General features: G+C 61.2%; 47 protein-coding genes, 5 tRNA genes and 1 pseudogene (2 of these 53 cut by a window edge). 27 read left to right on the top strand and 26 right to left on the bottom strand.

The window, feature by feature from the left end:
- The 10 genes from AC3ISR_RS04235 to AC3ISR_RS04190 form a co-directional block, all read left to right on the top strand.
- Positions 1 to 2457 carry the 3' portion of a dermonecrotic toxin domain-containing protein gene (locus AC3ISR_RS04235; protein WP_463983228.1) on the top strand. The gene continues 900 nt to the left of window position 1, outside the view, so the window shows 2457 of its 3357 coding nt (coding positions 901–3357); its start codon lies beyond the left edge, outside the window; its stop codon occupies positions 2455 to 2457.
- A 100-nt stretch (positions 2458 to 2557) separates the two neighbouring features.
- Complete coding sequence (locus AC3ISR_RS04230) at positions 2558 to 4159, top strand: ABC transporter substrate-binding protein (protein WP_463983227.1); 1602 nt, start codon at positions 2558 to 2560, stop codon at positions 4157 to 4159.
- Between the two features lie 258 nt (positions 4160 to 4417).
- Entirely contained in the window at positions 4418 to 6046 is a 1629-nt protein-coding gene (locus AC3ISR_RS04225) for an ABC transporter substrate-binding protein (RefSeq protein WP_463983226.1), read from the top strand.
- A 363-nt stretch (positions 6047 to 6409) separates the two neighbouring features.
- Positions 6410 to 7954 (top strand): ABC transporter substrate-binding protein, encoded by a 1545-nt coding sequence (locus AC3ISR_RS04220; RefSeq protein ID WP_370694907.1) that lies wholly within the window; start codon positions 6410 to 6412, stop codon positions 7952 to 7954.
- Positions 7955 to 8122: 168 nt separating this feature from the next.
- Positions 8123 to 9520 (top strand): OprD family outer membrane porin, encoded by a 1398-nt coding sequence (locus AC3ISR_RS04215; RefSeq protein WP_092240692.1) that lies wholly within the window; start codon positions 8123 to 8125, stop codon positions 9518 to 9520.
- 80 nt (positions 9521 to 9600) lie between these two features.
- Positions 9601 to 11199, top strand: a complete 1599-nt coding sequence (locus tag AC3ISR_RS04210; protein ID WP_463983225.1) for an ABC transporter substrate-binding protein — start codon at positions 9601 to 9603, stop codon at positions 11197 to 11199.
- 76 nt (positions 11200 to 11275) lie between these two features.
- Positions 11276 to 12286, top strand: coding sequence for an ABC transporter permease subunit (locus tag AC3ISR_RS04205; protein ID WP_003171721.1), 1011 nt, complete (start codon positions 11276 to 11278; stop codon positions 12284 to 12286).
- A gap of 10 nt (positions 12287 to 12296) precedes the next feature.
- Positions 12297 to 13208: an ABC transporter permease subunit gene (locus AC3ISR_RS04200; protein WP_105520930.1), complete on the top strand. Its 912-nt coding sequence runs from the start codon at positions 12297 to 12299 to the stop codon at positions 13206 to 13208.
- A gap of 10 nt (positions 13209 to 13218) precedes the next feature.
- Positions 13219 to 14187: an ABC transporter ATP-binding protein gene (locus AC3ISR_RS04195; protein ID WP_192297714.1), complete on the top strand. Its 969-nt coding sequence runs from the start codon at positions 13219 to 13221 to the stop codon at positions 14185 to 14187.
- Complete coding sequence (locus tag AC3ISR_RS04190; protein WP_463983223.1) at positions 14187 to 15158, top strand: peptide ABC transporter ATP-binding protein; 972 nt, start codon at positions 14187 to 14189, stop codon at positions 15156 to 15158. The genes AC3ISR_RS04195 and AC3ISR_RS04190 overlap by 1 nt, the downstream gene beginning before the upstream one ends.
- 114 nt (positions 15159 to 15272) lie before the next feature.
- On the opposite strand, the gene AC3ISR_RS04185 is transcribed toward AC3ISR_RS04190, so the two are convergent.
- From AC3ISR_RS04185 to AC3ISR_RS04175, 3 genes are all read right to left on the bottom strand, one after another.
- Entirely contained in the window at positions 15273 to 15518 is a 246-nt protein-coding gene (locus AC3ISR_RS04185) for a hypothetical protein (protein ID WP_192297715.1), read from the bottom strand.
- Between the two features lie 97 nt (positions 15519 to 15615).
- Positions 15616 to 15861, bottom strand: a complete 246-nt coding sequence (locus tag AC3ISR_RS04180; RefSeq protein WP_192297716.1) for a hypothetical protein — start codon at positions 15859 to 15861, stop codon at positions 15616 to 15618.
- 257 nt (positions 15862 to 16118) lie between these two features.
- Positions 16119 to 17702 (bottom strand): peptide chain release factor 3, encoded by a 1584-nt coding sequence (locus AC3ISR_RS04175; RefSeq protein ID WP_192297717.1) that lies wholly within the window; start codon positions 17700 to 17702, stop codon positions 16119 to 16121.
- 331 nt (positions 17703 to 18033) lie between these two features.
- On the opposite strand from AC3ISR_RS04175, the gene AC3ISR_RS04170 reads away from it, so the two are divergent.
- The 5 genes from AC3ISR_RS04170 to AC3ISR_RS04150 all read left to right on the top strand — a co-directional run bounded on the left by AC3ISR_RS04170 (position 18034) and on the right by AC3ISR_RS04150 (position 23122).
- Entirely contained in the window at positions 18034 to 18750 is a 717-nt protein-coding gene (locus AC3ISR_RS04170; protein WP_025856261.1) for an ABC transporter permease, read from the top strand.
- A 20-nt stretch (positions 18751 to 18770) separates the two neighbouring features.
- Positions 18771 to 19664, top strand: a complete 894-nt coding sequence (locus tag AC3ISR_RS04165; RefSeq protein WP_463983222.1) for a glycine betaine ABC transporter substrate-binding protein — start codon at positions 18771 to 18773, stop codon at positions 19662 to 19664.
- Positions 19665 to 19676: 12 nt separating this feature from the next.
- A complete protein-coding gene (locus AC3ISR_RS04160; protein WP_192297720.1) occupies positions 19677 to 20330 on the top strand; it encodes an ABC transporter permease in 654 nt (217 codons plus the stop codon).
- On the top strand, positions 20327 to 21484 hold the full coding sequence (locus AC3ISR_RS04155) for an osmoprotectant ABC transporter ATP-binding protein OsmV (protein ID WP_463983221.1): 1158 nt from the start codon (positions 20327 to 20329) through the stop codon (positions 21482 to 21484). The genes AC3ISR_RS04160 and AC3ISR_RS04155 overlap by 4 nt, the downstream gene beginning before the upstream one ends.
- A gap of 474 nt (positions 21485 to 21958) precedes the next feature.
- The gene (locus AC3ISR_RS04150; RefSeq protein ID WP_016986476.1) at positions 21959 to 23122 is read left to right on the top strand and encodes a type III PLP-dependent enzyme; all 1164 of its coding nucleotides are present in this window, start codon (positions 21959 to 21961) and stop codon (positions 23120 to 23122) included.
- Between the two features lie 73 nt (positions 23123 to 23195).
- Here AC3ISR_RS04150 and AC3ISR_RS04145 read toward each other — a convergent pair.
- The 3 genes and pseudogenes from AC3ISR_RS04145 to AC3ISR_RS04135 form a co-directional block, all read right to left on the bottom strand.
- Positions 23196 to 23303, bottom strand: a pseudogene (locus tag AC3ISR_RS04145) (type II toxin-antitoxin system HicB family antitoxin); the annotation flags it as partial.
- A gap of 27 nt (positions 23304 to 23330) precedes the next feature.
- Positions 23331 to 24083 carry a tetratricopeptide repeat protein gene (locus AC3ISR_RS04140; RefSeq protein WP_463983220.1) on the bottom strand — a complete coding sequence of 251 codons (753 nt, stop codon included), beginning with the start codon at positions 24081 to 24083 and terminating at the stop codon, positions 23331 to 23333.
- A 1-nt stretch (position 24084) separates the two neighbouring features.
- On the bottom strand, positions 24085 to 24765 hold the full coding sequence (locus AC3ISR_RS04135) for a Fe2+-dependent dioxygenase (RefSeq protein WP_192297724.1): 681 nt from the start codon (positions 24763 to 24765) through the stop codon (positions 24085 to 24087).
- A gap of 205 nt (positions 24766 to 24970) precedes the next feature.
- On the opposite strand from AC3ISR_RS04135, the gene AC3ISR_RS04130 reads away from it, so the two are divergent.
- Both AC3ISR_RS04130 and AC3ISR_RS04125 read left to right on the top strand, forming a co-directional pair.
- On the top strand, positions 24971 to 27271 hold the full coding sequence (locus tag AC3ISR_RS04130; protein ID WP_463983219.1) for a TonB-dependent receptor: 2301 nt from the start codon (positions 24971 to 24973) through the stop codon (positions 27269 to 27271).
- Positions 27272 to 27407: 136 nt separating this feature from the next.
- Positions 27408 to 29933: a PepSY domain-containing protein gene (locus tag AC3ISR_RS04125; protein ID WP_463983218.1), complete on the top strand. Its 2526-nt coding sequence runs from the start codon at positions 27408 to 27410 to the stop codon at positions 29931 to 29933.
- Between the two features lie 135 nt (positions 29934 to 30068).
- Here AC3ISR_RS04125 and AC3ISR_RS04120 read toward each other — a convergent pair whose 3' ends face one another.
- The 4 genes from AC3ISR_RS04120 to ptsP all read right to left on the bottom strand — a co-directional run bounded on the left by AC3ISR_RS04120 (position 30069) and on the right by ptsP (position 37307).
- The gene (locus AC3ISR_RS04120; RefSeq protein WP_463983217.1) at positions 30069 to 31610 is read right to left on the bottom strand and encodes an alkaline phosphatase D family protein; all 1542 of its coding nucleotides are present in this window, start codon (positions 31608 to 31610) and stop codon (positions 30069 to 30071) included.
- Between the two features lie 193 nt (positions 31611 to 31803).
- Complete coding sequence (locus AC3ISR_RS04115; RefSeq protein WP_192297728.1) at positions 31804 to 33516, bottom strand: PTS fructose-like transporter subunit IIB; 1713 nt, start codon at positions 33514 to 33516, stop codon at positions 31804 to 31806.
- Positions 33517 to 33527: 11 nt separating this feature from the next.
- Complete coding sequence (gene pfkB, locus AC3ISR_RS04110; protein ID WP_192297729.1) at positions 33528 to 34448, bottom strand: 1-phosphofructokinase; 921 nt, start codon at positions 34446 to 34448, stop codon at positions 33528 to 33530.
- Positions 34449 to 37307 carry a phosphoenolpyruvate--protein phosphotransferase gene (gene ptsP, locus AC3ISR_RS04105; protein ID WP_463983216.1) on the bottom strand — a complete coding sequence of 953 codons (2859 nt, stop codon included), beginning with the start codon at positions 37305 to 37307 and terminating at the stop codon, positions 34449 to 34451.
- Between the two features lie 293 nt (positions 37308 to 37600).
- Between ptsP and cra the strand changes: the two genes are divergently transcribed.
- Positions 37601 to 38596, top strand: coding sequence for a catabolite repressor/activator (gene cra / locus AC3ISR_RS04100; protein WP_463983215.1), 996 nt, complete (start codon positions 37601 to 37603; stop codon positions 38594 to 38596).
- 2 nt (positions 38597 to 38598) lie between these two features.
- The gene (locus tag AC3ISR_RS04095) at positions 38599 to 39375 is read left to right on the top strand and encodes a TatD family hydrolase (RefSeq protein ID WP_192297732.1); all 777 of its coding nucleotides are present in this window, start codon (positions 38599 to 38601) and stop codon (positions 39373 to 39375) included.
- Here AC3ISR_RS04095 and AC3ISR_RS04090 read toward each other — a convergent pair.
- The 5 genes from AC3ISR_RS04090 to AC3ISR_RS04070 form a co-directional block, all read right to left on the bottom strand.
- Positions 39322 to 39753 carry a hypothetical protein gene (locus tag AC3ISR_RS04090; RefSeq protein WP_192297733.1) on the bottom strand — a complete coding sequence of 144 codons (432 nt, stop codon included), beginning with the start codon at positions 39751 to 39753 and terminating at the stop codon, positions 39322 to 39324. The genes AC3ISR_RS04095 and AC3ISR_RS04090 overlap by 54 nt on opposite strands.
- A 127-nt stretch (positions 39754 to 39880) precedes the next feature.
- Positions 39881 to 40585 (bottom strand): methyl-accepting chemotaxis protein, encoded by a 705-nt coding sequence (locus AC3ISR_RS04085; protein ID WP_370694906.1) that lies wholly within the window; start codon positions 40583 to 40585, stop codon positions 39881 to 39883.
- Positions 40586 to 42069: 1484 nt separating this feature from the next.
- Positions 42070 to 42906: a regulatory signaling modulator protein AmpE gene (gene ampE, locus AC3ISR_RS04080; protein ID WP_192297735.1), complete on the bottom strand. Its 837-nt coding sequence runs from the start codon at positions 42904 to 42906 to the stop codon at positions 42070 to 42072.
- Entirely contained in the window at positions 42903 to 43466 is a 564-nt protein-coding gene (gene ampD / locus AC3ISR_RS04075; protein WP_463983214.1) for a 1,6-anhydro-N-acetylmuramyl-L-alanine amidase AmpD, read from the bottom strand. The genes ampE and ampD overlap by 4 nt, the downstream gene beginning before the upstream one ends.
- Before the next feature lie 49 nt (positions 43467 to 43515).
- Positions 43516 to 45678 (bottom strand): DUF1631 domain-containing protein, encoded by a 2163-nt coding sequence (locus AC3ISR_RS04070; protein ID WP_463983213.1) that lies wholly within the window; start codon positions 45676 to 45678, stop codon positions 43516 to 43518.
- Between the two features lie 234 nt (positions 45679 to 45912).
- Here AC3ISR_RS04070 and nadC point away from each other — a divergent pair, with 234 nt between their 5' ends.
- Positions 45913 to 46761 (top strand): carboxylating nicotinate-nucleotide diphosphorylase, encoded by an 849-nt coding sequence (gene nadC, locus AC3ISR_RS04065; RefSeq protein WP_192297738.1) that lies wholly within the window; start codon positions 45913 to 45915, stop codon positions 46759 to 46761.
- 62 nt (positions 46762 to 46823) lie between these two features.
- Here the strand turns inward: nadC and AC3ISR_RS04060 are convergent, their stop codons facing one another.
- The 4 genes from AC3ISR_RS04060 to AC3ISR_RS04045 all read right to left on the bottom strand — a co-directional run bounded on the left by AC3ISR_RS04060 (position 46824) and on the right by AC3ISR_RS04045 (position 49231).
- Positions 46824 to 47129, bottom strand: a complete 306-nt coding sequence (locus tag AC3ISR_RS04060; protein WP_192297739.1) for a DUF6388 family protein — start codon at positions 47127 to 47129, stop codon at positions 46824 to 46826.
- A 137-nt stretch (positions 47130 to 47266) separates the two neighbouring features.
- A tRNA-Thr gene (locus tag AC3ISR_RS04055) sits at positions 47267 to 47339 on the bottom strand.
- Between the two features lie 39 nt (positions 47340 to 47378).
- Complete coding sequence (locus tag AC3ISR_RS04050; RefSeq protein ID WP_192297740.1) at positions 47379 to 48782, bottom strand: O-antigen ligase family protein; 1404 nt, start codon at positions 48780 to 48782, stop codon at positions 47379 to 47381.
- 35 nt (positions 48783 to 48817) lie between these two features.
- Positions 48818 to 49231: a pilin gene (locus tag AC3ISR_RS04045; protein WP_192297839.1), complete on the bottom strand. Its 414-nt coding sequence runs from the start codon at positions 49229 to 49231 to the stop codon at positions 48818 to 48820.
- Between the two features lie 202 nt (positions 49232 to 49433).
- Here AC3ISR_RS04045 and AC3ISR_RS04040 point away from each other — a divergent pair, with 202 nt between their 5' ends.
- Genes AC3ISR_RS04040 through yacG form a run of 4 tightly spaced genes read left to right on the top strand, consistent with a single transcriptional unit; the run spans position 49434 to position 52322 of the window.
- Entirely contained in the window at positions 49434 to 50642 is a 1209-nt protein-coding gene (locus tag AC3ISR_RS04040) for a type II secretion system F family protein (protein WP_463983211.1), read from the top strand.
- Positions 50639 to 51505, top strand: a complete 867-nt coding sequence (locus AC3ISR_RS04035) for a prepilin peptidase (protein ID WP_463983210.1) — start codon at positions 50639 to 50641, stop codon at positions 51503 to 51505. The genes AC3ISR_RS04040 and AC3ISR_RS04035 overlap by 4 nt, the downstream gene beginning before the upstream one ends.
- Positions 51502 to 52125: a dephospho-CoA kinase gene (gene coaE / locus AC3ISR_RS04030; RefSeq protein WP_192297743.1), complete on the top strand. Its 624-nt coding sequence runs from the start codon at positions 51502 to 51504 to the stop codon at positions 52123 to 52125. The genes AC3ISR_RS04035 and coaE overlap by 4 nt, the downstream gene beginning before the upstream one ends.
- A complete protein-coding gene (gene yacG / locus AC3ISR_RS04025) occupies positions 52122 to 52322 on the top strand; it encodes a DNA gyrase inhibitor YacG (protein WP_017737928.1) in 201 nt (66 codons plus the stop codon). The genes coaE and yacG overlap by 4 nt, the downstream gene beginning before the upstream one ends.
- Here yacG and AC3ISR_RS04020 read toward each other — a convergent pair.
- On the bottom strand, positions 52319 to 52534 hold the full coding sequence (locus AC3ISR_RS04020) for a hypothetical protein (protein WP_003171680.1): 216 nt from the start codon (positions 52532 to 52534) through the stop codon (positions 52319 to 52321). The genes yacG and AC3ISR_RS04020 overlap by 4 nt on opposite strands.
- A gap of 65 nt (positions 52535 to 52599) precedes the next feature.
- A complete protein-coding gene (locus tag AC3ISR_RS04015; protein WP_192297840.1) occupies positions 52600 to 53289 on the bottom strand; it encodes an energy-coupling factor ABC transporter permease in 690 nt (229 codons plus the stop codon).
- Between the two features lie 99 nt (positions 53290 to 53388).
- On the opposite strand from AC3ISR_RS04015, the gene AC3ISR_RS04010 reads away from it, so the two are divergent.
- From AC3ISR_RS04010 to AC3ISR_RS04000, 3 genes are read left to right on the top strand one after another with little or no spacing between them, the layout of a single operon-like run.
- A complete protein-coding gene (locus tag AC3ISR_RS04010; RefSeq protein WP_003188431.1) occupies positions 53389 to 54018 on the top strand; it encodes a DUF1780 domain-containing protein in 630 nt (209 codons plus the stop codon).
- Positions 54019 to 54072: 54 nt separating this feature from the next.
- Entirely contained in the window at positions 54073 to 54246 is a 174-nt protein-coding gene (locus tag AC3ISR_RS04005; protein WP_064450648.1) for a DUF3094 family protein, read from the top strand.
- A gap of 60 nt (positions 54247 to 54306) precedes the next feature.
- On the top strand, positions 54307 to 55605 hold the full coding sequence (locus AC3ISR_RS04000; protein WP_192297744.1) for an NAD(P)/FAD-dependent oxidoreductase: 1299 nt from the start codon (positions 54307 to 54309) through the stop codon (positions 55603 to 55605).
- Positions 55606 to 55797: 192 nt separating this feature from the next.
- On the opposite strand, the gene AC3ISR_RS03995 is transcribed toward AC3ISR_RS04000, so the two are convergent.
- The 5 genes from AC3ISR_RS03995 to clpB all read right to left on the bottom strand — a co-directional run.
- Positions 55798 to 55874: transfer RNA gene (locus tag AC3ISR_RS03995), tRNA-Pro, on the bottom strand.
- 94 nt (positions 55875 to 55968) lie between these two features.
- A tRNA-Lys gene (locus tag AC3ISR_RS03990) sits at positions 55969 to 56044 on the bottom strand.
- A gap of 5 nt (positions 56045 to 56049) precedes the next feature.
- Positions 56050 to 56126, bottom strand: a tRNA-Pro gene (locus AC3ISR_RS03985).
- Positions 56127 to 56135: 9 nt separating this feature from the next.
- Positions 56136 to 56211, bottom strand: a tRNA-Asn gene (locus AC3ISR_RS03980).
- 303 nt (positions 56212 to 56514) lie between these two features.
- Positions 56515 to 57671, bottom strand: partial view of an ATP-dependent chaperone ClpB gene (gene clpB, locus AC3ISR_RS03975; protein ID WP_192297745.1) — the end only. It continues 1408 nt past the right edge of the window; 1157 of the gene's 2565 nt are visible here — the last part of the coding sequence; its start codon lies off the right edge, out of view; it ends in the stop codon at positions 56515 to 56517.

Below are 57671 nucleotides of genomic sequence, written 5' to 3'. Positions count from 1 at the left end.
GAGCCAAAATCGTCGTTGCGCCTGCCCGATGCGCTGCTGAAAAACTTCTCCGAACATGACGCAATTCCAGGTGAACTGGATACCCACGCCGGCATTTACACGGTTGGATACGGTGCAGGTGCGACAGGTGGATACGGCGCCCATAACGAATTCCCCTTGGCCCCGTCCAAACTCATGCACGAAAGCTGGAAAACCGATTTCCAAGTCCAGATGGACGAGAAAATCGACAAGTTCTGGAGCACGCATACCGACAACTACGCGGCAGCCATCAAAGGAGAGTTCACCTACCAGGCCCGCAAGCAATTGAAGGCGGCCGAGGCCAAGCCCGCGGCGGAACAAGCGGTGCAGGCTCCCGAGCATCGATTTACGCGTGACGACTACCGCTTGGTCATGGGCGCCGTGTCCAACCTGCCACTCGATGAAAACGCGCCGCTGAGCGTTGAGCAGCTCAAGACCAAGGCGCCGGTCAACGGCGTCGTGAAGGCGTACGCCCTCGACATCCACGGGATTACCTCCAGCGATATTGTGCGATTCAGTGCGGACGACGGGGGCCGGCAAGTCCTCTACATACCGGGAGCCGTGCCGGCGTTCCTGAGGTTTGATTCGCTCGACAAGTTGAACGAGTGGGTCACAAACCAAGCCGCTGACCCGCAAAAACGCGAGGCCTTGGCCGCTCATTTCCCGCTGGCATCTCGGCAAGACCATACCCATGAACCCAGCGTGAGCGAGAGCATTCTTGATGGCTTGATCCCAGGATTCGCGCTTGTGCGTTCAGGTTGGAAAACCAAAGGTCTGGACACCCTGCTCAGCGAAATGGCAAACGCAAGCCTGAAGGGGCCAGCCGTCAATGCCAGCCATGCACAGATCGAAGGCGATGTGTTTTCCACACTGACGGCGGCCAGCAAGAAGCGTATGAGCAGCGATGCAGACATCGTGATCAAATCCAACAGCGAAGTGAGCCGCGATACCTGGCTGAACGACATTACCGCGGCCGCAGGCTTGCTGGCCAAGCTTGCCCCCATCGCGGCACCTGTAGCGGCGGCCGCGGTCATCACAAGCTTGGCTGAGGTGGCGCTGGGAACAGAAAAGGCATCGTCCGGTGACACCGAGGCGGAACGCAAGGACGGTGCGTCCAAGGCCTTCGATGGGGTGCTCAATGTGTTGTTTTCGGCCGGCGCCAGCACCGTCCCCAAAGACCCTTTTGCTCTACCGCCCGAGAATGAAATAGTTCCGGGGGAGCCGATGTCTCCACCTGACATCAATGCCAGTGAAGAGCCACAACCGGGGCCATCCAACGGTAAGCCCGTTGTGCCCGCCCCTGAGGCGGGGCCTGCGGCCAGATCCAAATCGCTCATTCCCTTGGCTCAATACGCTGTTCCGGAAGGCGAAACGCTGATAAAGAACACCACCGCCGACGCGAAGGGGGTCTATCGAGTGAGCGACAGCGACGGGGGGCTGCATCAATACGTGCGCCTTACCGATGAAACAGGCACAAGTAAGGTATTTGAAATATCAGGTCGCTACAGGACGGGGAACTCATTCGCCAAAATCATTGATCCCAATAATGGCGCGGGTCTGATAGTGATAACACCCGGCCGCAATGGCGAGTGGGCGCGAGCTCCAGCCGATGGCGGTGCATGGTGGAAACGTACAACTTCGCCAACACCCAGCCCGGAACCCAAGGCACCGCCAAAACTATCGGATCAGTTCCTTGAAGTCGATGGCACAAAAATCAAGGGCTCCGAAAAACTGGACAGCTACTTCAATCTTGATGACAACGAGTACGTTTACGGCATTGCCGTGAGCGATGACGGTGAAGTCATCCCGCAAATTTCCTGGACATCTGAAGAAAATCCAGCATTAGCCACTCCACCGCCTACCGAATACACTTCGGTGTTTGGCACCAATGAATACACAGAACAGTTCATTAAAGATCTCAACCGCAGTAAGTTCACCATACAAGCCCCCGGTGGCAGCAAACTGGAAATTGATCTCGGTAAACAAATACGAGAGCTTGAATTGGAAAAGGGCAGACTCCTATCCACGGCCGAAATGGATGAGCTCAAACAAAAAGCTATCGAATCGATTGAGAAGCTCATTCCTGACCCCGCGCTGAGAAAACGCATATTTGAACTTGCCAATCAATGGGCACTCGGTGCGGCCCCGGATGAATTCAGAACGTCTCGATTCAAAGGTGAGGTTTTTGGAAGCGGACGTGACCCGCATTTTTACATCAACTATGATCCGGCAAACGATGCAACCACGGTCACGGCCAAGTCCGATTTTATAGTCACCAAACTAAATGAAGAGAATGGTGACCCAGAGCGCCTTACTGACCTGGATGTAAAAGCATCCAGAACACTCACCCTCCGTCGCAGCAATGAACTGGACAGTGACGGCTATGTCTTGGACCCCTCTTCGCCGACACGTATAGAGGTTAGACCTACGCAAGGCTGATAGCGCTCCTCCCTATCACGTCCTACTGAACGGCGGTAACCTCGGGGACCGCCGTTTTCGTTTGGGCAGCGAATCTATGCCTGCCATCTCAGGGGTCTCCATGGAAAGAATCACCTTCAAACCGCTCCTCCTCGCCGCCAGCCTATGGGCCTTCATGCCCATGGCCCACGCCGCCAGTACCCTGGTCTACTGCTCCGAAGCCAGCCCCGCCGGTTTCGACCCCAGCCAGTACACCAGCGGCACCGATTTCGACGCATCGGCCGAAACCGTGTTCAACCGCCTGACCCAGTTCAAGCGCGGCGGCACCGAGGTCGAACCCGGCCTGGCGACCCGCTGGGAGGTGTCCAAGGACGGCCTGACGTACACCTTCCACCTGCGCGAAGGCGTCAAGTTCCATACCACGGATTTCTTCACCCCGACCCGCGACTTCAACGCCGATGATGTGCTGTTCACCTTCAACCGCCTGCTCGATGGCGACAGCCCGTTCCGCAAGGCTTACCCATCCGAGTCGCCGTATTTCACCGACATGGGCTTGAACACTACGATCAAGAGCGTCGAAAAGCTCGACGAGCACAGCGTGCGCTTCAACCTCAACAACGTCGATGCCGCGTTCGTGCAGAACCTGGCCATGAGTTTCGCCTCGGTGCAGTCCGCCGAATATGCCGCGCAATTGTTGAACCAAGGCAAGGCCGAAGACATCAACAGGAACCCCGTGGGCACCGGGCCGTTCGTGTTCAAGCGCTACCAGAAAGACTCGCAGATTCGCTACGTGGCCAATAAACAGTATTGGAAACCCGAGGACGTGAAACTCGACAACCTGGTGTTCGCCATCACCCCCGATGCCGCCTCGCGCCTGCAAAAGCTCAAGGCCGGCGAATGCCAGGTCAGCGGCTACCCACGCCCGTCCGACATCGAAGTGATGAAGCAGGACCCCAACCTGCGCGTGCTGCAACAGGCGGGTTTCAACCTGGGCTTTCTGGCCTACAACGTGACCCATCCGCCGCTGGACCAACTCAAGGTGCGCCAGGCCCTGGACATGGCCATCGACAAGCCGGCGATCATCAAAGCCGTGTACCAGAGCGCCGGGCAATTGGCGCAGAACGCCCTGCCACCGGCGCAGTGGTCTTATGACCCGAATATCAAGGACGCGCCCTACGATCCCACCAAAGCCAAGGCGCTACTAAAAGAAGCAGGCATTGCGCCAGGCACCACCATCAACCTGTGGGCCATGACGGTCCAACGCGCGTCCAACCCGAATGCGCGTATGTCGGCACAAATGATCCAACAGGATTGGGACAAGGTCGGCATCAAGGCCAACATCGTCAGCTATGAGTGGGGCGAATACATCAAGCGCGCCAAAAACGGCGAACACGACGCGATGATTTATGGCTGGACCGGCGACAACGGCGACCCGGATAACTGGCTCGGCGTGCTCTACAGTTGTGCCGCAGTGAAGGGCAGCAACTACGCCAAATGGTGTAACCCGGCCTACGACAAGCTGGTGCAGCAGGCCAAGGTCAGCAGTGACCGCGAGCAGCGCATCAAGTGGTATCAACAGGCGCAAAAAATACTTAAAGAACAAGTACCTATAACACCTATTGCGAACTCGACGGTTTTCCAACCCCTGCGCAAGGAAGTGCGCGACTTCAAGATCAGCCCGTTTGGGCTCACGCCGTTCTACGGCGTCAGTCTAGATAAGTAACAGCAACGCCCCAAGCGGGTGCGCCAGACGCCTCGCCCGGTCTTTTTTGGTGCGCCTGGCGCACCGAAAAAACCCTCGAAATGTACGAAATTATGTACAAACTTTCATATTTGCGACATTCCTGTACGTTCGTACCACTCTTTTAACCTCGTATCGGTTCTGCGTCTTGCAATGGGTATGGCCCCTGCATAAGTATCCGCAGGTCGACTCACGAGGTCGCCCTCACTACCAAAAATGACAACAAATCATGAGGCCAACATGCTTAAACACGCAGTCCTTCCGCTTTTAGTTAGCGCTGGCCTTATGGCCGCAGCCCCTTTCGCCCAAGCGGCGACTAACCTGGTGTTCTGCTCCGAAGGGAGCCCGGCCGGTTTTGACCCAGGCCAGTACACCACCGGAACAGACTTCGATGCTTCGGCAGAGACCATGTTCAACCGCCTCAGCCAGTTCGAGCGCGGCGGCACCGCCGTTGTTCCTGGCCTGGCCACCAGCTGGGACGTGTCCCCGGACGGCCTGACCTACACCTTCCACCTGCGCGAAGGCGTCAAGTTCCACACCACCCCGTACTTCAAGCCAACTCGTGAATTTTCGGCTGACGACGTACTGTTCACCTTTAATCGGATGATCAACAAAGACGATCCTTTCCGTAAGGCCTACCCCACCGAGTTCCCGTACTTCACGGACATGGGGATGGACACCAACATCAAGAACATCGAGAAAGTCGATGACCACACCGTCAAGTTCTACCTTGGCACCGTGGATGCGGCTTTCATCCAGAACCTGGCCATGAGCTTCGCTTCGATCCAGTCCGCCGAATACGCCGCCCAGCTGTTGAAAAACGGCACGCCGCAGGACATCAACCAGAAGCCGGTCGGCACTGGCCCGTTCGTGTTCAAGAGCTACCAGAAAGACTCGAACATCCGTTACACCGGCAACAAGGACTACTGGAAACCTGAAGACGTGAAGATCGACAACCTGATCTTCGCCATCACCACCGACCCGTCGGTGCGTATCCAGAAGCTGAAGAAAAACGAATGCCAGGTCACCCTGTTCCCACGTCCGGCCGACCTCAAGGCGCTGGGCGAAGACAAGGACCTGAAACTGCCGCACCAGGCTGGCTTCAACCTGGGCTACATCGCCTACAACGTGATGCCGGTGCTCAAGGGCCAGACCGACGCCAACCCGCTGTCCGACCTGCGTGTACGCCAGGCACTGGACATGTCGGTGAACAAACAACAGATCATCGACTCCGTGTACCAGGGCGCCGGCCAACTGGCTGTCAACGCCATGCCGCCAACCCAGTGGTCCTACGACACGACGATCAAGGATGCGAAGTACGATCCTGACAAAGCCAAGGAATTGCTCAAGGAAGCCGGCGTCAAGGACGGCACCAAGATCACCCTGTGGGCCATGCCGGTCCAGCGCCCGTACAACCCGAACGCCAAGCTGATGGCCGAGATGCTGCAGAACGATTGGAAGAAAATCGGCCTGAACGTCAACATCGTCAGCTACGAGTGGGGCGAGTACATCAAGCGCTCCAAAGGCGGCGAGAACCAGGCCATGATCATTGGCTGGAGCGGCGACAATGGTGACCCGGACAACTGGCTGAACGTGCTGTTCGGCTGCGATTCGCTGTCCGGCAACAACTTCTCCAAATGGTGCGACAAGAAATTCGACGGCATCGTAAAAGAAGCCAAGGCTACGTCCGATGTCGCCAAACGCACCGAGCTGTACAAGCAGGCGCAACACATCCTCAAAGATGCTGTCCCGATGACACCTATCGCACACTCGACGGTGTATCAACCCATGCGCAACACCGTGCAGGACTTCAAGATCAGCCCGTTTGGCTTGAACTCCTTCTACGGCGTGAGCGTAAGCGGCAAGTAAAAATCAATAACGGCGACGTTTCATAACGTCGCCGTTATTGCATCCGCCATGACAGTAGGAAACAGACCACAGTCGCATTCGTTGCCGTCCTACAGCAATAAACTGCGATCCCTGTCTACGTTACCTACGAAGTCAGTCAGATTTTGCGCATTTACTGCGAAGTCCACGGCCCATAACGTCGTAGGACAGCAGAGGCTGCAATCTGATGGGCACTTGCTGCGTGGGGTCAGCCATGCATCCCGGCCGGTAAATGGCCGGGTGATTGCACGCTGACGACAACTACAAACAAGGATCGGGATCGTCATGCGCCATACCACCGTTCTATCCGCACTGTTTGCCACCAGCCTGCTGGCTGTGGCCACGATGGGCCAAGCCGCCGAGAAAAAGAGCCTGGTGTTCTGCTCTGAAGGCAGCCCCGCAGGCTTTGACACCGCGCAATACACCACCGCCACCGACAACGACGCGGCCGAGCCGCTGTACAACCGCCTGGTCGAATTTGAAAAAGGCGCGACCAACGTGGTACCGGGCCTGGCAACCAAGTGGGATATTTCCGAAGACGGTTTGACCTACACCTTCCATCTGCGTGAAGGGGTGAAATTCCACAGCAACAAGGAGTTCAAGCCGACGCGCGACTTCAACGCCGACGACGTGCTGTTCACCTTCAACCGCATGCTTGACCCCGACCAACCGTTCCGCAAGGCCTACCCCACCGAGTTTCCGTACTTCAACGGGATGAGCCTGAACAAGAACATCGCCAAGGTCGAGAAAACCGGCCCGCATACCGTGGTGATGACGCTGAACACGGTCGACGCCGCGTTTATCCAGAACATCGCCATGAGCTTCGCCGCGATCCTGTCGGCCGAATATGCCGAACAATTGCTCAAGTCCGGCAAGCCCAGCGACATCAACCAAAAGCCGATCGGCACCGGCCCCTTCGTGTTCCAGCGTTACCAGAAAGATTCGCAGATCCGCTATGTGGCCAACAAACAGTACTGGGACCCGAGCAAGGTCAAGCTCGACCAGCTGATTTTCGCCATCAACACTGACGCCTCGGTACGTGTACAAAAGCTCAAGGCCGGCGAATGCCAGGTAACCCTGCACCCACGTCCGGCCGACGTCGACGCCCTCAAGGCCGACCCGAACCTGCAATTGCTCACCAAGCCCGGCTTCAACCTCGGCTACATCGCCTATAACGTGCGCCACAAGCCGTTCGACCAGCTCGAAGTCCGCCAGGCGCTGGACATGGCGGTGAACAAGCAGAGCATTCTGAACGCCGTGTACCAGGGCGCGGGGCAACTGGCGGTCAACGCCATGCCGCCGACGCAATGGTCCTACGACGACAGCATCAAGGACGCCGCCTACAACCCGGAAAAAGCCAAGGAACTGCTCAAGGCTGCCGGCGTGAAGGAAGGCACCGAAATCACCCTGTGGGCGATGCCGGTGCAACGCCCCTACAACCCCAACGCCAAGCTGATGGCGGAAATGCTGCAGAACGATTGGGCCAAGATCGGCCTGAAAGTGAAGATCGTCAGCTACGAGTGGGGCGAATACATCAAGCGCACCAAGAACGGTGAGCACGATGTGAGCCTGATCGGCTGGACCGGCGACAACGGTGACCCGGACAACTGGCTGGGCACCCTGTACAGCTGCGACGCCATCGGCGGGAACAACTACTCCATGTGGTGTGACCCGGCGTACGACAAGCTGATCAAGCAAGCCAAGGTCGTGACCGACCGCGAACAACGGACTGTTCTGTACAAACAGGCGCAGCAACTGCTTAAAGCGCAGGTGCCGATCACGCCGGTCGCCCACTCGACGGTCAACCAGCCATTAAGCGCCAAAGTCGAAGGTTTCCAAGTGAGCCCCTTCGGCCGCAACGTGTTCTCGGGCGTCAGCATTACCCCATAAAAACATAACCGGATGATGGAGAGCCAAACTGGCTCTCCAGCAAACGTGCAGCCAATTTTCAGGAAATTTCCTACGGCAAACGTTTGCAACAGCTTGAACGAGTTACACCCAATAGCCGGTTCACCTGATAAGGCCGGCATAAAAAAGAGAACCAAAGGAGCTTCACACATGAAACTGAGCAGCAAAGCGCTTCTGGCCCTGGCCATCAGCAGCATCACGGCGACCGCCTACGCGGAACCCGCCAGCCAGGATTTCGTGCCGACCACACTGGCCGGCACCAGCGCCCAAAGCGAGGCCAAAGGCTTTATCGATGGTCAAAGCCTGGGCGGTACCACTCGCAACTGGTATGCGAACGAAATGAAGTTTCGCAACGACCGCTTCAGCTATCGCAAAGACGGCGTGAAGACGCCGATCTCGCGCCGTATCAACTGGGCCCAGGGCACCATCCTCAACTACACCTCGGGCTTCACCCAAGGCACTGTCGGGGTCAGCACTGAAGTCGCTGCCTACAACTTCATCGCCCTCGACCGCGACCGCAAAGATATCGCCGGCGGTTCCAACCGTACCCTGGCGGATTCCGGCGGCGACGCTGTAGGTCAGTGGAGCAAACTGGGCCTGGCCAACGTCAAGTTCCGTGTTTCCAACACCACCTTGACCGCCGGTCGCCAGAACTTCAGCACCGGTATCGTCGACACCATCGGCAACCGTGCGCTGCCTTCGAGCTTTGAAGGTGTGAGCTTCAACAGCGAAGAGTTCAGCAACCTGTCGTTCCAGGGCGGCATCTTCGACCGCGTTTCGCCGCGTACCGAGCAGAGCCTGTCGAAATTCCGCTCCGAATACGGCAATGGCCAGGAAACCGACAAGGTCAAGACCCTGGGCTTCAACTACCAGCCGTTCAAGAGCCTGAAAACCAGCGTGTTCGCCGCCAACGTCGAAGACTTCTGGAACCAGTACTACTTCGGCGCAACCCACGAACTGGGTGATGCTCAAACCCTGGCACTGACCACCGGTCTGAACTACTACAAGACCACCGACACCGGCAGCAAGAAGATGGGCAACATCGACAACGACACTTACTCGTTGTCCCTGGGCTTGACCCACCAGGCCCACAGCCTGACTTTCTCGTACCAGGAAGTGAACGGTGACGAGTACTTCGACTACCTGCACGAAACCAACGGCATCTACCTGGCAAACTCCCTGACTTCGGACTTCAACAGCCCGAACGAGAAGTCTTTCCAGATCGCCTATGCCATCAACATGGCCGAATACGGCGTGCCAGGCCTGAAGTTCAACGTGTACTCGGCTCGCGGTTGGGGCATCGACGGTACTCACTACAACGGCACCGCCTACGGCGAAGCCGGCGCATCGCGTAGCGACCTGCGCCTGATGGACGGCGAGAAACACCAGGAATACGGCGTTGGTACTTCCTACGCAATTCAGAGCGGCCCGCTCAAGGCCACTACGATCCGTGGCACCTACGTGACTCACCGAGCCAGCGCCCAACAAGCTGACGGCAACATCAAAGAGTTCCGCCTGGTCACCACCATCCCGTTCAACATTCTTTAATTAGCGCCAGGTAGACGGCAGGCTCAGGACGAGCCTGCCGTCTACGCTTGTCTGGTCCCACCGATTGCAGAGGGCTCTGAATGAAAATGCTCCCACTCCAAGCCGCCATGGCTGCCGCGTTGTTGAGCGTGGCCATCGGCATTTCGGCCAAACCGCTGGTGGTCTGCACCGAAGCCAGCCCGGAAGGTTTCGACCCGGTCCTGTACACCACGGCCGTGACCGCTGACGCCGCCGCCGAAACCATGTTCAACCGCCTGGTGGACTTCAAGCCCGGCACCACCGAAGTGATCCCCGCGCTGGCCAAGGCCCTGCCCGAGATCAGCGCCGATGGCCTGACCTACACCTTTCATCTGCGTGACGACATCAAGTTCCACACCACCGACTACTTCAAACCCACGCGCAACATGAACGCCGACGACGTGCTTTGGAGCTTCCAGCGCCAGCTGGACCCGAATCATCCGTGGCATAAAAAGTCCAACGTGGGCTACCCGTACTTCGAAAGCATGGGCTTCAAGGAACTGCTCAAGAGCGTAGAAAAGATCGACGATCATACTGTCGTCTTTACCCTGACCCGTCCTGAAGCCCCCTTTCTGGCCGACCTGGCCATGGCGTTCTCCTCGATTCACTCCGCCGAATACGCCGACCAGTTGCTCAAGTCCGGCAAGACCGATGACCTGAATGCCAAGCCGATCGGCACCGGCCCGTTTATCTTCACCCGCTATCAAAAAGACGCCCAGGTGCGCTTCAAGGCCAACCCGGACTACTTCCGTGGCAAGCCGCCGGCCGATCCGCTGATCCTGGCGATCACCACCGACAACAACGTGCGCCTGCAGAAGCTCAAGGCCAACGAGTGCCAGGTCGCGCTGTATCCGAAACCGGATGACGTGCCAAGCATGAAGGCCGACCCGAACCTGAAGGTGGCGGAGCTGGCGGCGATGACCACCGCCTACACCGCGCTGAACACCACCCACAAGTACATGAGCGACGCGCGGGTGCGTCATGCGATCAACATCGCGTTCGATAAGAAGGGCTACAACGAATCCCTGTATGGCAAAGGCAATGCCGTCGATGCCACCGGTCCGTATCCACCCACCCTGCTGGGTTTCAGCGACAAGCTGAAAAACCCACCCCGCGACCTGGACAAGGCACGTGCCCTGCTCAAGGAAGCCGGTGTGCCGGAAGGCACTGAGTTCACCCTGTTCACCCGTAACGGTGGCGGCCCGACCAACCCCAACCCGATGCTCGGCGCCCAGCGCATGCAGGCAGATCTCGCGCAGATTGGCCTGAAAGTGAATATCAAAGTTATGGAATGGGGCGAAATGCTCAAACGCGCTAAAAATGGCGAGCACGACATGGTGTCCGCCGGCTGGGCGGGGGATAACGGCGACCCGGATAACTTCCTCACGCCGAACCTGAGTTGCGATGCAGCCAAAAACGGCGAAAACTACGCCCGTTGGTGTAACAAAGAGTTTCAAGACTTGATCGACAAGGCCCGCGCCGATGCTGAACCGACCCAGCGCGCAGCACTCTATGAACAAGCACTGGACGTTTTCGGCAAGGACCAACCGTGGATTCCCATGGCTTACCCGAAAATGTTCACCGCCATGCGCAAGAACGTCGAGGGTTATATCCAAAGTCCTCTGACGACCAATAACTTCGCCACCACCCAGGTGAAGTAAATAAGAAAAACGCTCGGCGCCGTCGCTATTGACGGTGCCGGACCTGCCTAACCGGCTGATTGAGGTACACGACAAGATGTTTAGTTTTATTGCCCGCCGACTGGGGTTATTGATCCCCACGTTTTTCGGCATAACGTTGCTCACGTTTGCGTTGATTCGCATGATCCCTGGCGACCCCGTCGAAGTCATGATGGGCGAGCGGCGCGTCGACCCCGAGATGCACGCACAGGCAATGGAACGCCTCGGCCTTAACAAGCCGCTGTATGCGCAATACCTGGATTACGTTGGCAAGCTCGCCCAGGGCGACCTCGGCGAATCCCTGCGTACCCGCACCAGCGTGTGGACTGAATTCACCGCCCTCTTCCCGGCGACCCTGGAACTGTCCATGGCCGCCCTGCTGTTCGCCGGTATCCTGGGCCTGTTGGCCGGGGTGATCGCGGCCTTGAAGCGAGGATCGCTGTTCGACCACGGGGTGATGGGCATCTCCCTCGCGGGCTATTCGATGCCGATCTTCTGGTGGGGCCTGATCCTGATCATGTTCTTCTCGGTGAGCCTGGGCTGGACCCCGGTGTCCGGGCGGATCGACCTGCTCTACGACATCGAGCCGCGCACCGGCTTCATGCTGATCGACACCCTGCTGGCTGACGAGCCGGACGCTTTCTGGGACGCGCTGCACCACCTGATCCTGCCAGCCATCGTGCTTGGCACCATCCCGCTGGCGGTGATTGCGCGGATGACCCGTTCGTCGATGCTCGAAGTGCTGCGTGAAGACTACATCCGCACCGCCAAGGCCAAGGGCCTGTCGCCGGCGCGCGTGGTATTCGTCCACGGCTTGCGCAACGCGCTGATCCCGGTACTCACCGTGGTCGGCCTGCAAGTCGGCACGCTGCTGGCCGGTGCGGTCCTGACCGAAACCATCTTCTCGTGGCCCGGCATCGGCAAATGGCTGATCGAAGCCATTGGCGCACGGGACTACCCGGTGGTGCAAAACGGCATCCTGCTGATCGCCTGCCTGGTGATCCTGGTGAACTTCGTGGTGGACATCCTCTACGGCTTCGCCAACCCACGCATCCGTCACCAGCGCTGAGATCAAGACCATGACCACACCTACTCCCGTGTCAGCAGTCGATCAAAGCCTGCTGTATCCGTCCCCGTACAAAGAATTCTGGCAAGCCTTTTCCAAGAACAAAGGCGCGGTTGCCGGCCTGGCGTTCATGTTGCTGATCGTGTTCTGCGCGATCTTTGCCCCCTGGGTCGCGCCGCATAACCCGAGCGAGCAATACCGCGACTTCCTGCTGACCCCGCCGGCGTGGCTGGAAGGCGGGCAGATCCAGTTCCTGCTCGGCACCGACGAACTCGGCCGTGACCTGCTCTCGCGCCTGATCCAGGGCTCACGCCTGTCGTTGCTGATCGGTCTGTCGTCGGTGGTGATGTCGCTGATCCCGGGCATCCTGCTGGGCCTGTTCGCCGGGTTCTTCCCGCGCTTGCTCGGCCCGACCATCATGCGCTTGATGGACATCATGCTGGCCCTGCCGTCGCTGCTGCTGGCCGTGGCCATCGTCGCGATCCTCGGCCCTGGCCTGATCAACACCGTGATTGCCATCGCCATCGTCTCGCTGCCGTCCTATGTGCGTCTGACCCGCGCCGCGGTGATGGGCGAACTCAACCGTGACTACGTGACCGCTGCGCGCCTCGCTGGCGCCGGCCTGCCACGCCTGATGTTCATCACCGTGCTGCCCAACTGCATGGCGCCGCTGATCGTGCAGGCCACCTTGAGCTTCTCGTCGGCGATCCTCGACGCTGCGGCGCTGGGCTTCCTTGGCCTTGGCGTACAACCGCCAACCCCGGAGTGGGGCACCATGCTGGCTTCGGCCCGTGACTACATCGAACGCGCTTGGTGGGTGGTAAGCCTGCCGGGCCTGACCATTTTGCTCAGCGTGCTGGCAATCAACTTGATGGGCGACGGCCTGCGCGATGCGCTGGACCCGAAACTCAAGAACGCCGCCTGAGGAGATTCCCATGTCACTGTTAGAAATCAAGAATCTCAATGTGCGCTTCGGCGACAAGACCGCCGTGCCGGTGGTCGATGGCCTCGACATTTCCGTCGATAAAGGCGAGGTACTGGCCATCGTTGGCGAGTCGGGTTCGGGTAAATCCGTGACCATGATGGCGCTGATGGGCCTGATCGAGCACCCCGGCATCGTCACCGCCGACGCCCTGAACTTCGACGGCAAGGACATGCTCAAGCTGAGCAACCGCCAACGCCGCCAGATCGTCGGCAAAGACCTGGCGATGGTGTTCCAGGACCCGATGACCGCGCTGAACCCCAGCTACACCGTGGGTTTCCAGATCGAAGAAGTGCTGCGCCTGCACCTGAAAATGTCCGGCAAGCAAGCGCGCAAGCGTGCCATCGAGCTGTTGGAAAAGGTTGAAATCCCGGGTGCTGCCAGCCGTATGGATGCCTACCCGCACCAACTGTCCGGCGGTATGAGCCAGCGTGTGGCTATCGCCATGGCAATTGCCGGCGAGCCGAAACTGCTGATCGCGGACGAACCGACCACGGCGCTGGACGTAACGATCCAGGCACAGATCATGGAGCTGCTGCTGGCCCTGCAGAAAGAGCAGAACATGGGCCTGGTGCTGATCACCCACGACCTCGCGGTGGTGGCTGAAACCGCCCAGCGCGTGTGCGTGATGTACGCCGGCCAGGCTGTAGAGGTCGGCCAGGTGCCGCAGTTGTTCGACATCCCGGCGCACCCGTACAGCGAAGCGCTGCTCAAGGCGATCCCCGAGCACAGCCTCGGTGCCACGCGCCTGGCCACGCTGCCGGGTATCGTGCCCGGTCGTTATGACCGTCCGCAGGGCTGCCTGCTGTCGCCGCGCTGCCCGTATGTGCAGGACGCCTGCCGCGCCCAGCGACCTGGGCTGGACCCGAAAACCAACAGCCTTGCGCGCTGCTTCTACCCCTTGAACCAGGAGGTGGCGTAATGGCCGTCGTTCTTACCGCCCGCGACCTTACCCGTCACTACGAAGTGTCCCGTGGCCTGTTCAAGGGCCACGCGTTGGTGCGCGCACTCAATGGCGTGTCCTTCGAGCTGGAAGCCGGCAAGACCCTCGCCGTAGTGGGCGAGTCGGGTTGCGGCAAATCCACCCTGGCCCGTGCACTCACGCTGATTGAGGAACCGTCTTCAGGCTCGCTGAAAATCGCCGGCCAGGAAGTCGCCGGCGCCGACAAGGCCCAGCGCAAGCAATTGCGCAAAGACGTGCAGATGGTATTCCAGAGTCCGTACGCGTCGTTGAACCCACGGCAGAAAGTCGGCGATCAACTGGGCGAGCCGCTGCTGATCAACACCAACCTGTCCGCCGCCGAACACCGCGAAAAAGTGCAGGCGATGATGAAGCAAGTGGGCCTGCGCCCTGAGCACTATCAGCGCTACCCGCACATGTTCTCTGGCGGCCAGCGCCAGCGCATCGCCCTGGCCCGGGCGATGATGCTGCAACCGAAGGTGCTGGTGGCGGATGAACCGACTTCCGCACTGGACGTGTCGATCCAGGCCCAGGTGCTCAACCTGTTCATGGATCTGCAGCAGGAATTCAACACCGCCTACGTGTTCATTTCCCACAACCTCGCGGTGGTGCAGCACGTTGCCGATGACGTGATGGTGATGTACCTCGGCCGCCCGGTGGAAGTCGGCCCCAAGGAAGACATCTACGCGCGCCCCTTGCACCCCTACACCCAAGCGCTGCTGTCGGCCACCCCGACCATCCACCCGGACCCGAACAAGCCGAAGATCAAGATCGTCGGCGAACTGCCCAACCCGCTGAACCCGCCGCCGGGCTGCGCGTTCCACAAGCGTTGCCCGTACGCGACCGCACGCTGCAGCAGCGAGGAGCCGCAACTGCGGGCCTTGGATAACCGCCAGGTGGCCTGCCACTACGCGGAGCAATTCGTGGCGTGAGATCGCAACAAAAATGCCCTGGGCTGATTAAGCCCAGGGCATGACAGGAGTTCTACCGCCCCACCCGTCGGATTGCGCATCAGTCCGGCAGGTGGGGCTTTTTTTCGTCTCGACTCAGGTATCGCTGTCGCCTTCGCTGTCATCGTCATCCGGTGGGGCTTGTTGGTCGTCGTCATCCTCGGAGCCGCCTTGGCCTTTGTCACCGGCTTCCGATTCGCTCTGGGCCAGCTGCAAGTGCTTCGCCGCCACAAACCCGGGCGCCTGGCTTTGCACCGCGGTATTGGCCCATGCGGTGGTGGTACCCAGCGTTAACAGCACCAGCACTTTCAGCAGCAGCACTAAACGTTGAAAGGTAGTCATGGTCGATTTCCGTCCAGTCAGTGAGTCACGTGCGCCAGCGTTCAACTGGCGCTGTGATTCAAGCTAGTTGCGATCCGAGGTTTACGCCAATCGCCTGTCAGGTATCGCCGTCATCGTAGGTTTCGCTGTCTTCCCCTTCGTTATAGGGGTTTTCGGCGTCTTCCTTGGGCGCGGGCTGGGCCTGGGGCTGCCAGCTGCCGGAGTTGACCTCTTGTTGCTTGCGCTTGGTGACGGGGCCGGTGTCTTTCCACTGGGGCGTTCCGGCGTCGGCCTGGGCGTGTGCGGTGGGTAGCGCCAGGCCGGCGAGCAATATCAGAGGGATGGCGTGTTTAACACTAGGCACAGGGGTCACCTTCTCAATCTTTGGGTAGAAACTAGACCCGATGTACGGTTCTCGCCAATCCCAAGCCTTGTGAAGATCAAAACTGTGGGAGCGGGCTTGCTCGCGAAGACGGTGGATCAGCCAGCATATTCTGTGAATGGCACACCGCATTCGCGAGCAAGCCCGCTCCCACACAAGCCCATTCCCACCGTTGGTTTTGTGTGGGCATGAAAAAGGGTGAAGCCATCACAGCTTCACCCTTTTTTACCGCTCAGCCCTTAATGGTGCTCGCGGGTCGCGCGGAATTTCACATCCGGCCAGCGCTCTTCCATCAGCGCCAGGTTGACCCGGGTCGGGGCCAGGTAGGTCAGGTGCCCACCGCCGTCCACCGCGAGGTTTTCCACGGCCTTGTTGGAGAACTCTTCCAACTTCTTCTTATCGCTGCAATCGATCCAGCGCGCGGAGTACACGGTGATCGGCTCATACGAGCACTCAACCTTGTATTCCTCTTTCAAGCGGCTGGCCACCACATCGAACTGCAGCACACCGACGGCGCCAAGGATGATGTCGTTGCTGCGCTCCGGGAAGAACACCTGGGTGGCGCCCTCTTCCGCGAGCTGCTGCAGGCCCTGGCGCAGTTGCTTGGATTTGAGCGGGTCGCGCAGGCGTACGCGACGGAACAGTTCCGGGGCGAAGTGCGGGATACCGGTGAAGCCCAGCGCTTCGCCTTCGGTGAAGGTGTCGCCGATCTGGATGGTGCCGTGGTTGTGCAGGCCGATGATGTCGCCGGCGTAGGCTTCTTCGAGCTGTTCACGCTCGGAGGAGAAGAACGTCAGGGCGTCGCCGATGCGCACGTCCTTGCCGGTACGCACGTGGCGCATTTTCATGCCTTTTTCGTATTTGCCGGAGCAGATGCGCATAAAGGCGATGCGGTCGCGGTGCTTGGGGTCCATGTTCGCCTGGATCTTGAACACAAAGCCGGTGAACTTCTCTTCCACAGGCTCCACGGTGCGCTCGTTGGCAACACGGGCCAACGGCTTCGGCGCCCAGTCGACAACCGCGTCGAGTACGTGGTCGACACCGAAGTTGCCCAGGGCCGTACCGAAGAACACCGGGGTCAGCTGGCCGTCGAGGAATTCCTGCTGGTTGAACTCGTGGCAAGCGCCCTGCACCAGCTCCAACTGGTCGACAAAACGGTCGTACTCGTCACCCAGATGGGCGCGGGCTTCGTCCGAGTCGAGTTTCTCGATGATCTTGGTTTCGGTGCGCTCGTGACCGTGGCCGGCGGTGTAGACAATGATGTAGTCGTCGGCCAGGTGGTACACACCCTTGAAGTCGCGGTAGCAGCCAATCGGCCAGGTGATCGGCGCGGCCTTGATCTTCAGGACGGCTTCGATTTCATCCAACAGCTCGATCGGGTCGCGGATGTCGCGGTCGAGTTTGTTGATGAAGCTCACGATCGGCGTGTCACGCAGACGGCACACGTCCATCAGCGCGATGGTGCGCGGCTCGACGCCTTTACCGCCGTCGAGGACCATCAGCGCCGAGTCCACGGCGGTCAGGGTGCGGTAGGTGTCTTCGGAGAAGTCTTCGTGGCCCGGGGTGTCGAGCAGGTTGACCATGTGCTCGCGATACGGGAACTGCATGACCGACGTGGTAATGGAAATACCCCGTTGTTTTTCCATTTCCATCCAGTCGGAGGTGGCATGGCGGTCGGATTTGCGGGATTTCACCGTGCCGGCCACCGCGATTGCCTTGCCCATCAGCAAGAGCTTCTCGGTGATGGTGGTTTTACCGGCATCGGGGTGGGAAATAATGGCGAAAGTGCGGCGTTTCGCGACTTCGGCGGCCTGGTGGGTCATGGGAAATCGCCTGGCAGGTGAGTCAAAAAAGGGCGGCGAGTATAGCGCAAACCCCAGCCACCGGACCACCGTTCACCCGATTGGGGGTGGCTAAATGCTGCCAAGTATGGAACCTTTTAAAAGGTCGAGACGTCCACTCCCCTGCTACCGCACTCGGAACAGGGGCTGATAAATCAGCAAGTTAGCCTGACGAGGCTGCGCTCATGGCTCGGATTGATACCGCGTTGCCGGTATAGACGAGCTGCTTTTCGCGACCACATTCGCCGACAGCCAGGAATGGCATGCCACGAAGGAATGTGCTCGCCGACAGAAGAAAAAAAGGAGTCCGCCTGTGGCTATTCGCTATGGCAAAGGGCTGATAGGAGGTGCGGTTGTCGTCGCGCTCCTGGCCCTGCTGGTCCACTGGATCGGCATCAACACGATCGAACTGTACCGCGACGATTTGTTGTTTTACCTGCAAGCACACCTGATCCTCGTTCTAGTCTCCATGCTGGCCGCCCTTGTTGTGGGCATCCCCGCCGGTATCCTGCTCAGCCGACCGAACATGGTCGGGCGCGCAGAACGCTTCATGCAGATCTTCAACATCGGCAACACCGTCCCGCCCCTGGCCGTCCTGGCCATCGCCCTCGGCGTCCTCGGTATCGGCAGCGGCCCGGCGATCTTCGCGCTGTTCCTCGCCTCCCTCCTGCCCATCGTGCGCAACACGTACGAAGGCCTGAAAAACGTCCAGGGCTCCCTGAAAGAAGCTGCCACGGGCATCGGCATGACCCCGCGCCAGGTGCTGTTTCGCGTGGAATTGCCCAACGCCGTGCCCATCATCATCGGCGGCGTGCGCGTGGCCCTGGCGATCAACGTCGGTACCGCACCGCTGGCGTTCCTGATTGGCGCCAACAGCCTGGGCAGCCTGATCTTCCCTGGCATCGCCCTGAACAATCAGCCGCAATTGCTGCTTGGCGCCGCGTGCACCGCGTTGCTGGCATTGCTGCTTGACGGTCTGGTGACCATGGCCAGCCGCCTCTGGCTGGAACGCGGGTTGCGTCCGTCTTAAGGCTTGGCAAAGGAATCGACATGAAAAAACTTAGCTTGATATTAGGCTGCGTCCTGCTGCTCGCCGGCATTGCGCAAGCCGCTGAAAAACCGGTCATCCGCATCGGCGCCCGGGTGTTCACCGAACAGACCCTGCTTGCCGAAATCACCTCCCAGTACCTGCGCACCAAGGGTTACGACACCCGCGTGACCGGCGGCCTGGGCAGCAACCTGGCGCGCAGTGCCCAGGAAAGCGGACAACTGGACCTGATCTGGGAATACACCGGCGTGTCGCTGGTGGCCTACAACCACGTGGACGAGAAGCTCGACAGCGAACAGTCCTACGCCCGAGTGAAAGAACTCGACGCGAAAAAAGGCCTGGTCTGGCTCTCCCCATCGCGCTTCAGCAACACCTACGCCCTGGCACTGCCAGAAAAAGTGGCCGCCGAGCACCCCGAGATCAACAGCATCAGCGACCTCACCCAAGCCGTGGCGGCCGACGACCAGGCCCATCGCCTGGTGGCCCTGGACACTGAGTTCGCCAACCGCTCCGACGGCCTGGCCGGCATGGTCAAGCTGTACGACATGAACCTGACCCGCAGGAACACCCGGCAAATGGACGCCGGCCTGGTCTACACCGCGCTGCGTAACGGCCAGGTGTTTGCCGGTTTGGTCTACACCACCGACGGTCGCCTCAACGCGTTCAAATTGAAGCTGCTGGAGGACGACAAGCACTACTTCCCGGACTACACCGCAGCGCCCGTGGTACGTCAGGTTTATCTCGACGCCCACCCGCAACTGGCCGCCGACCTCAAACCGCTCGCTGCACTGTTCGACGATGAAACCATGCGCCAGTTGAATGCGCGGGTCGATGTCGACCACGAAAGCCCGTCCACTGTTGCCGCCGATTTCCTGCGCCAGCATCCGCTCAACTAAAGAGGAGAAGACATGGAATTCCTGAACGCCTTTTCCCATCTTGATTGGGCCCAAGTCCTGCATCTGACCTGGCAGCACATCACCCTGGTCGGCGTCGCCGTGATCCTCGCGATCCTGATCGGTGTGCCCCTGGGCATCCTGATGACGCGCTTTCCGAGCCTCGCAGGCCCCTTGCAAGCCAGCGCCACGGTGCTGCTGACCGTGCCGTCCATCGCCCTGTTCGGCCTGCTGCTGCCGTTCTACTCCAAATTCGGCCAGGGCCTGGGGCCAATGCCGGCGATCACCGCCGTGTTCCTCTATTCCCTGCTGCCGATCATGCGTAACACCTACCTGGCCCTGACGGGCGTGGAACCGGGCATTCGCGAGGCCGCCAAAGGCATCGGCATGACCTTCGGCCAGCGCCTGCGCATGGTCGAGTTGCCCATTGCCGTGCCGGTGATCCTCGCCGGTGTGCGCACCGCCGTGGTGATGAACATCGGTGTCATGACCATCGCCGCCACCATCGGCGCCGGTGGCCTGGGTGTACTTATTCTGGCTTCCATCAGCCGCAGCGACATGTCGATGCTGATCGTCGGCGCCGTGCTGGTCAGTCTCCTGGCCATCTTCGCCGACCTGCTTCTGCAATGGCTGCAACGCTCGCTGACTCCAAAAGGATTGCTCAAATGATCGAACTTCAAAACCTGTCCAAGACCTTCCAAAGCAACGGCAAGACTGTCACCGCCGTGAACGATGTAAGCCTGACCGTCAACGAAGGCGAAATTTGTGTATTCCTCGGCCCCTCGGGTTGCGGCAAGAGCACCACGCTGAAAATGATCAACCGCCTGATCAAGCCGACCTCGGGCAAGATCCTGATCAACGGCGAAGACACCACCGACCTCGACGAAGTGACCCTGCGTCGCAACATCGGCTATGTGATCCAGCAGATCGGCCTGTTCCCCAACATGACCATCGAGGAAAACATCGTGGTCGTGCCGAAACTGCTCGGCTGGGACAAACAGAAATGCCACGACCGCGCCCGCGAATTGATGAGCATGATCAAGCTGGAGCCCAAGCAGTACCTGCACCGCTACCCGCGTGAACTGTCGGGCGGCCAGCAACAGCGGATCGGCGTGATCCGTGCGCTGGCGGCCGATGCGCCGTTGCTGTTGATGGATGAGCCGTTCGGCGCAGTCGACCCGATCAACCGCGAGATGATCCAGAACGAGTTTTTCGAGATGCAGCGCGCGCTGAACAAGACCGTGATCATGGTCAGCCACGACATCGACGAAGCCATCAAGCTGGGCGACAAGATCGCCATCTTCCGCGCCGGCAAGCTGTTGCAGATCGACCACCCGGACACCCTGCTCGCCCACCCGGCCGACGAATTTGTCAGCAACTTCGTAGGCCAGGACAGCACTCTCAAGCGCCTGCTGCTGGTCAAAGCCGAGGACGCGGCGGACAACGCCCCGTCGGTGAGCCCGGAAACCCCAGTGGCCGACGCGCTGGAGCTGATGGACGAACACGACCGCCGCTACGTGGTGGTGACCTGTGCCGAGAACAAGGCACTGGGGTATGTACGACGTCGCGACCTGCACCGCCAGAGCGGTACTTGCGGCCAATACCTGCGCGAGTTCAACGCCACGGCGGCGTATGACGAACATTTGCGCATCCTGTTGTCGCGCATGTACGAGTTCAATCGCTCGTGGTTGCCGGTGATGGATGCGGAGCGGGTGTTCCTTGGGGAAGTGACCCAGGAGTCGATTGCCGAGTACTTGAGTTCCGGTAAGTCCCGGGGTGGCAAGACCAGTATCGTTTCGCCTGCCGAAACCGTACTGGCTTGACCTGACACCACTCGGTCAAAACTGTGGGAGCGGGCTTGCTCGCGAAAGCGGTCTGTCAGTTGTAGTTGCTGTGACTGACAGTCCGCTTTCGCGAGCAAGCCCGCTCCCACATTGGATCTCTATTGGGTCTGAAACACCCCAATTTGCCCCATCCGGGGAACATCATTCCGTCACACCTGTCGGTTACATAAGTAGCTGCACGGGTGCTCGCGACGAACGCGTGCAAAAACGCGACATTTTTAGTTGATCTCAAGCCCCTCACGCCCTAAAGTTCGCGCCGAACGTCCATGCTGGAAACGATCCATCCGGCTCAAGTACTGACGACGAGACAGCAAGGCCAAGGGAAGCGGTAGATCCCATGGCCTTTTTGCTTTCGGCGACATGCCTTGGGAAGTAGGCGAACCAAAGTGGGGATACGGAGGACGTTCATTTGCACCCATTGATCAATCTAGTTTGCCCTTAGGAGTTCCCAGCATGTCGATCCAGGTCGAAGATTATTTCGCGCGCGCTACATTTGACAAAATGAAGGCGTTCGCCGACAAGCAAGAAACCCCGTTCGTGGTGATCGACACCGCGATGATCAGCCAGGCCTACGACGACCTGCGCGCCGGTTTCGAATTCGCCAAAGTCTATTACGCGGTCAAGGCCAACCCGGCCGTCGAGATCATCGACCTGCTCAAAGAGAAAGGTTCGAGCTTCGACATCGCCTCGATCTACGAGCTGGATAAAGTGATGGACCGTGGCGTCAGCGCCGACCGTATCAGCTACGGCAACACCATCAAGAAATCCAAGGACATCCGCTACTTCTACGAGAAGGGCGTGCGCCTGTTCTCCACCGACTCCGAAGCCGACCTGCGCAACATCGCCAAGGCCGCGCCGGGCTCGAAAGTGTATGTGCGTATCCTCACCGAAGGCTCGACCACGGCTGACTGGCCTCTGTCGCGCAAATTCGGCTGCCAGACCGACATGGCCATGGACCTGCTGATCCTCGCCCGTGACCTGGGCCTGGTGCCTTACGGCATCTCGTTCCACGTCGGTTCGCAACAGCGCGACATCAGCGTGTGGGACGCCGCGATCGCCAAGGTCAAAGTGATCTTCGAGCGCCTGAAAGAAGAAGACGGCATTCACCTCAAGCTGATCAACATGGGCGGCGGCTTCCCGGCCAACTACATCACCCGCACCAACAGCCTGGAAACCTACGCCGAAGAAATCATCCGCTTCCTCAAGGAAGATTTCGGCGACGACCTGCCGGAAATCATCCTGGAGCCGGGCCGTTCGCTGATCGCCAACGCCGGTATCCTGGTCAGCGAAGTGGTCCTGGTTGCACGTAAATCCCGTACCGCCGTCGAGCGTTGGGTGTACACGGATGTGGGCAAGTTCTCCGGCCTGATCGAAACCATGGACGAAGCCATCAAGTTCCCGATCTGGACCGAGAAGAAAGGCGAGATGGAAGAAGTGGTCATCGCCGGTCCTACCTGCGACAGCGCCGACATCATGTACGAAAACTACAAGTACGGCCTGCCGCTGAACCTGGCGATCGGTGATCGTTTGTACTGGTTGTCGACCGGTGCGTACACCACCAGCTACAGCGCGGTTGAGTTCAATGGTTTCCCGCCACTGAAATCCTTCTACGTTTAAGAGCAGCGGTTAGTTTTTAGCCGCAAGCTGCAAGAAAAAAGCCCATGACGTGTCATGGGCTTTTTTGTTTCCGCTAAGCCGATAGCTCACGCAACGCCGCCGTCGCCAAAAAGCCTGATCGCGAGGCGTAGCGATGGTCCTTTTGCACGCGCTCATCGATGCGTTGTAACAGGTGTTCCGGTTATGCCTGCCTCGCCACAGCCGGTGTTTACAGAGTCAGCTGTGTAGCACGCGCCTCATATGCTTCGGCCATTGCGCGAATCTGCGCATCATCCGCCGCAGCCAATGCCTTGCACGCCGTGCGTAAAAACTTCAAATTGCCCCCCGCCAATGCCTTGCGCAACCACTCCAGCGCCGCATCGACCTGGCCGCTGTCCGCCAGCACCGCCGCGTAGCTGAACTGCCCGCGAAAATCTCCGCCTTCGGCTGAACGGCGATACCAATCCACGGCAGCCTCCAGATCCTGTGCGCAGAAGCGGCCGTCTTCCAGATAACGCCCCAGCAGGTTCATCGACTTGGCGTGGCCTTGCTCAGCTGCCCGGCGATAAAAGCTCAGCGCTTGCGATTGATCCTCTGCAACACCGCGCCCGGTCGCCAGCAGATTGGCGTAGTTGTATTGGGCCCAATCCAGCCCGGCCTCGGCGCCCTTGCGGTATTCCCGCGCAGCTGCCTCTTCATCCACCGCGCAGCCCCAACCATGTTCCAGACACCGCCCGGCCATATTGCGCGCCATCAGGTGCCCGCCCTGGGCCGCGATCCGGAACCAACACAGCGCCAGCGCTTCATCCCGCGCAATGCCACGGCCTTCCAGCAGGATTTGCCCGAGCAGCGCCTGGGCATCCACCACGCCTTCTTTCGCCGCCATCAGGATCGCCTGGGCGGCGCGTACCGGGGAATCGTCGAGCATCGATTGCAGTTGTTCGACGTTGAGCACTTCTTCGCGACGCAGCAAGAAGCCCATGTCAGACCTCGACCCAGCGGCGCAACAGGTTGTGATAAGTGCCGGTGAGCTGGATCAGCGCCGGATGGTCGGGCACATCGGCGGTCAATTGCTGGATCGCGCCGTCCATTTCAAACAGCAGGGTGCGCTGGCTGTCTTCGCGCACCAGGCTTTGGGTCCAGAAAAACGAGGCGTAGCGCGCGCCACGGGTCACGGCGTTGACTTTGTGCAGGCTGGAACCGGGGTACAGCACCATGTCGCCGGCCGGCAGTTTTACCCGTTGCAGGCCGAAAGTGTCCTGGATCTCCAGCTCGCCGCCGTCGTATTCCTCCGGGTCGCTGAAGAACAAGGTGGACGACAAGTCGGTACGCACCCGTTCAAAACTCCCCCGGGCCTGGCGCACGGCGTTGTCGATATGGAAATCGAAACTGCCGCCGGCGGTGTAGCAGTTGAACAGCGGCGGGAAGACCTTGTGCGGTAACGCCGCTGACATAAATAGCGGGTTTTTCCACAAGCGCTCAAGCATCGCCGCGCCGATTTCCTTGGCCAGCGGGTGGCCTTCGGGCAATTGCAGGTTGTGCTTGGCCTTGGCGGACTGGTGCCCGGCGGTGATTTTACCGTCGGCCCAATCGGTGCTTTCCAGGGCTTGGCGAATGCGCTGCACTTCCTCGCGAGAGAACAGGCCGGGGATGTGCAGCAACATGGGCAGTACCTGAATGCAGAGGGGCGCCAATGGTATTGATTCTTATCAAGCCTGTAAAACGCCGTGGACGGATGAGATCGTAAAAACCGTAAGCAAAAAGTGTAAAGAATGTAAATTCAGTGCAATTAGCAATATATCGCAATTGATAGAAAGTCGTGTTCACCCTATATTCCGCCGCCTCACATCCTTGGGGAAAGGACACGTCATGTCGCGCACTTCAATAAAAACACCTGCCAGTTCACCGCGCCTGCTGGCTTCGGCCATCGGCGTCGCGCTTACCGCCAGCTCTGCCGCCCAATTGGCGCAAGCGGCCGAAGACACTGAACAAAAAGGCGAGCGCAACACCATCTCCCTGGGCGCCACCAGCATCACCGGCGAAGAACAGGACCAGACCTCCTACCAGGTCGAAAAAGCCTCGTCGCAGAAGTACACCGCGCCGCTGGTAGACACCCCGCGTTCGGTCACCGTAGTGCCACAGCAAGTCCTCAAGGACACCGGCGCCACCTCGCTGCAAGATGCCTTGCGCACCGTACCGGGCATCACCTTCGGCGCGGGTGAGGGCGGCAACCCCCAGGGCGACCGTCCATTCATCCGTGGCTTCGACGCCCAGGGCGACACCTACCTCGACGGCGTGCGCGACACCGGCGGCCAGAGCCGTGAGATCTTCGACATTGAGTCGATTGAAGTCAGCAAAGGCCCGAACTCCTCGTTCGGCGGTCGCGGTTCGGCCGGTGGCAGCCTCAATCTGGTCAGCAAGACCCCACAAGCGCGGGACTTCACCAACGGCGGCTTCACCTACGGCTCCGACCAGACCCGCCGCTATGTGCTTGACGTCAACCGCCAGTTCCTCGACGACAGCGCCGCGTTCCGCCTGAACCTGATGAGCCACGAACAAAACGTCGCCGGCCGCGACGCGGTCAACTACGACCGTTGGGGCGTGGCCCCGTCGCTGACCTTTGGCCTGGGCACCCCGACCCGCGTCAACCTCAGCTACTACCACATGGAAAGCAACGACCTGCCGGATTCGGGCATTCCGTACGGTTATGGCTCGGCAAGCGCCACCACCCATCGCCATGACAAACCCACCGACGGCGGCGACAGCAGCAACTTCTATGGCCTCAAGGATCGCGACTTCCGCAAGACCCGCGCCGACATCAGCACGATCTCCATCGAGCACGATCTGAGCGACAGCATGACGCTGAAAAACACCCTGCGTCATGGCAGCACCGGCCAGGACTACATCCTCACCCAGCCGGACGACAGCAAGCTCAACGTCAACAAATACGGCACCGTATGGCGTCGTGCCAACACCCGCGTCTCCACCACCACGACCACCACCAACCAGACCGACCTGTTCGGTAGCTTCCAGGCCCTGGGCTTCAAGCACAGCTACTCCACCGGCCTGGAGTTCACGGGTGAAGAAACCCGCGTCAGCGGTTACACCGTGACGCCGAACGCCAACCCGACGCCCAACGGTTGCACGCCTGGCATGGTCGGCAACAGCGGCGGCAGTTGCACCTCCCTGGGCAACCCGAACCCGGACGACGCCTGGACCGGCGCCACCGCTCGCAACTACATGGGCACCAACACCAAGGCCACCAGCCGCGCCGCCTACGTGTTCGACACCATCGAGCTGGACCCGAAATGGCTGCTGAACGTTGGCCTGCGCTACGACACCTTCGACACCGAAGCCAACACCAATGCCACCACCGGGCGTACCAAGGTCAAGGACGACAGCCAATTCTTCAACTGGCAGGCCGGCCTGGTCTGGAAACCGCTGGAAAACGGCAGCATCTACACCTCCTACGCCACCTCGGCATCGCCGGCCGGCGGCCTGGTCGGTGAAGGCGTCGACAGCAACGCGATCCCGACCGGCATCAACACCAGCGACATGAAGCCGGAAGAAACCGTCAACTACGAACTGGGCACCAAGTGGGACCTGTTCCACAACCGCCTGTCCCTGTCGGCGGCGGTGTTCCGTACCGAGAAGAAAAACACCCGCATCCTGGTGGACTCCAACACCTACCAAACCGCCGGTGAGTCTCGCGTCGACGGCCTGGAACTGACAGCCAGCGGCAAGATCACCGAGCAATGGCAAGTGTTCGCCGGCTACAGCTACCTGAAAGCCGAGCTGGTTGATCCTGGCAAGAACGGCAACCGTCAGGGCGTCGTCACCGCGGGTTCGAACAAAGGCAACCAGATGCCGAACACCCCGGAAAACTCGTTCAGCCTGTGGACCACCTACGCCATCACCCCAAAACTGACCGTCGGCGGCGGTGCGTTCTATGTCGACGATGTTTACGGCGACGCGGGCAACACGGTTTACGTACCGTCCTACACCCGCTACGACGCCATGGCCAGCTACAAGCTGACCAAGAACGTCGACCTGCAACTGAACGTGCAAAACCTGACCGACAAGACCTACTACGACAAGGCCTACGGTTCGCACTTCGCCAACCAGGCGGCGGGGCGCACGGCGTTGCTGTCCACCAACTTCCACTTCTAAGCAACAGCCTCACGCAGCACAAAGCCCCACGCATCGGATGCGTGGGGCTTTTGCGTGTTGAACAGAATGTTTCTCGACAAGCCACGGCATAATGCGCGCCGTGTCCTACATACCCAGATAGACGAGGCGGTCAGACGTGTTGAAGAAAACCCTGTTCCAGTTGCACTGGTTCTTCGGCATCAGCGCCGGGCTGGTGCTGGCCTTGATGGGGATCACCGGGGCTGCAGTGTCGTTCCAGGATGAAATCCTGCGCGCGCTCAACCCCACGGTACTGAGCGTGGAAAAACGCGAAGCCGGTGTGCTGCCGCCCGCCGAACTCGTGCGCAAACTCGAAGCCACCGAAGGCAAGACCGTCTCCATGCTTTGGGTGGAAAACGATAGCGGCAATGCCGCACGCGTGTTCTTCACCCCGCCACCGGGCGAGCGCCGCGGGCAGATGCGCTATTTCGATCCGTACACCGGCGCCTACATGGGCGACGCCGTCGGCCAGGACGTGTTCGGCTTCCTGCTGCAATTTCACCGTTTCCTCGTGATGGGCGACACCGGGCGCAACATCACCGGCGCGTGCACGCTGATCCTGGTGTTCTTCTGCCTGTCCGGGCTGTACCTGCGCTGGCCGCGCCAAGTGGCGAACTGGCGGGTATGGCTGACGCTGGACTGGCGCAAAAAGGGCCGCAGCTTCAACTGGGACCTGCACTCGGTATTTGGCACGTGGTGCCTGCTGGCCTACCTGCTGGCGGCGCTGACCGGCCTGTATTGGTCCTACGACTGGTACAACCAGGGCCTGACCAAACTGCTCTCCGACGCGCCGCAGAACGAACGCATGCGCAAGCGCGGCCCACCACCCGCTGGCCCGGCGCCAATCGCCAACTACGACGCGCTGTGGAGCAGCATCTACAGTCGCGCCGGTCCTGGCTTGAGCGCCTACAACATCCGCATGCCAGCCGTTGCCGGGCAACCGGCCACTGTCTACTACCTGCTGCAGGACTCGCCCCACGACCGCGCGCTGAACCAGATCAACCTGGACCCGGCCAGCGGCGAGGTCAAATCCCACGACCGCTACGCCAGCAAGACCCTCGGTTCCCAACTGCTGACCAGCGTTTACGCCCTGCATACCGGCAGCTATTTCGGCCTGGCAGGGCGGATTATTCTCACCGTCAGCTCGCTGCTGATGCCGTTGTTCTTTATCACCGGCTGGCTGCTGTACCTCGACCGTCGCCGCAAAAAACGCCAGGTGCGTGATGCGCGCAAAGACCTCGGCGCCAACAGCAGCGAGGCCCCGGCATGGCTGATCGGCTTTGCCAGCCAGAGCGGGTTCGCCGAGCAACTGGCCTGGCAGACCGCCGGCCAATTGCAGGCCGCCGGGCTGCCAGTGAAGGTGCAGCCCCTGGGCAGCGTCAGCCAGGACGACCTGCGTCAGTCCGAAAACGCGCTGTTCGTGGTCAGCACCTTCGGCGACGGTGAAGCGCCCGACAGCGCCCGTGGTTTCGAGCGCAGCGTGCTCGGCCAGGACCTGTCTCTCAAGGGCCTGAACTACTCGGTGCTGGCCCTGGGTGATCGGCAATACGAACACTTCTGCGGGTTCGCCCGGCGCCTGCATTTCTGGCTGACCAATCAGGGCGGCAACGCGCTGTTCGCCCCGGTTGAAGTCGACAGCGGCGACACCACCGCCCTGCGCCACTGGCACCAGCAACTCGGCGAACTGACCGGCCACACCCCCACCACCGCCTGGCCAACGGCGCAGTACGAAAACTGGACCCTGAGCCAACGCACCCTACTCAACCGCGACAGCGTCGGCGCCAGCGTCTACCTGCTGGGCCTCACCCCGCCGTCGCCGCAGACCTGGCAGGCAGGCGATCTGGTGGAAGTGCTGCCGCGCAATTGCCCGTGGGCCATCGAACACTTCCTCGAAGGCCTCGGCCTGAGCGGCAGCGACGGCGTGTTGATCGACGACCTCGCGCACACCCTCGATCAGGCCCTGGCCACCCGCCAACTGCCGACCCATCGCGCCCATCTGGTCGGCCTGCACGCCCAGGCACTGGTCAACGCGCTGGTGCCACTGGGCATGCGCGAATACTCCATTGCTTCGATTGCCAGCGATGGCGTGCTGGAGCTGATCGTGCGCCAGGAACGCCACCCCGACGGCAGCCTCGGTTTGGCGAGTGGCTGGCTCACCGAACACGCCGCCCTCGGCTCGGCCATCAGCCTGCGCCTGCGCCGCAACAGCGGCTTCCACCTGCCCGACGCGCCGGTGCCGCTGATCCTGCTGGGCAACGGCACCGGCCTCGCCGGCCTGCGCAGCCTGCTCAAGGCACGCATTGCCGACGGCCAGCAGCGCAACTGGCTGCTGTTCGGCGAGCGCAACATCGCCCACGACTACTTCTGCCAGGACGAGCTGCAAGGCTGGCTGGCGAGTGGGGATCTGGCGCTGCTGGACCTGGCGTTTTCCCGCGATCAAGCGGAAAAGATCTACGTGCAGGACCGCCTGCGCGAATCGGCGGATGTGCTGCGCAAGTGGCTGGCCGAGGGTGCGGCGATTTATGTGTGCGGCAGTTTGCAGGGCATGGCGGCCGGGGTGGATCAGGCGCTGGCGGATATTCTGGGCAGTGACGCCGTGGAGCGGTTGATCGAACAGGGCCGTTACCGTCGCGACGTGTACTGACCTCTGCCAGACACTAAAGATCAAAATGTGGGAGCTGGCTTGCCTGCGATAGCGGTGAGTCAGCTTGCATATCTGCTACTGATAGACCGCTATCGCAGGCAAGCCAGCTCCCACAGGTTTTGACTGCATTCCAAGTCAGACAGGTTGGAGTTTTTGCTGGAACACTGACACGCCATCCAGATCCCGCAAGATCACCGTCAACTCCGCCGTCTGCCCATCAATCTGCACCTCGCCAAAAAACTGGAACCCGGCAAACGGCGAAGTGTTCTGCGCCGGTGGTGCTTTCTCGAACACCACTTCTGGTCCAAAGGTTTTATCCAACGGATTGGGCCCAAAGCTGCCAGCATTCAGCGGCCCCGCAACAAACTCCCAGAACGGTTCGAAATCCTGGAACGCCGCCCGGTCCGGGTGGTAGTGATGCGCCGCGCAGTAGTGCACATCGGCGGTCAGCCACACATGGTTGCGCACCTTCTGCGCCCTTAAAAAACCGAGTAACTCGGCGATCTCCAGCTCACGCCCTTGCGGTGCGCCGGGGTCATTGTTGGCGATCGCCTCCCAGCGCGGCACGCCCGGGCTGACCTCACCATCCGGCACGCCCAGGCCAATCGGCATGTCGGCAGCGATGACTTTCCACTGCGCCGTGGACGCCTTGAGTTCGCGCTTGAGCCAGTCCAATTGCTCACGGCCCATGAAGGCTTTTTCGCCGCCCAGGTTGTCATCGTTGGGCCCGCGATAGCTGCGCATGTCCAGTACAAATACATCCAGCAACGGCCCGTAGCCGAGCTTGCGATAAATCCGCCCGCCGCCGTCGGCGCTCTGCCGGCGCATCGGCGAATATTCCAGCCAGGCCTGGCGGGCACGGCTCACCAAGGTGTTGATGTCCTTGGTCCGGTAGCGCTCATCGAGCTGCTTGCTCGGCGACCAGTTGTTCACCACCTCATGGTCGTCCCACTGCCAGATCTGCGGCACCTCGGCATTGAAGCGGCGCACGTTTTCATCCAGCAGGTTGTAGCGGTAATTGCCGCGATAGTCATCGAGGGTCTCGGCGACTTTGCTCTTGGCTTCGCTGGTGATGTTGCGCCACACGCGTCCGCCCTCCACCGCGAGCTGCGCGGGCACCGGGCCGTCGGCGTAGATGGTGTCGCCGCTGTGGATAAAGAAGTCCGGCAGGCGCAGGCGCATGGCTTCATAGATGCGCATGCCGCCGATGTCCGGGTTGATGCCGAAGCCTTGGCCAACGGTATCGCCGCTCCATACAAAACGGATGTCGCGCCGCTGTTGCGGCACGCTGCGCAGGTGGCCGAACCAGGGTTCGCTGGCGACACCGGTCTGGGCGTCTTCGAAGTGCACGCGGTAGAAGATCGCCTGGTCGGCGGGCAGCCCGGTGAGTTCGACGCGGGCGGTAAAGTCGCTGCGATGGTCGGCCAGGGGCGAGATGGATTTGCGCGGGTTGCCGAACGTGCTGCGGGTGTCCCACTCCACCACCATCCGTGCCGGGCGGTCGCTGCGGCTCCAGATCATCGCCCGGTCGCCAAGCAGGTCGCCGGACTGCACGCCATCGGTGAGTTGCGGGCGGTCCTTGACCGAAGCGATCACCGCCGGCGCCAGGCCCGGCAGCAATAACCCGGCGCCGACGGCTTGCATCACGCGGCGACGGCCGAGATCGAAGTGGCTCATACAGGTGCCCTCTTGAATATCAAAAGGGCAACTTAAACATGCAGGGATGAAGCGGATATGACACAGGCCTTGCGATCAATGAAGATCAAACGGTGGGAGCGGGCTTGCTCGCGAAGGCGGTGGGTCAGTTAGAACATCTTTGACTGACCCACCGCCTTCGCGAGCAAGCCCGCTCCCACCGTTTTAGACTGCGTCAGGCTTTAACAGGTGCGACCGACAACTCGACCACTTCCGGCCGCTTGATCACCGCATACACCAACCCAGTCAACACACTCCCCGCCACAATCGCCAGCAAATACAGCAACGCATGGTTCATCGCATTCGGGATGATCAACACAAACAACCCACCGTGGGGCGCCGCCAGTACGCAGCCGAAATACATCGACAACGCGCCGGTCAACGCGCCGCCGGCCATGCTCGCCGGGATCACGCGCAGCGGGTCCTTGGCGGCAAACGGGATCGCGCCTTCAGAGATAAAGCACATGCCCAGGATCATCGCCGCCTTGCCTGCCTCGCGTTCGGTCTGGGCAAACTTGCGCCGCGCCAGGAACGTAGCGATGCCCATGCCAATCGGCGGCACCATGCCGGCAGCCATGGTCGCGGCCATCGGTGCACCGCTGTGGGCGGCCAGCAGGCCGACGGAAAACGCATACGCCGCCTTGTTGATCGGCCCCCCCAAGTCGACACACATCATGCCGCCGAGCAGGATGCCCAGCAGCACCGCATTGGTAGTGCCCATGGTGCTGAGAAAATCGGTCAGGCCCACCAGCATGCGCGCCACGGGTGGGCCGACCAGGTAGATCATCGCCAGGCCGGTGAACAGGCTCGCCAGCAGCGGGATGATCAGGATCGGCTTGAGCGCCTCCAGGCTCTGGGGCAATTTCACCGCACGGGTGATCAGCTTGACGCAATACCCCGCGAGGAAACCGGCGAAAATCCCGCCGATAAAACCGGCGCCCAAGGTGCCTGCCAGCAGGCCGCCGATCATGCCGGGGGCGATGCCGGGACGGTCGGCAATCGAGTAGGCGATGTAGCCCGCGAGCAACGGCACCATCAGCATGAAGGCGCGGTCGCCGACGGTTTTCAGCGCGGCAGCCAGCGTGCCTTCCTGTTCAAACGCGTGGATACCGAACACAAACGACAACGCGATCAACAACCCGCCCGCCACCACCATCGGCAACATGAACGACACGCCGGTGAGCAGGTGCTTGTACACCCCGGTCTTTTCCGACTTGGCAACCGTCGCGCTGGCGCTGCTTTCCACCACGCCTTCGGCCAGGGCCTTGTTCAGAATCGACTCGGACTGCTTGAGGGCAATGCCGGTGCCGCAACGGTAGATCTTCTTGCCGGCGAAGCGCTCGGTGGCGACTTCGATGTCGGCGGCCAACAACACCACATCGGCATTGGCGATGGCCTCCGGGCTCAACGGCGTGCGGGCGCCCACCGAGCCTTGGGTCTCGACCTGCAGGTCATAACCCAGGCGCTTGGCGGTTTGCTGCAAGGCCTCGGCGGCCATGAACGTGTGGGCCACGCCGGTTGGGCACGCGGTGACCGCGACGATGCGCGGCGCATTCGGCGTGGCCTGTTCGGCGGCGACATACACCACCGCTTCTTCGGCACCCCGGCGCAACACCGCCTCGACATCCGCCAGCGCCTGGGCCGGCGTGCTCTGGAACACACGCTTGCCGACGAACCGTTGCATGTCCACCGGCGCGCTGCTGACCAGCAGCACCCACTCGGCATCGTCGATGATCGCCTGGGACAACTGGCGTTCCGGGCGCTGCACGTCGACCACTTCGACGCTGGTGCTCCAGCCCTGGCGTTGCGCGGCGGCGTCCAACAAGCGGGCGCACAGCACACTGGTGACCATGCCGTTGGGGCAGGCAGTAACAATGGCTAACTTCATGACAAACCCTCTTATTGTTCTGTCAGCGCGCGTACATCGACGCCGCTTTCGAGACGCGCCAGCTGCGCGTCATCGCTGATGCCAAAACCGATCTGTGTCACCGCCATCGCGGCAATCGCCGTGGCGCGGCGCAGGGTCTGCTCGGGTGTGTCGCCACTGAGCAAACCGTGGAGCATCCCGGCGAGCAGCGAGTCGCCCGCGCCCACGGTACTGGCGACAGTGACCTTGGGCGGCGTGGCATGCAGCGCGGTGCCAGGGCGGTACCAGTTCACACCGGCCGCACCATCGGACACCACCACGTGTTCCACGCCCAATCGATGCAATTGGCTGATGGCATCGCTGGCGTTGCCCAGCGCCTCGGCCAGTTCCTCGGTGTTGGGTTTGACCAACCACGGGCCCGCCTGCAAACCGGCGCGCAACGCTTCGCCGCTGGTGTCGAGGGCAACTTTCAAACCGAGGTTTTTCAGGGTTACCAGCAAACCGTGAAACCACTGTGGGCTGACACCGCGCGGCAAACTGCCAGCGACCACCACCGCATCGAATTCAGGGCCGATAATCTCGACCATCTTGAGCAGTTCCTTTTGCGCCCGCTCATCCACAAACGGCCCCGGTGCGTTGATGTCAGTGATCCGGCCGTCCTGTTCGGCGATCTTGATATTGCTGCGGGTTTCACCCGCCACGCGGATAAACGCATCACTAAAACCACGGCGGGCGATCAGGGCGTTGAATGCCTGGGGATTTGCCTCGCCGAGGAAACCGCCCACGCTCACCGAATGCCCCAGGTCGGCCAACACCTGCGCCACATTCACGCCCTTGCCAGCGGCGTGGGTCAGCACGTTGTCACTGCGATTGACTTCGCCCGGTTCCAGGCGCGCCAGGCGCACCGTCAGGTCCAACGCCGGGTTCAGCGTCAGGGTCAGAATCCTTGCCATTTACACGGCCTCCACAAGGGCACGCACTTCGGCGGGCGAACCCACCGCAAGCGCTTTTTGCGCCAGGCCCTGGGCCTCGCTCAGACTGAATTCACGCACCCGCGCCTTCACTTCGGCAATGCTGCGCGCCGAAACGCTCAACTCATCCACCCCCAGGCCGATCAGCACTGGCACCGCCAACGGGTCCGCCGCCAGCTCGCCGCACACGCCGACCCATTTGCCATGGGCATGGGCCGCACGCACGGTGATGTCGATCAGTTGCAGCACCGCCGGGTGCAGGCCATCGGCCTGGGCCGACAGGGTCGGGTGGCCGCGATCGATGGCCAGGGTGTATTGGGTCAGGTCATTGGTGCCGACGCTGAAGAAGTCGACTTCCTTGGCCAGCACCGGCGCGAGCAAGGCGGCGGACGGCACTTCGATCATGATCCCCAGTTGCAGGTCGGCCACCGGGATTTCCAGGCGCAGGCGCTCGGTCATGTCGCGGGCGGCGCGCCATTCGTCGACGCTGCCGACCATGGGGAACATGATGCGCAGTGGACGGTTGTCGGCCGAACGCAACAGTGCCCGGAGTTGCGCTTCCATGATCTGCGGACGTTGCAAGGTCAGGCGAATGCCGCGCACGCCGAGGAAAGGGTTTTCTTCTTCGGCAATCGGCCAGTACGGCAACGGTTTGTCGCCGCCCACATCAAGGGTGCGTACCACCAGCGGACGCCCGCCGAGGCCGTCGAGTACGCGGCGGTATTCGGCTTCCTGGGTGGCTTCGTCCGGTGCTTGCGGGTGAGCCATGAAGATCAATTCGGTGCGCAGCAGGCCAATGCCTTCGGCGCCCTGCTCCACCGCGCTGGCCACACCGGCGCTTTCGCCGATGTTGGCGAACACTTCCACGGCGTGGCCGTCGCGGGTCAGTGCCGGTTCATGGCGCTGGGCGGCGGCGGCTTGCAGGCGTTGTTCGCGGGTGTCGCGCTCGACGGTGGCACGTTGCAGGGTGGCGGCGTCGGCGTCCACATGCAGGCGACCACGCTGGCCATCCAACAGCAGCGGCGTGCCGGCGGCCAGCAGCAACACGCCAGCACCGGCGCCGACCAGCGCCGGAATCCCCAGGGCGCGGGCGACGATGGCGCTGTGGGCGGTCGCGCCGCCACGGGCAGTGAGGATGCCGGCGACGCGCGCCGGATCAAGCCGCGCCACATCGGAGGGGCCGACTTCGTCCATCACCAGAATGTAGGGCTCGTTCGGCTCCCTGGCGGTTTCGACGCCGCACAGTTGCGCCAGCACACGGCGGCCGATGTCACGCAGGTCGGCGGCGCGCTCGGCGAGCAAGGCGTCCTGCAGCGACTCCTGCTGTTTGGCGGCGGCTTCGATCACGCTCATCCACGCCGCTTCGGCGCTTTCGCCCTGCTTGAGGCGGGTGTCGACTTCATCGGTGAGTTCCGGGTCGTCGAGCATTTCCTGGTGGGTGATGAAAATCTCGCGGATGGCCTTGGATTGGCTGCGCTCGATCAAGCCTTGAATGTCGCGACGCACATCGGCCAGGGCATCTTGCAGGCGCTGGCGCTCGATGGCCGAAGATTCGCCGCGCAGCGGGTAGTCGAACACCTGCTGAACCTGGATATGCGCCGGGCCGATGGCAATGCCCGGCGCGGCGGCGATGGCCTGGATCTGACTGCCGCTGGACGGCGCACTGAGCACCGGTTCGACCTCGACAGCAGCCAGTGGCGCGCGCACGGTCGGCAGCGGCTCAACCTCTTCGCCGAGGCCCGCTTCGACCGCCGCCAGCAACGCCGGCAGCGCATCGCCGGCAATCGTCGGCTCGGCAACAAATTCCAGCACCTGGCCGCGACGAGCACCGAGGCTCAGCAGTTTGCTCAGGCTTTTGACCGACACCGCGCCGACGGGGCCATCAATGATGCGCACGCGGATGTCGCCTTCAAAACTTTTCGCCAGTTGCGCGAGGATCTTTGCCGGGCGGGCATGCAGGCCATGGGCGTTGGCCAGGGTGATGCGGGCGTTGGGCCAGTCTGGCGGCAGTTCACCGCCGAGGACTTCGAGGACGGCGCGGCTGCTGGTGGCACGGCCCAGCTCCTGGCCGCGACCTTCGATCAGCAAGGCGCACAGGCGCTCGAGCAAGGCTTGGTGGGCTTCGCCGAGGCTGGCCAGGCAGAACAGGCCGTTGAGCGGCTGGCCGAGGTAGCGCATCGGTTTGTCCGGGGTGACAAACGCCAGGCCCGGACGCTTGACCGTTTGCTCGCTGTGCAGCCACCACAGGCCGTCGCCCAGGGGCAGCGCATCGACCTGCTGCAACACCGCGGCGAAACCGTTGCTCACACAATCGGCCTGGCGCAACAGGCGTGCGCCGCGCCACACCAGCTCTTCAAAATCGTCGGCGGACACGCCCAGGCTGATCATCTGGGCGTCCAGCGCCAGTTCCTGGGGCGCGCCTTGCAGCAGTTTGAGCAAGGCTTGCGCCGTACCGGCACGGCGCAGTGCCTGGCCGAGGTCGGTCTCACCGAGGGCCCGGGTCAGCAGTTGCAACAGGCGCAGGTGTTCATCGGATTTGGCCGCGATGCCAATCGCCAGGTAGACGATCTGGCCGTCGCCCCAGTCCACCCCTTCGGGGAACTGCAGCAGGCGCACGCCGGTGGCGAACACCTGGTCGCGGGTTTCGGGGGTGCCGTGGGGGATCGCAATACCTTGGCCGAGAAAGGTCGAGCCTTGGGCTTCACGGGCTTGCAAGCCACTGAGATAACCCTCGGCGACCAGGCCGTCGGCCACCAGTTTTTCAGCGAGCAGGTGCAAGGCTGCAGATTTATCCACAGCCACCTGGCCCATGGAAATCTGCTCGTGGGTGAGCTCAAGCATGCCGTTCTCCTAGTTAGTGCGATGGACGCACTAGGTATTGTTTTGAATAAACAGGGTAATAGCGCTTCAAAATAGCTGACTGAGTAGTCAATTGGCAGTAGCCACTCAGTAGCGAAGATCGTAAAAATACGCCTGCTGAAACGTTTAATCTAGAATTTATGGCAGATTACGCGTTAATTGAGCATCCTTGAAGAACCACTCGGCACTTGAGCTTGGACATTGGTCGTGTGCAGTAATCGGTTACGATTGGACAAAATGTCGGGGCACGCTCCAAAAAACAAGGAAATCCCGGTTTGAAACTCAGTGATATTGCACGTCTCGCCGGTGTGTCCGTGACCACCGCCAGCTACGTCATCAATGGCAAGGCCGCACAACAACGGATCAGCAACGCCACCGTCGAGCGTGTGCGGGCCGTGGTTGACGCCCATGGCTTTACGCCCAACCCCCAGGCCGCCGGGTTGCGCAGTCGGCATACGCGCACCTTGGGTTTTATCCTGCCCGACCTGGAAAACCCCAGTTACGCACGCATCGCCAAGCTGCTGGAGCAAGGCGCACGGGCGCGTGGCTATCAACTGTTGATCGCCAGCTCCGACGATGATGCCGACAGCGAACGCCAGTTGCTGCAACTGTTTCGCGCCCGCCGTTGCGATGCGCTGTTTGTCGCCAGTTGCCTGCCAGCCGGCGACGACAGCTACCGCGAACTGCAAGCCAAGGGCCTACCCGTGATCGCCATCGACCGGGTGATGGACGCTGCGGATTTCTGCTCGGTGGTCAGCGACGACCGCCGGGCCTGCCAGCACCTGACCGGCAGCCTGCTGCAACCGCTGCCCAAGCAGATCGCACTGATCGGTGCGCGGCCCGAACTGAGCATCAGCCAGGAGCGGGCCGCCGGCTTCCGTGAAGCGCTGCAGGGTTTCAGCGGCGAGGTGATCGTCGAACACGGCGAGTCGTTCAGTCGTGACTGTGGCCGACAACTGATGGAGCAATTACTGCAACGCCTGGGGCATTTGCCTGACGCGCTGGTAACAACCTCCTACGTGCTGCTGCAAGGTGTGTTTGACGCGCTGCATGACTTCCCGTTGAAGTCGCGCCCGCTGCGCCTGGGCACCTTTGGCGATACGCAACTGCTGGACTTCCTGCCGCTGCCGGTCAACGCCATGGCCCAGCAACACCCATTGATCGCCGATACCGCGCTGAAACTGGCCCTGGCGGCGATTGAAGAGCAGCAGTACCAACCGGGCGTGCACGCCATCGGCCGCACGTTCAAGCAGCGTATCCGCGAGGCTTGAGCGTGGAGCTGATCGACACCCACACCCACCTGGACTTCGCGGAGTTCGACAACGATCGCCGCGCCGTCCTCGCCCACAGCCGTGCACTTGGCGTGCGGCGCATGGTGGTGCTGGGGGTGTATCAGCAGAATTGGCAGCGGTTGTGGGATCTGGTGCTGGAGGATGAAGGCCTGTTCGCAGCCTTTGGCCTGCATCCGGTGTATCTCGATGACCACCGCCCCGCCGACCTGACCGAACTGGGCGATTGGCTCACGCGCCTGCACGGCCATCGGCAACTGTGTGCGGTGGGCGAGATCGGCCTGGATTACTTCCTCGAACAACTGGATCGCGAGCGCCAGCAAAGCCTGTTTGAAGCCCAGCTCAAGCTGGCGGTGGACTTCCAGCTGCCGGCGCTTTTGCACGTACGTCGCAGCCATGCCGCGGTGATCGCCACCCTCAAGCGCATCCGCCTGCCACGGGGCGGCATCATCCATGCCTTCGCCGGCAGCCGGGAGGAAGCCCGCGAGTACATCAAGCTGGGCTTCAAACTGGGCCTGGGCGGCGCGGCCACCTGGCCCCAGGCGCTGCGCATGCATAAGGTACTGGCACAGTTGCCGCTGGACAGCGTGGTGCTGGAGACCGATGCCCCGGACATGGCGCCCGTGATGTATCCGGGCCAGCGCAACAGCCCGGAGCATCTACCCCAGATTTGCCACGCCCTGGCCGAGCGGATGGGCATCAGCCCCTTATTGCTGGCTGAGGCGAGCACACGCAATGCGTGCGAGTTGTTCCATTGGTAGCACCGGGCTGACCGCTTCCAGGCTAAGGGTCAACCGCTGCCGGTAGCGCGCATAACGCAATGCCAGGCCATGCACCAACACCACCACCAGCGAAACATTGAGCTGCCCGATCACGCTGACCAGCCCGACCCACTCCGCCACCAGTGCCACGATCAGCACCATGCAGGTCAGCACCATCATGCCCGGGTGGACCAGCGCCCAATGGTCCAGCGTCCTGAGCTTGCGCAACTGCCGTGGGCAGCTCAGGTGCAAGACCCGCTGGCAATACGGACAGTCGAAGGGTTCCTTGATGGCGATGGCATTCAACTGCCAAGGCTTGAGTTCAAACGTGATGTCACAATGGGCGCAGTGCCCTTTGATGCCGACTGCAGTGGTCATCGCCGTGCGTCCCCAAAACCTGAATGTGAGAGAGGTGAAGTTTCGCCCATTCACACACCACGGAAAGAGCCTCAGGCAAATTAGGACATACACCACACGCCAAAAAGAAAAACCCTACACCAAGACCTTACACACGAAACGCCCCGATCAGCTGCTTCAGCTCGATCACCTGCATCGACAGTTGCCGGCTCGCGGTTTCGGTCTGATAAGCGCCCTGGGCCGCGTGTTCACCGGCGCGATTGATTTCGACGATGTTCTGGTCGATGTCATGGGCGACGGCGGTCTGTTGCTCCACGGCGGCGGCAATCTGCTGGTTCTGATCAACGATCATTCCTACGGCGCCTAGGATATTTTCCAGCGCCTGCTGGACTTTTTCCGACTGCTCCACGGTGCCATTCGCCATTTCATGGCTGCTGCCCATGGCTTTCACCGCAGCGGCGACACCGCTGTGCAAGCGGCTGATCATCTGTTCGATTTCTTCGGTGGAATGCTGGGTACGCCGCGCCAGGGTGCGTACCTCATCGGCCACCACCGCAAAACCGCGCCCCTGTTCACCGGCCCGCGCCGCCTCGATGGCGGCATTGAGCGCCAGCAGGTTGGTTTGTTCGGCGATGCTTTTGATCACTTCCAGCACGCTGCTGATGGATTGGCTGTCGGTGGCCAGTTGGTTGATCACCCGCACCGACTGGTCGATCTCCGAGGCCAGGCGCGCGATGCTGCCCTGCTGGGACTGCACCAGGCCACGGCCGCTGACGGTTTCATCGTTGACACTATGGGCACTGCTGACCGCCGCCGCCGCACTGCGCGCCACTTCCTGGGCGGTGGACGACATCTGGTTCATCGCCGTCGCCACCTGTTCGATCTGGCTACGCTGGCCGGATACCGCCTGGTTGCTCTGGGCCGATACCGTTTCCACTTGCCCGGCCTGGTGCTCCACCTGGCTGACGGTGTGCCCGACGCGCTCGATCAGGTCATGGATTTTTGCCACGGTGCCGTTGAACACCTGGCCGAGGTCACCGAGTTCGTCGCGGCTGTGGGCAACGAAGGTGACGGTCATGTCACCGGCCGCCACCTTGTCCATCATCGCGCCGAGGCGTCGCAGGGTGGTGCGGGTGGAGGCGTAGAAGCCCGCATATAAATAGAAGATCAGCAAAAACACCGCCGTCAGCGCCGCGACCAGCACCACCATATGCGTGCGGTTTTGCGCCAGGCGTTGCTCCAATTGGTGCCCGAGGAACGTCAGGGTCGCCTCATCCAGCTGGTAGGTCTGGGCCATCAACTGGCTGACGCTGTCATAGAAGCCCTGCCACGGCGCGTCGAGGGTTTCGGCCATCACCACCTGCTCTTCAAACAACTCGCTGGCGTGCTTGAGGCTGGCGTTGCTGGCCGTGGCCAGGCTGTCGAGCGCGGCGTGGGCGGCCTTGCTGGAGCCCAGGGCATCTTGCAGCTTCAAGGCGTATTCGCCATGGAGTTTTTCCAACTGCTGTAGCAGTTCGTCGAAGCGCGTGCTCGAGGATGAATTGAGAAAGCCCTGGCCGAGGGAGTAGGCCCCCATCGCCCGACCTTCACCCAGGGTCTGGGTGACCTGTGGGGTGACACTGGTGATCAGCTCGCTGAGTTGGCGCAGATCGCCCTGGGGGTCGCGGCTCAAGCCGGATTGGCTGGCGATGATCTGGCTGAGCATCTGCGCTTTGTTGGGCAGTTTGCCGATCAGCGCGCTTTTGCTCAGCAGCGAGGTTTCCTGTTGCTGGGCCTTGAAGGCCGCGATCAGCTCGTCGCGCTTGCCGTCAAACGCGGCGATTTGTTCGGGATCGGTGGTCATTGCGTTGAGGCTTTGCAGGCGGCTCAGCACACTCTGCTCCAACGCGCTGATCTTGCCCTCCAGGTCACCGGCCTTGCCGGATTGGCCAAGGGTCGCGTTGATTTGCACCTGGTTGTTCAGGGTTTCCAGGTCGCGGCGCAGGGCCAGGCTGCTGCCGAGCAGATCCAGGCTTTGCAGTTCGATGCGGGTGCCCTGGAATTCGCGCCAGGAATCGCGCACCAGATAATAGTTGGTGGCCAACATAGGCAGCAGGAACAGCACGCTGATCAGGCTGAACTTCATGCCGAAGCTCAAGCGATTCATCAGCGCAACGGCGGGATAGAGCAAGCTCTTCACGGGTGAACTCCCTTTCTTTTATTTTTATTGAGGTCAGGGCGACGGCAGAACGCCAGCATCTGTATAGCTCAATTTGAAAGGAAGTTTTGTAACGTAAGGTTAACGAGCGTTTGGCGCGGCAAAAACAAATGTGGGAGCAAGCCGGCTCCCACAAGGGTTTATGGCAATACGGTCCAGATCGCGAAGCCGGCATACCACAGCACCGCCGCGCGCAGCAGCAGTTCCCACAAGCGGTCCAGGCTGTTGATGCCGTCGGCCCCCACCACCGGCGGTGGGATTTCAGCGGCCACCAGGCCGACTTTTTCCACCAGTTGCGCGGCGCTGATGTCCCAGCTCAGTAGTTCGTGGAGCATCACGCGGCTGACGGCAACGAAGTTGCCCACCAGGGCAAAGCTGGCCGCGAGCAAGCGCACCGGCAACCAGTCAAAAGCATGACGCAGTTGCCCGGCGCGCTCGGCCACCAGCGGGTTCTTGCTGTGTTCGTTGGCCAATGCCAACAGGCGGTAGGCCAACGCGGCGACCGGGCCCAGCAGGAAATACCAGAAAATCACCGCAAAAAAGCTCTGATAGGCCTGCCACAGCAGGTGGCCCTGCACGCGTTCAAGCAGTTGCTCGCCACTGTCGGCGCCCAGTTGCAGGTCACGTTCGGCCACGTGTTCGGCGGCTTGCAGATCACCGCGCCGCCAGGCATCACGAAACGGCCCGAGCCCGGCCAACAGATCGCCTCGCCCCAGGCTGTAAATCACCACCAGCAAGTGCACCGGCAGCGCCAACAGGCCGTAGGCCACTGGTTCCAGCACCAGCAGCAACAATGCCAGCAAGGCCACCGGCAACAGCACCAACGCGGCCAGGATCAGCCACGGCCGCTTGCCCATGCGCGGGCTCGATTCCAGCCTGGCCAGCTCGCGCAGCCAGCCGCCATCACGCTGCAATCGTTGGCGCAGGGCCGAGAACTTCTCGATCCACACCGCCAGCACCAATACCAGGAAACTCATTGTGCGTGTCCTCCATCCTGCAAAGCGCTGCGAAAGCGCGTCCAATCAAAAGCCGGGCCGGGATCGGTCTTGCGCCCCGGCGCTATATCGCTATGACCACAAATACGTTGGCGGGTGATGCCTGGATACGCTGCCAGCAATTGGCGGGTCAGGTCGATCAGCGACGCATATTGGGCGTCGGTGTACGGCAAGTCATCCGTGCCCTCCAACTCGATGCCAAGGGAAAAGTCATTGCACGTCTCACGCCCTTCGAACGACGAGACACCGGCATGCCAGGCCCGGTCGACGCACGCGACAAACTGCGTCACCGCGCCGTCGCGCTCAATCAGAAAATGCGCAGATACCCGCAGGTCGGCAATCCCTTCAAAGTAGGGATGTTCCGTGACATCCAGGCGATTCTGGAAAAACTCTTGCACCTTGCCGGTGGCAAACTGCGCAGGTGGCAGGCTGATGTTATGCACCACCAACAGCGAGATTTCGCCGACAGGGCGCTCGTTGAAGTTGGGCGAAGGGCAATGACGGATGCCCTTGCACCAACCGCTGAGGGGGTCCAACTGCATACAGGGTCCTTGAGCGTGACAAAGTGTGACCAGTATGCCGCGTTCAAGCCTATGGTTGCGATGCCTTGGCGCGATTGAGTTGACGCAGGTGGCCCAGCACCGAGGCCAGCGCCCGGTCGAACAGCAACCCGTCGTCAAGCCTGCGCAAGGTGCCACGCTTGAATCCAAGCGCCAATTGCCCCACACGCTGCTCCAGCACCTTGAGCCCGGTGCGGTTGATGAACACGTAGCGATTGGCCGGCGCGACGATCGTCGTCAGCTTGCAACGCTGCACGGTGTCCGCGCCGTCCTGGAACTCGATCCAGTCACCGATGCGCGTCTGGTAGGCGTTGATCAGGTCGGGATCGTCACTCGGCAAATCCTCGGCGGCGTCGGGCAACTCGGCACTAAATACAAAGGGCTCGCGCACAACGCTCAAGGTTTCGACGCCGTCCAGTGGCTGCACGTGCAACGCTTGGAGGCGGATGAAGAATTCACGGGTGCTGAACGGGTCGAACGCCGCGCTGGTCAGGCCGTCGCGCAGAGCCTTGAGCAATCCCGGCAGCCGCGCCAGCAGATGCCGCCCGGCCTCGGTGTCGTCCTGCAGGCCCACGCTCCAGATCAAATCGTCCATGGTGCGCAACGCTGCCAGCCACTGCACCGACTGCTCGCCATGCTTGAGGCTGGCCAGCAACAGCACCTGGCTCCAGGCCTGTTGCAGGAATTGCACCACGGCTTGCGGCAAGGTCTTGCCCAGCAGCCGACGATTAAGCACATCGGCCACCCGCTGGCGGGCGGCGTCGGTGCGTACGCGCGTGTCTTCGGCATCGCGGGTGTGTTGCTCGACCAGTTCGCTGCGACGTTGCTCATCGGCGGTAAACGCCGTGAACTCTACGAGCAGTTGGGAAAAAATCGCCGGGTCTTCCACAAAATCATTCAGCAGACGCTGCACTACCTGCTCGATACGCAGGTAGAGGTAGTCCCGCGAATAATCTTCGCGAGGGCTCCAGCCCAGGGCAACAGCAGCGATTTCATTGAGCAGCCGCCGCGCCGGATGGCTGGCGCGGCTGAAAAAGCTTTTATCCAGCACCGCGACTTTCAGCAGCGGGATCTGCAATCGCGCGATCAACGCCTTGAAGGGGTCCGGCAGATTGCAGTCCTTGCGAATGAACTCGAACAACATGGCGATCAGGTTGATCACGTCTTCGTCCGCAACTTCCACCACCCGGGACTTGCCACTCTTGACGCTGACCCGGGTCAGCAGTTGCCCAAGCTGGTTGCGCAGGTCGACATCATCTTCGGTTTCTGACGCAGGCACGTATTGCTGCAAATGGGACAGCAGCCGCAACAGGTCGCGGGTGGCGATCGGTTGTGGTTCGGCGCTGGCTTCCAGGGTGGGCGCCACGCCGCCACGCACGGCCTTGAGCAATGCCTGTAGGGCGGCAAACGCTTGCTGGCCGTTCTCATCGAGCGGCGGATCAGCGTTCGGTGCGCTGTCTTCACGCAAGCCCTCACGGGCCGTTCGCCCGCCGGGACGCCGCGACGGTGCGGCCTTGAGCTCAGGCAATACGCCGGTGGCAACCAGCAATCGGTTGGCTTCGCCGTACAGTTGGTCGGCGTCGCTGAGCACGTATTTTTCAAACAGCTTGAGCATGATCAGCTTGACGCGGATCTCCACCCCAAGGCTGCGCCCCGCACGCAGGAAGAACTCACATAACAGCGCAGGCCCCAGCGGGTTTTCGCGCTCATCCAGGCACTTGTCCAGCAAGGCGCTCAAGCGCGCCGTCAGTTGGCCCAGGGCCAGGCCGTCGCGGTGTCGCACCCGCCCCAGCATGGCCTCCAGTGCCACGGCTTTTTCCAACTCATCGCTGGACGTGCCCGGCACTGCGTCGTAGGACACCACCGGCACCAACTGCCGCTCCCCCTGCCCGGCCAGGCCCAGGTTGGCGAAGGCAGCGAACAGCTGCTCCATGAACACACGCTCGAAATTCTTGCGCTTGAGGCGCAGGTCGCGCATGGCTTCAAAGAAAATGTGGTGATCGAGGTTGTTGCGCGCCTTGTCGGCCATCTCGAACAGGGTGTCGTCGGCGTTATCGAACAACTCCTGCAAGCCCTGCTGCAACTGCTGCGCCGCCTTGTCGCGAACCTGCAGCAACACCACCGGCAAGCGCGCGAGCGGCGATGGCGTGGTGTGTGCTTTGCTAATGGGCACCACCTTTCCGTCATAGTGCATCCTGGCCTCCTGATACGGCGGTGTCTGTTGGGGAATGATGGGGCGGGCGCTGCGCGATTCCAGTCATCACCAAGACGTCAAAGCTATGACGCCAATTGCAAGGCGCGAGATTATCTTGCAAAGAGGGGCAGTTGCGCCAGCGAACTCTGTCATTTGGCAGCAATTGAGCGGTGGGTTCTGGGTTCGGGCGCACACTGCCCCTATAATCGGGACACTTTGTTTGTGGAGCCTGTTATGCCGAATCTCCGTCTTGCCGACCTCACCGCCGAAATCGAAGCCAACGTGCGCCGCGCGCTGCTCGAAGACATCGGCAGCGGCGACATCACCGCGCAGTTGATCCCGGCCGAGCGGCTGGCCAAGGCCACCATCATTACCCGTGATGCGGCGGTGATTGCCGGCACAGCCTGGGTAGATGCCGTGTTCCGCCAGCTGGACCCACGGGTTGCGGTGCACTGGCAGGTGGCCGACGGTGAGCGTGTCAGCCCCAACCAGACGCTGTTCCACCTCGAAGGCCCCGCACGCTCGCTGCTCAGCGGCGAACGCAGCGCACTGAATTTCTTGCAACTGCTGTCAGGCGTGGCGACGCGTGCCCGGTTCCTGGCGGATTTTGTCGCGAGCACCCAGGTCAAGCTGCTGGACACCCGCAAGACCCTGCCTGGCCTGCGCCTGGCGCAGAAATACGCAGTCACCTGTGGCGGCTGCCACAACCACCGCATCGGTTTGTATGACGCGTTCCTGATCAAGGAAAACCATATCGCCGCCTGTGGTGGCATCGCCCAGGCCATTACTGCCGCGCACAAGATCGCCCCGGGCAAACCGGTGGAAATCGAAGTGGAAAGCCTGGAAGAGTTGCGTGAAGCGCTGGCGGCAGGCGCCGACATCATCATGCTCGACGAACTGAGCCTGGACGATATGCGTGAAGCCGTTCGTCTGAATGCCGGCAAGGCCAAGCTGGAGGCCAGTGGCGGGATCAATGAAAGTACGTTGCTGCCTATCGCGCAAACCGGTGTGGACTACATCTCCATCGGCGCGATGACCAAGGACGTGAAGGCGGTGGATCTATCGATGCGCCTCAGTATCTGAGGCCAGGCACCAGCCTGCTGTTGTGGCGAGGAGGCTTGCCGCCTCGCCACAACACGCTCGGCTCAGACCACCAGATTATTCATCTCGCAGTATTCTTCCCATTCGACGCCCAACACTTCGGCCGCCTCCTTGTGCAATGCCAAGCGTGCCTCTTCGAACTCTTCCGGTGTCGAGGTGTACTTGAGGGTCAATTCCCAAGGCTGCAGGCCCTGGCTCTCGGCCTCATCCTCGAATGCCCACTGGATCTGATCACGCCGGTCATCAGCGCTCAAATCCTTGATCTCTTCTTTAAGCTGCGGCGACTCCTCGATGTATTTGTCGAGGGCTTTGGCGTGCCGAACTTCCTGGGTCATTTCAGTTGTGGTCATGTCGTTCTCTTAGATCGAGGAATGGGGATGCATCTGGGTCATCAAGGTCTCGCAGATACAAAAGAGCGGGCGTGAATACCGGCTCGTCTGGCCTTCAGAACCATTCTTGGGATCATCTGAAAACAGTGCTGCCTTTTTGCCCGAGACAGGAATCGAACCTGCGACCTTCGCGTTACGAGTGCGCTGCTCTACCAACTGAGCTACACGGGCGGTGGGCTAAAGCTAGCACCGCATCGGGTGTCCGGCAACTCACGGACGTGGCAGCGCGATTACCCCCTGGGCCCAGAAGCGTGGCTGCAGGTGGTTATGGGTCGCATCAATGTAGCGCTGCTGCGCCTGCGTGATGTGCGGTACATCACGTGCAGCAACAAATATCAGCAGACCAACGGCCACGACACTCAGCACCGTCCATACACCCGCGACCATCGGCAGCGCGGCACCGCCCGGCACTCGCGGATGCAGCGCCAGCAGCCAACCCACCACCAGTGCCAGCCACAGTTGCGAGATGGGCATCACGATTACCCCATCGACCATCGACTGCACCAGCGCAGCGACCAAGGCCGCGAACAGGCACAGACGCAACAAATCCACACGCTGGGTCGACAACCCACGTTCACGCAGTACGCCAAGCGTGGCCCAACCGCCACGCCAGGCCAGCGCAATGACAACCAGGGTTGATGGCACACCCCATTCGCTGGCCCATTGCAGAATCGCCTGATGGGGATGGGCCGCAATCACGTTGGGAATATCGGCAAACTGCATCGGCCCGAACCCCAGCCAAGGCCGCTCGACGATCATATGCCAGGCCTGCCACCAGATCGGCCCACGCCCAGACAGCGACGTGGTGAGACGATCGCCGGCACCGCTGGACAACTCGATCCCCAAGTAGCCCGCCAGCCCCGTGAACAGCAGCCAGTACAGCAGCAACCCGCCGCCCGCCGCCGCCAGTTGCCAGGCCACCCAGCGCCGCCCTCCTGGCCCCAGCGCCGCCAGCAGCACCCCTGCCGTGCCCAGGCCCAGCCAAGTACCGCGCGTACCGCCGCTGATTGCGATCAACCACCATACGCACAGCAACGCCAACACCGCAGCGCGCACTGGGCGAGAGAGCGTGGGCAACAGCAAGGGAAGCGCCAGCAACGGCAGCGTGAAGGTCTGAAATTGACCGTAGAAACGTTTGTTGGAGAAGCCTGACAGCAGCAGATCCGGGTCCAGCAGGCGCTGGCCACTGGTAAACGCCAGCATGCCGGCATACAGGTACTGGGCCGACTTGACCAGGCACAGCAGCACCACGATCAGGATCAGCACACGATCCAGGCGCTCCCCCCCCTCGCGGCGCACCGCGGCAAACGCCACGGCAATCAGGCCGCAACTGATAAACAGTGCCACCTCGGTGAACGCCCAGAGCGGTTGGTGCGCCAGCCCCGAGGAAATCATCCCCAGCGCGATCACCAGCGCCAGGCCTATGGCGGCGGGCCGATCCAGCCACGGCCCGTGGTTGACCGACAACCCATACAGCAGCGCGAGCAGCGCCAGGGCAATCTGGAGCGTGCGCTGAAGATCATGACCGCCGAACGGCACACAGATCCCCAGCACCAGCAGGCACACCGCCAGCACCAGGAAAACGTTACCGCGCTGCCGTATGGAAAAGGCCATCGTCCACCTCTACGTCCGTGTGGATGGTTGGGTCGTTAGGCGCCGTCGGCGCCACAGCCCTTGGCAACGTATTTTGCTTCAGCGCTGGTAACACACTTCCAGCCCTTGGTCGCATCACGGGTCAACGTGATGGTCTTGCCCAGCACCGGCGCCGGGGCGTCGAGGATTTCGCAACTGATGGAACCAGTGCCCGTGGCCACATCCCCCGCCACATCGATCTTGCAGTGGGCGGTCGGGCTAGTCCCACCGATCAGGGGGACGGTCGGCACGGTGCCTTGATTGAAGATGTCCTCGTAACCGGCTTTCAACGCGGTGATTTCCGCCAGCCCCGCCGTGAACTTGGCCTTGGCCTGGTGCGTGGTGTACATCGGCAGGCCGATGGTGGCCAAAATGCCAATGATTGCCACGACGATCAACAACTCGATCAGGGTAAAGCCTTTCTGACGCATCACATTCACTCTCCAGAATAGAACCTATGACAAGGCGCATCCTGCGCCCCGTAGTGTGCAGCCGCGCCAGTGTACTCACCCGCGAGCGGCCAATCGTATCCAAGACGCACATTCTGACATTTTATCGTGCACCACCCGCGTGCCCGAATCCGTCACCTGACTACGCTATAAATTCTCCACCACCGGCATGCGGAACAGTGACATGGACAACGCGTCAACGATCTACGCCTGGGAAGGCATCAACCGCAAAGGGCGCAGGGTGTCCGGGCAAACCGTCGGCCACAACCCTGCGCTGATCAAGGCGCAACTGCGCCAACAAGGCATCTGCCCCGAGCGTGTGCGCCAGCGCTCCCGTGTTTTTCCAGACCTCGCCCCACCGATCAAATCCGCCGACATCGCCCTCTTCACCCGACAGTTGGCGACGCTGCTGAAAGCCGGAATTGCGCTGCTGCAAGCCCTCGACATCCTCGCAGAGGGCTGCGAAAACCGGCGCATGCAGGCGCTGGTCAAAAGCTTGAAACAGGAGATCGCCGGCGGCAGCAACCTGGCCACGGCACTGCGTAAACAGCCGCGCCATTTCGATGCGTTGTACTGCAACCTGATTGCCGCGGGCGAGCAGGCAGGCGCCCTGGAAACCCTGTTGGAACGCGTGGCGCTGCACCTGGAAAAAACCCAGCAGCTCAAGGCGCGGATCAAAAAAGCCATGACCTACCCTGTGGCTGTGCTGGTGGTCGCCGGCGTAGTCAGCACGTTGCTGCTGGTGCACGTCGTGCCACAGTTCCAGACCCTGTTCGCCGGCAGCGGCAGCAAATTGCCCGGCTTTACCCAAGTGGTCATTGCCCTGTCGGAATTCCTGCGCAACGCCTGGTGGCTGCTCGCACTCGGCCTGGGCACGGCAGTGGCCGGGCTGCGCCGGGCCTATCGTGTATCCCCTGGGTTTCGTCACCGGCTGCAAGCCGGTTTGTTGAAAGCGCCCCTGGCAGGCACACTGTTGAAAAAGTCCGCCGTCGCCCGCTACGCTCGCACACTCTCGACTACGTTCAGTGCAGGCGTCCCCCTGGTGCAGGCATTGGACTCGGTCGCCTGCGCCGTCGGCAATGGGCCATTCAGACAAGCCATCGAGCGCCTGCGCGACGATGTATCCACAGGTATTCAGTTGAATCAATCCATGACCACCAGCGGCCTGTTTCCAGCCATGGCGATCCAGATGACCGTTATCGGCGAAGAGTCCGGCACGTTGGACCGCATGCTGGAAAAGGTGGCAAACCACTATGAGGCTGACGTGGACACACTGGTCGACCACCTCACCAGCCTGATGGAACCGCTGATCATGGTCATACTGGGAGGGATTGTCGGTGCGCTGGTGATCGCAATGTACCTGCCAGTCTTCCAGTTGGGGTCGGCATTTTGAGCTTGCTGCTGAGCGAACACCCTTGGGCCTTTATCGGCATGGCACTGGTGCTGGGCCTGATCGTCGGCAGCTTTCTCAACGTGCTGGTGTGGCGCCTGCCGAAAATGCTCGAACGCGAATGGCGCGCCCAGGCCCAGGAAGTCCTCGGCCTGCCGACCGAGCCACCCGGCCCGACCTACAACCTGATGCACCCCAACTCCTGCTGCCCGCATTGCAGTCAGCCGATTCGCCCCTGGGAAAATATCCCGCTGTTGAGCTTCCTGCTCCTCAGGGGGCGCTGCGCTCATTGCCGTGAGCCGATCAGTGCACGCTACCCCTGCACCGAACTGGCCTGCGCGCTGCTTTCGGCCGTGGTTGCCTGGCACTTCGGTTTTGGCTGGCCAGCGGCAGCGGTGATGCTGCTGACCTGGGGCCTGCTGGCCATGAGCCTGATCGATGCGGACCACCAACTACTGCCGGATGTGCTGGTACTGCCGCTGATGTGGATGGGGCTGGTCCTCAACAGTTTCGAGTTGCTGGTGACACTGCCCGATGCGCTGTGGGGTGCAGTGATCGGCTATATGAGCCTATGGACAGTGTTCTGGCTGTTCAAACTCGCCACCGGCAAGGACGGTATGGGTCATGGAGACTTCAAGTTACTGGCGCTGCTGGGTGCCTGGGGCGGCTGGCAGATCCTGCCGATGACCCTGCTGATGTCTTCATTGCTGGGGGTGTTTGTCGGGCTGATCCTGATGCGCCTGCGCAAGACCGAAGCGTCGACTCCGATGCCGTTCGGTCCTTATCTGGCAATTGCCGGCTGGATTGCATTGCTCTGGGGTGGTCAAATAACCGACTTCTATTTGCAGTCTGTCGGTTTCAGATGACCACTTCTGTTGCAACACCCTGGATTCTTGGCCTCACTGGCGGCATCGGCAGCGGCAAAAGCGCGGCGGCGCAACACTTTATCGACCTGGGTGTCGACCTGGTGGACGCCGACCACGCCGCCCGCTGGGTCGTCGAGCCTGGCCGGCCGGCACTGGCACGCATCGCCGAGCATTTTGGCGCAAGCGTGCTGCAGCCTGACGGCCAACTGGACCGCGCGGCGTTACGCAAGCTGATCTTTGAAATCCCCGAAGAGCGCCGCTGGCTGGAAGGCTTGCTGCACCCGTTGATTGGCGAAGAGATTCGCAGCCACCTGGCGCACGCGCAGTCGCCTTACGCGATCCTGGTGTCACCGCTGCTGATCGAGTCCGGCCAGCACAGCATGACCCAGCGCATCCTGGTGATCGACGTGCCGCAATCGCTGCAGATTCAGCGTACCCTGCAGCGCGATGGCATCAGCGAGCAGCAGGTGCAGGCGATCCTCAAGGCCCAATCGAGCCGCGAAGAGCGCCTGAGCCATGCCGATGACGTGCTGGTCAACGACAAGGACCTCGCCTGGCTGCACAGCGAGGTCGAGCGACTGCACCACTTTTACCTTACTTTGCGTGGAGGCCGATCATGAGCCAACCCTTGACCGTCGACTGCCCAACCTGCGGCGCACCCGTGGAATGGACAGCGACCAACCTCAACCGGCCGTTCTGCTCGGACCGTTGCAAACTCATCGACCTGGGCGCCTGGGCAGCTGAGGAACACAAGATTCCCGTGGCGCCGGATGCCGAGGACGAGCTGTTTTCCGAAGACCTGACGCCGCGCCACTAAGGCCGCATAAAGGCGTATTCCTGCTGGTCGTCGAGGTTTTCTGCAAGGTATTGCAGCTCGTCGGCCAGGTCTTCGAAACTGCGCACGCCCTTGCTCTGCTGCACCACCGCGCTGAGCATGGCGCGCAGGGTCAAGCCGGGGTCAAAACCGATTTCCTGCGCTGCGTCCTGGCTTCTGCGCAACTCCTGCCGTGCCCACTCATACACACTCATGATTCGTGCTCCTGGAAAATTTCGCAGAGCATGGGCCTGCGCGTGCCGATAGGATTTGATCTGGGTCAACGCCGCGAATCGTCGTCATTCCAGGGCGCCGAGAGGTAGCGGGTACGGTTGAAGGTCTCCAGCCATTCAGGGCAAAACACTACCAGGGCGCTGATGACCATGCCGTTGATAAAGGCTTCGGGAAAGATGATCAGCCATAGGTAACCGACAAAGTCTTCCAGCCATTCCGGCATGGCAAAACGTCCGTCGAACCACAGCAAGCCCAGCCCGAGCAGCAGACAGAGCAAGGCTGACAGGGCGGCGGCGAAAAAACCGGAGCAGAAGATATACACAAAGGGGTTGCGAGGCTGTGCGCGCTCCACCAGCAGCGCGCAGCCTTCAGTGACCAGCACCGGCAACACGATCAGCAGCAGGCCGTTGACGCCAAGCGCGGCCAGATCCTGGCGCCCCAGCAGCATCAAGCCGAGCTGGGCGGCAAAGCCACCGACAATGGCCAGGGGCCAATCCAGCAGCAGGGTCACGGCGGTCATGCCGATGAAATGGTAAGACACGCCGGTATCGAAATCCCTGCGTACCAACCAGAGCATGAACAGTGCGAACACCGTGCCGAACAGCAAATGCTGGCGCCGTCGGTCGGCGAACAGCTCGACCCACGGCGAACGCAAAATCGCCCACACCACCACAGGCACAAATAGCAGCCAGCCAAGGCCAAGGGTTTGTGGTGCGAGCACTGCAGCACTGATCACGGCGGCCCCCATGCTTGAATAACGGTCGAGTAGGCAGTCTACACCGAGCTTATGCAACGGGACTTCCTGCGGTCATCATTTGAACGCTAAGCTGCAAGCATGGATGACTCAGATTACTTGCGCCTGCTCACGGTAGCGGCCGAACAAGCCAACGCGTTTTTGTCCAATGCCCGCAAATGGGAGCGTGAGCGTTGGGTCTGCCAGCGCCTGCTGCAAGGCTTGAATGTGCCCTACCGCGTTGAAGAGTTCCACGCCGCCGGGCAAGAGCCGCCGGACGTGCTGTTTCGCGACGCCAGCTTCGAAGTATTTTTTGTACTGGATGAAGGCCGGCGCCTGAACGACGAATGGCGCGACGAGTTGCTGCGCCGACGCAGCGCGTTCTCCCTCAGCCAACTGGTGCGCCGTGAAGCCAAGCCGCGGCGGATCCCAGCCCATGAATTCCTGTTGCGCCTGGCGCCGACGCTGCGCAAAAAGGCGCACAACTATAAAGAACGCGGCATGGACCTGGGCGAGCTGGATCTCATCGCCTTCACCAGCCTCAAGCGCGAAGTGCTCGACCTCAACAGCCACTTCCCACCGCCGACGGAATACCTGCGCCAGGGCTGGCGCTCGCTGTCGCTGGTGGGGCCAACGTTTGCACGGGTGCTGTTCGCTCACCCCGACGCGCCGGATTTCTTGCGCAACAACCTGGGCCGCAGCATAGTGTTCGACGTGGGCATCAGCCTCTGAGCCCCCGGACTGTAACGTGGCGCCCTTTTGCAACGTCTACCTGACGAGGCCTTTATGACCAGCCGCCTGAACCCCGATGACCAACAGCATGTCGAAGAGTACCTGCAACTCTCCCAGAACCGAGTCGAGCGCAAGCCTTTCCGGCCGTGGCTGCTCCTCGGCGTGGTGCTGGTTGCAGTGATCGGCCTCGGTCTGTTGAGCCGCCTTTTGAGTTACCTGACGCTATGAGCTGCCTGGCGCTCGCGGGGGTAACTGCTCCGATTTCTTTTAGCCTTGCGAGATACCCCCATGACCCATCGTATTATTATCGTCGGCGGCGGCGCCGGCGGCCTGGAGTTGGCTACCCGCCTGGGTAAGACTCTGGGCAAGCGCGGCACCGCCAGCATCACGCTGGTGGACACCAACCTGACCCACATCTGGAAGCCACTGCTGCACGAAGTGGCCGCCGGCTCGCTGAACTCTTCGGAAGACGAACTCAATTATGTCGCCCAAGCCAAATGGAACCACTTCGAGTTCCAGCTGGGCCGCATGAGCGGGCTTGATCGTGAACAGAAGAAAATCCAGCTGGCCGCCACCCTCGATGAAGAAGGCCGCGAACTGGTGCCCGCGCGCGTACTGGACTATGACAGCCTGGTGATCGCCGTCGGCAGCACCACCAACGACTTCGGCACCGAAGGCGCAGCGCAGCACTGCCTGTTCCTCGACACACGCAAGCAGGCCGAGCGTTTCCACCAGCAATTGCTCAACCACTATCTGCGCGCGCATGCCGGGCAGACTGATGCTGTCGAGCAGATCAGCGTGGCTATCGTCGGTGCCGGCGCCACAGGCGTCGAGCTGGCGGCCGAACTGCATAACGCAGCCCATGAACTGGCGGCCTATGGCCTGGACCGGATCAAGCCGGAAAATATGCACATCACCCTGATCGAAGCCGGCCCACGGGTGTTGCCTGCCCTGCCGGAACGCATCGGTGGACCTGTGCATAAAACCCTGGAGAAGCTCGGCGTGACCGTGCTGACAAACTCGGCGGTCAGCGAAGTAACCGCCGACGCGCTGATTACCAGCAGCGGCCAGGTAATTCCTGCCAGCCTGAAAGTCTGGGCCGCCGGGATTCGCGCACCGGGTTTCCTCAAGGACATCGATGGCCTGGAAACCAACCGCATCAACCAGCTGCAAGTGCTGCCGACGCTGCAAACCACCCGTGACGAGAACATCTTTGCCTTTGGCGATTGCGCCGCCTGCCCGCAGCCGGGCACCGACCGCAACGTACCGCCACGGGCCCAGGCGGCTCACCAGCAGGCTTCATTGCTGGCCAAGTCGCTGAAATTGCGCATCGAAGGCAAGGCCCTGCCGAGCTACAAGTACACCGACTACGGCTCGCTGATTTCGCTGTCGCGTTTTTCCGCTGTGGGTAACTTGATGGGCAACCTCACTGGCAGCGTGATGCTGGAGGGCTGGTTGGCGCGGATGTTCTATGTGTCGCTGTACCGCATGCACCAGATGGCGCTGTATGGCTTCTTTCGCACGGCGATGTTGATGCTGGGTAGCAGGATTGGCCGCGGGACTGAGCCACGCCTCAAATTGCATTAACAACCGGGTCTGGAATGTGACCTGATAAATGTGGGAGCGGGCTTGCTCGCGAATGCGGTGGTTCAGTGCCAGATGTACTGACTGACACACCGCTTTCGCGAGCAAGCCCGCTCCCACATTTGCTTTGCGGTGAATTCAGGTTTTTGCAGGCAAAAAAAATCCCCGTATCTTTCGATACGAGGATTTTTAATATGGTCGGGGTAGGGGGATTCGAACTCCCGACATCCTGCTCCCAAAGCAGGCGCGCTACCGGACTGCGCTATACCCCGGTAATAAAAAGGCGACCTTTCAGTCGCCTTCTTCGATCAGCGCTTTTGGCCTCTGATCTTAAGATTTGATTCCAGCGTTAACTGGTTTCAAAAATGGTGGGTCGTGTGGGATTCGAACCTACGACCAATTGGTTAAAAGCCAACTGCTCTACCAACTGAGCTAACGACCCAAAAATGGTCGGGGTAGGGGGATTCGAACTCCCGACATCCTGCTCCCAAAGCAGGCGCGCTACCGGACTGCGCTATACCCCGATTTGAAATTGGCTCCGTGACCAGGACTCGAACCTGGGACCCAATGATTAACAGTCATTTGCTCTACCGACTGAGCTATCACGGAACAACATATTTCAACGTACAACTTCTACTGCGGTGTAACCTTCTCTTCGACGCTTCCGTATCGCTACGTTGTCGTGTCTGAGGCGCGCTATTCTACAATCTTAAAAACCCCTGTCAACCCTTTAAATTGCTTTTAAGACAATGATTTGCGCTTGTTTCTGATTTCTTCTTGGGGAGAAGAAACCCGTGGGCTGACGTTGCTGCGGGGCGCACTTTACAAGCCTTTTCCTTACAGTTCAACGCCCTATCGAAAAAAAAAGGCCCCGCGATGCGGGGCCTTCTTTTATTACGCCAGTGAAGAGGCTTAGTGGAAGACGATTTCGTCGTTTTCCACGGTCGCTTCGACGCTGGTGCCAGGCATGAAGCTGCCCGACAGGATCAGCTGCGCCAGCGGGTTCTCGATCCAGCGCTGGATCGCACGTTTCAGAGGCCGTGCGCCATACACCGGGTCGTAACCAACCGCGATCAACTTGTCCAACGCCTCGCTGCTCAGCACCAGGTCCAGCTCGCGCTCGGCGAGGCGGCTGCGCAGACGACCCAGCTGGATCTCCGTGATACCGGCGATCTGATCCCGCGCCAGAGGCTCGAAGATCACCACTTCATCGACCCGGTTGATAAATTCCGGGCGGAAGTGACTGGTCAGCGCATCCATCACCGCAGCACGCTGGCCTTCACGATCTCCGACCAACTCCTGGATCTGCGCAGAGCCCAGGTTGGAGGTCATCACGATCACCGTGTTGCGGAAGTCCACGGTACGTCCGTGGCTGTCCGTCAGCCGGCCATCTTCCAACACCTGCAGCAACACGTTGAACACGTCCGGGTGGGCCTTCTCGACCTCGTCCAGCAGGATCACCGAGTAAGGCTTACGCCGCACGGCTTCGGTCAGGTAGCCACCTTCCTCGTAGCCCACATAGCCTGGTGGCGCACCGATCAAACGAGCCACCGAGTGTTTCTCCATGAATTCGGACATATCGATCCGCACCATGGCCTCTTCAGTATCAAAGAGGAACTCGGCCAAGGCCTTGCACAACTCGGTCTTACCCACGCCGGTTGGGCCGAGGAACATGAACGAGCCGCTCGGACGGTTCGGGTCGGACAACCCGGCCCGCGAACGCCGTACCGCGTTGGACACAGCCACCACGGCTTCTTCCTGGCCAATCACACGCTGGTGCAACAGGCTTTCCATCTTCAGCAGCTTGTCGCGCTCGCCTTCGAGCATTTTCGACACTGGAATGCCGGTCCACTTCGAGACGACTTCGGCAATTTCTTCCTCGGTCACCTTGCTGCGCAGCAACTGGTTCTCGCTGTGGCCATGCTGGTCGACCATTTGCAGGCTGCGTTCCAGGTCCGGGATCACCCCGTACTGCAACTCGGCCATGCGGTTCAGGTCGCCTTTACGGCGCGCTGCTTCCAGCTCCTGGCGGGACTGCTCGATTTTCTGCTGGATCTGCGCAGAGCCCT

Source organism: Pseudomonas sp. GL_117, assembly GCF_057835125.1.
This window is presented reverse-complemented; position numbering and strand designations above follow the sequence as displayed.

Coding starts and splice junctions, on each gene's coding strand:
- AC3ISR_RS04230 (WP_463983227.1), top strand. CDS start 2,558: ATGGAAAGAATCACCTTCAAACCGCTCCTCCTCGCCGCCAGCCTATGG.
- AC3ISR_RS04225 (WP_463983226.1), top strand. CDS start 4,418: ATGCTTAAACACGCAGTCCTTCCGCTTTTAGTTAGCGCTGGCCTTATG.
- AC3ISR_RS04220 (WP_370694907.1), top strand. CDS start 6,410: ATGGGCCAAGCCGCCGAGAAAAAGAGCCTGGTGTTCTGCTCTGAAGGC.
- AC3ISR_RS04215 (WP_092240692.1), top strand. CDS start 8,123: ATGAAACTGAGCAGCAAAGCGCTTCTGGCCCTGGCCATCAGCAGCATC.
- AC3ISR_RS04210 (WP_463983225.1), top strand. CDS start 9,601: ATGAAAATGCTCCCACTCCAAGCCGCCATGGCTGCCGCGTTGTTGAGC.
- AC3ISR_RS04205 (WP_003171721.1), top strand. CDS start 11,276: ATGTTTAGTTTTATTGCCCGCCGACTGGGGTTATTGATCCCCACGTTT.
- AC3ISR_RS04200 (WP_105520930.1), top strand. CDS start 12,297: ATGACCACACCTACTCCCGTGTCAGCAGTCGATCAAAGCCTGCTGTAT.
- AC3ISR_RS04195 (WP_192297714.1), top strand. CDS start 13,219: ATGTCACTGTTAGAAATCAAGAATCTCAATGTGCGCTTCGGCGACAAG.
- AC3ISR_RS04190 (WP_463983223.1), top strand. CDS start 14,187: ATGGCCGTCGTTCTTACCGCCCGCGACCTTACCCGTCACTACGAAGTG.
- AC3ISR_RS04185 (WP_192297715.1), bottom strand. CDS start 15,518: ATGACTACCTTTCAACGTTTAGTGCTGCTGCTGAAAGTGCTGGTGCTG.
- AC3ISR_RS04175 (WP_192297717.1), bottom strand. CDS start 17,702: ATGACCCACCAGGCCGCCGAAGTCGCGAAACGCCGCACTTTCGCCATT.
- AC3ISR_RS04165 (WP_463983222.1), top strand. CDS start 18,771: ATGAAAAAACTTAGCTTGATATTAGGCTGCGTCCTGCTGCTCGCCGGC.
- AC3ISR_RS04160 (WP_192297720.1), top strand. CDS start 19,677: ATGGAATTCCTGAACGCCTTTTCCCATCTTGATTGGGCCCAAGTCCTG.
- AC3ISR_RS04155 (WP_463983221.1), top strand. CDS start 20,327: ATGATCGAACTTCAAAACCTGTCCAAGACCTTCCAAAGCAACGGCAAG.
- AC3ISR_RS04150 (WP_016986476.1), top strand. CDS start 21,959: ATGTCGATCCAGGTCGAAGATTATTTCGCGCGCGCTACATTTGACAAA.
- AC3ISR_RS04140 (WP_463983220.1), bottom strand. CDS start 24,083: ATGGGCTTCTTGCTGCGTCGCGAAGAAGTGCTCAACGTCGAACAACTG.
- AC3ISR_RS04135 (WP_192297724.1), bottom strand. CDS start 24,765: ATGTTGCTGCACATCCCCGGCCTGTTCTCTCGCGAGGAAGTGCAGCGC.
- AC3ISR_RS04130 (WP_463983219.1), top strand. CDS start 24,971: ATGTCGCGCACTTCAATAAAAACACCTGCCAGTTCACCGCGCCTGCTG.
- AC3ISR_RS04120 (WP_463983217.1), bottom strand. CDS start 31,610: ATGAGCCACTTCGATCTCGGCCGTCGCCGCGTGATGCAAGCCGTCGGC.
- AC3ISR_RS04115 (WP_192297728.1), bottom strand. CDS start 33,516: ATGAAGTTAGCCATTGTTACTGCCTGCCCCAACGGCATGGTCACCAGT.
- pfkB (WP_192297729.1), bottom strand. CDS start 34,448: ATGGCAAGGATTCTGACCCTGACGCTGAACCCGGCGTTGGACCTGACG.
- ptsP (WP_463983216.1), bottom strand. CDS start 37,307: ATGCTTGAGCTCACCCACGAGCAGATTTCCATGGGCCAGGTGGCTGTG.
- AC3ISR_RS04090 (WP_192297733.1), bottom strand. CDS start 39,753: ATGACCACTGCAGTCGGCATCAAAGGGCACTGCGCCCATTGTGACATC.
- AC3ISR_RS04085 (WP_370694906.1), bottom strand. CDS start 40,585: ATGTCGTCCACCGCCCAGGAAGTGGCGCGCAGTGCGGCGGCGGCGGTC.
- ampE (WP_192297735.1), bottom strand. CDS start 42,906: ATGAGTTTCCTGGTATTGGTGCTGGCGGTGTGGATCGAGAAGTTCTCG.
- ampD (WP_463983214.1), bottom strand. CDS start 43,466: ATGCAGTTGGACCCCCTCAGCGGTTGGTGCAAGGGCATCCGTCATTGC.
- AC3ISR_RS04070 (WP_463983213.1), bottom strand. CDS start 45,678: ATGCACTATGACGGAAAGGTGGTGCCCATTAGCAAAGCACACACCACG.
- nadC (WP_192297738.1), top strand. CDS start 45,913: ATGCCGAATCTCCGTCTTGCCGACCTCACCGCCGAAATCGAAGCCAAC.
- AC3ISR_RS04060 (WP_192297739.1), bottom strand. CDS start 47,129: ATGACCACAACTGAAATGACCCAGGAAGTTCGGCACGCCAAAGCCCTC.
- AC3ISR_RS04050 (WP_192297740.1), bottom strand. CDS start 48,782: ATGGCCTTTTCCATACGGCAGCGCGGTAACGTTTTCCTGGTGCTGGCG.
- AC3ISR_RS04045 (WP_192297839.1), bottom strand. CDS start 49,231: ATGCGTCAGAAAGGCTTTACCCTGATCGAGTTGTTGATCGTCGTGGCA.
- AC3ISR_RS04040 (WP_463983211.1), top strand. CDS start 49,434: ATGGACAACGCGTCAACGATCTACGCCTGGGAAGGCATCAACCGCAAA.
- coaE (WP_192297743.1), top strand. CDS start 51,502: ATGACCACTTCTGTTGCAACACCCTGGATTCTTGGCCTCACTGGCGGC.
- yacG (WP_017737928.1), top strand. CDS start 52,122: ATGAGCCAACCCTTGACCGTCGACTGCCCAACCTGCGGCGCACCCGTG.
- AC3ISR_RS04020 (WP_003171680.1), bottom strand. CDS start 52,534: ATGAGTGTGTATGAGTGGGCACGGCAGGAGTTGCGCAGAAGCCAGGAC.
- AC3ISR_RS04010 (WP_003188431.1), top strand. CDS start 53,389: ATGGATGACTCAGATTACTTGCGCCTGCTCACGGTAGCGGCCGAACAA.
- AC3ISR_RS04005 (WP_064450648.1), top strand. CDS start 54,073: ATGACCAGCCGCCTGAACCCCGATGACCAACAGCATGTCGAAGAGTAC.
- AC3ISR_RS04000 (WP_192297744.1), top strand. CDS start 54,307: ATGACCCATCGTATTATTATCGTCGGCGGCGGCGCCGGCGGCCTGGAG.